Annotated in this window: 57 protein-coding genes and 4 tRNA genes (1 of these 61 cut by a window edge); 40 read left to right on the forward strand and 21 right to left on the reverse strand. The window is 72.3% G+C overall.

What is annotated here, in order from left to right:
• Positions 1 to 266: 266 nt before the first annotated feature.
• The 3 genes from DEU32_RS11165 to DEU32_RS11175 are packed head-to-tail and all read left to right on the forward strand — an operon-like array spanning position 267 to position 2,196.
• Positions 267 to 965 (forward strand): YceI family protein, encoded by a 699-nt coding sequence (locus DEU32_RS11165; RefSeq protein ID WP_058741601.1) that lies wholly within the window; start codon positions 267 to 269, stop codon positions 963 to 965.
• A 2-nt stretch (positions 966 to 967) separates the two neighbouring features.
• Positions 968 to 1,477: a sigma-70 family RNA polymerase sigma factor gene (locus tag DEU32_RS11170; protein WP_114850614.1), complete on the forward strand. Its 510-nt coding sequence runs from the start codon at positions 968 to 970 to the stop codon at positions 1,475 to 1,477.
• Positions 1,474 to 2,196, forward strand: a complete 723-nt coding sequence (locus DEU32_RS11175) for an anti-sigma factor (protein WP_114850615.1) — start codon at positions 1,474 to 1,476, stop codon at positions 2,194 to 2,196. The genes DEU32_RS11170 and DEU32_RS11175 overlap by 4 nt, the downstream gene beginning before the upstream one ends.
• 11 nt (positions 2,197 to 2,207) lie before the next feature.
• On the opposite strand, the gene DEU32_RS11180 is transcribed toward DEU32_RS11175, so the two are convergent.
• Positions 2,208 to 2,684 carry a MarR family winged helix-turn-helix transcriptional regulator gene (locus DEU32_RS11180; RefSeq protein WP_167509964.1) on the reverse strand — a complete coding sequence of 159 codons (477 nt, stop codon included), beginning with the start codon at positions 2,682 to 2,684 and terminating at the stop codon, positions 2,208 to 2,210.
• Between the two features lie 119 nt (positions 2,685 to 2,803).
• Between DEU32_RS11180 and DEU32_RS11185 the strand changes: the two genes are divergently transcribed.
• Positions 2,804 to 6,382 carry a bifunctional proline dehydrogenase/L-glutamate gamma-semialdehyde dehydrogenase gene (locus tag DEU32_RS11185; protein WP_114850616.1) on the forward strand — a complete coding sequence of 1,193 codons (3,579 nt, stop codon included), beginning with the start codon at positions 2,804 to 2,806 and terminating at the stop codon, positions 6,380 to 6,382.
• A complete protein-coding gene (locus DEU32_RS11190; protein WP_114850617.1) occupies positions 6,375 to 7,130 on the forward strand; it encodes a tyrosine-protein phosphatase in 756 nt (251 codons plus the stop codon). Before DEU32_RS11185 ends, DEU32_RS11190 begins: the two co-directional genes overlap by 8 nt.
• A 51-nt stretch (positions 7,131 to 7,181) precedes the next feature.
• Here DEU32_RS11190 and DEU32_RS11195 read toward each other — a convergent pair whose 3' ends face one another.
• From DEU32_RS11195 to DEU32_RS11230, 8 genes are all read right to left on the reverse strand, one after another.
• Entirely contained in the window at positions 7,182 to 7,388 is a 207-nt protein-coding gene (locus tag DEU32_RS11195; RefSeq protein WP_114850618.1) for a hypothetical protein, read from the reverse strand.
• A 63-nt stretch (positions 7,389 to 7,451) separates the two neighbouring features.
• A complete protein-coding gene (locus tag DEU32_RS11200; RefSeq protein WP_147281452.1) occupies positions 7,452 to 7,745 on the reverse strand; it encodes a hypothetical protein in 294 nt (97 codons plus the stop codon).
• Between the two features lie 35 nt (positions 7,746 to 7,780).
• Positions 7,781 to 8,776 carry an SDR family oxidoreductase gene (locus tag DEU32_RS11205; protein ID WP_114850620.1) on the reverse strand — a complete coding sequence of 332 codons (996 nt, stop codon included), beginning with the start codon at positions 8,774 to 8,776 and terminating at the stop codon, positions 7,781 to 7,783.
• A gap of 103 nt (positions 8,777 to 8,879) precedes the next feature.
• The gene (locus DEU32_RS11210; protein WP_181819272.1) at positions 8,880 to 10,154 is read right to left on the reverse strand and encodes a phosphatidylserine decarboxylase family protein; all 1,275 of its coding nucleotides are present in this window, start codon (positions 10,152 to 10,154) and stop codon (positions 8,880 to 8,882) included.
• An 86-nt stretch (positions 10,155 to 10,240) separates the two neighbouring features.
• Positions 10,241 to 11,023: a YqjF family protein gene (locus DEU32_RS11215; protein WP_114850622.1), complete on the reverse strand. Its 783-nt coding sequence runs from the start codon at positions 11,021 to 11,023 to the stop codon at positions 10,241 to 10,243.
• Positions 11,020 to 11,850, reverse strand: coding sequence for a nitroreductase family protein (locus tag DEU32_RS11220; RefSeq protein ID WP_114850623.1), 831 nt, complete (start codon positions 11,848 to 11,850; stop codon positions 11,020 to 11,022). Before DEU32_RS11220 ends, DEU32_RS11215 begins: the two co-directional genes overlap by 4 nt.
• Before the next feature lie 3 nt (positions 11,851 to 11,853).
• Positions 11,854 to 12,237 carry a hypothetical protein gene (locus tag DEU32_RS11225; protein WP_114850624.1) on the reverse strand — a complete coding sequence of 128 codons (384 nt, stop codon included), beginning with the start codon at positions 12,235 to 12,237 and terminating at the stop codon, positions 11,854 to 11,856.
• Between the two features lie 10 nt (positions 12,238 to 12,247).
• Positions 12,248 to 12,685, reverse strand: coding sequence for an Lrp/AsnC family transcriptional regulator (locus DEU32_RS11230; RefSeq protein ID WP_058741615.1), 438 nt, complete (start codon positions 12,683 to 12,685; stop codon positions 12,248 to 12,250).
• Between the two features lie 235 nt (positions 12,686 to 12,920).
• On the opposite strand from DEU32_RS11230, the gene ddaH reads away from it, so the two are divergent.
• Together ddaH and rocD are read left to right on the forward strand one after the other, a co-directional pair.
• Positions 12,921 to 13,811, forward strand: coding sequence for a dimethylargininase (ddaH, locus tag DEU32_RS11235; RefSeq protein WP_114850625.1), 891 nt, complete (start codon positions 12,921 to 12,923; stop codon positions 13,809 to 13,811).
• The gene (gene rocD, locus DEU32_RS11240; protein WP_114850626.1) at positions 13,811 to 15,031 is read left to right on the forward strand and encodes an ornithine--oxo-acid transaminase; all 1,221 of its coding nucleotides are present in this window, start codon (positions 13,811 to 13,813) and stop codon (positions 15,029 to 15,031) included. The genes ddaH and rocD overlap by 1 nt, the downstream gene beginning before the upstream one ends.
• Before the next feature lie 82 nt (positions 15,032 to 15,113).
• Here the strand turns inward: rocD and DEU32_RS11245 are convergent, their stop codons facing one another.
• The gene (locus DEU32_RS11245; protein WP_114850627.1) at positions 15,114 to 16,109 is read right to left on the reverse strand and encodes an SDR family oxidoreductase; all 996 of its coding nucleotides are present in this window, start codon (positions 16,107 to 16,109) and stop codon (positions 15,114 to 15,116) included.
• 124 nt (positions 16,110 to 16,233) lie between these two features.
• On the opposite strand from DEU32_RS11245, the gene DEU32_RS11250 reads away from it, so the two are divergent.
• Positions 16,234 to 17,244, forward strand: coding sequence for an aldo/keto reductase family protein (locus DEU32_RS11250; protein WP_058741621.1), 1,011 nt, complete (start codon positions 16,234 to 16,236; stop codon positions 17,242 to 17,244).
• Between the two features lie 173 nt (positions 17,245 to 17,417).
• Here the strand turns inward: DEU32_RS11250 and DEU32_RS11255 are convergent.
• The 3 genes from DEU32_RS11255 to DEU32_RS11265 form a co-directional block, all read right to left on the reverse strand.
• Positions 17,418 to 17,490, reverse strand: a tRNA-Phe gene (locus DEU32_RS11255).
• Between the two features lies 1 nt (position 17,491).
• Positions 17,492 to 17,568: transfer RNA gene (locus tag DEU32_RS11260), tRNA-Asp, on the reverse strand.
• A gap of 57 nt (positions 17,569 to 17,625) precedes the next feature.
• Positions 17,626 to 17,698, reverse strand: a tRNA-Glu gene (locus DEU32_RS11265).
• Positions 17,699 to 17,954: 256 nt separating this feature from the next.
• Here DEU32_RS11265 and DEU32_RS11270 point away from each other — a divergent pair.
• Together DEU32_RS11270 and DEU32_RS11275 are read left to right on the forward strand one after the other, a co-directional pair.
• Entirely contained in the window at positions 17,955 to 19,259 is a 1,305-nt protein-coding gene (locus DEU32_RS11270) for a M23 family metallopeptidase (protein WP_114850628.1), read from the forward strand.
• A 28-nt stretch (positions 19,260 to 19,287) separates the two neighbouring features.
• Positions 19,288 to 20,745 (forward strand): NlpC/P60 family protein, encoded by a 1,458-nt coding sequence (locus DEU32_RS11275; protein WP_114850629.1) that lies wholly within the window; start codon positions 19,288 to 19,290, stop codon positions 20,743 to 20,745.
• Positions 20,746 to 20,825: 80 nt separating this feature from the next.
• Here DEU32_RS11275 and DEU32_RS11280 read toward each other — a convergent pair whose 3' ends face one another.
• Entirely contained in the window at positions 20,826 to 21,317 is a 492-nt protein-coding gene (locus DEU32_RS11280; RefSeq protein WP_058742464.1) for an inorganic diphosphatase, read from the reverse strand.
• A 64-nt stretch (positions 21,318 to 21,381) separates the two neighbouring features.
• Between DEU32_RS11280 and tilS the strand changes: the two genes are divergently transcribed.
• From tilS to DEU32_RS11390, 23 genes are all read left to right on the forward strand, one after another.
• On the forward strand, positions 21,382 to 22,404 hold the full coding sequence (gene tilS / locus DEU32_RS11285; protein ID WP_114850630.1) for a tRNA lysidine(34) synthetase TilS: 1,023 nt from the start codon (positions 21,382 to 21,384) through the stop codon (positions 22,402 to 22,404).
• Positions 22,405 to 22,420: 16 nt separating this feature from the next.
• Positions 22,421 to 22,972, forward strand: coding sequence for a hypoxanthine phosphoribosyltransferase (hpt, locus tag DEU32_RS11290; RefSeq protein ID WP_058742466.1), 552 nt, complete (start codon positions 22,421 to 22,423; stop codon positions 22,970 to 22,972).
• A gap of 147 nt (positions 22,973 to 23,119) precedes the next feature.
• Positions 23,120 to 25,108 carry an ATP-dependent zinc metalloprotease FtsH gene (ftsH, locus tag DEU32_RS11295; protein ID WP_058742467.1) on the forward strand — a complete coding sequence of 663 codons (1,989 nt, stop codon included), beginning with the start codon at positions 23,120 to 23,122 and terminating at the stop codon, positions 25,106 to 25,108.
• 6 nt (positions 25,109 to 25,114) lie between these two features.
• Positions 25,115 to 26,116 carry a dihydropteroate synthase gene (gene folP, locus DEU32_RS11300; RefSeq protein ID WP_258554851.1) on the forward strand — a complete coding sequence of 334 codons (1,002 nt, stop codon included), beginning with the start codon at positions 25,115 to 25,117 and terminating at the stop codon, positions 26,114 to 26,116.
• The gene (gene folB / locus DEU32_RS11305) at positions 26,113 to 26,502 is read left to right on the forward strand and encodes a dihydroneopterin aldolase (RefSeq protein WP_114850631.1); all 390 of its coding nucleotides are present in this window, start codon (positions 26,113 to 26,115) and stop codon (positions 26,500 to 26,502) included. The genes folP and folB overlap by 4 nt, the downstream gene beginning before the upstream one ends.
• Positions 26,499 to 27,083, forward strand: coding sequence for a 2-amino-4-hydroxy-6-hydroxymethyldihydropteridine diphosphokinase (gene folK / locus DEU32_RS11310; RefSeq protein WP_114850632.1), 585 nt, complete (start codon positions 26,499 to 26,501; stop codon positions 27,081 to 27,083). The genes folB and folK overlap by 4 nt, the downstream gene beginning before the upstream one ends.
• Positions 27,080 to 27,568, forward strand: a complete 489-nt coding sequence (locus DEU32_RS11315) for a DUF3180 domain-containing protein (protein ID WP_114850633.1) — start codon at positions 27,080 to 27,082, stop codon at positions 27,566 to 27,568. The genes folK and DEU32_RS11315 overlap by 4 nt, the downstream gene beginning before the upstream one ends.
• Positions 27,569 to 27,590: 22 nt before the next feature.
• Positions 27,591 to 28,112 carry a PH domain-containing protein gene (locus DEU32_RS11320; protein WP_058742270.1) on the forward strand — a complete coding sequence of 174 codons (522 nt, stop codon included), beginning with the start codon at positions 27,591 to 27,593 and terminating at the stop codon, positions 28,110 to 28,112.
• A gap of 8 nt (positions 28,113 to 28,120) precedes the next feature.
• A complete protein-coding gene (locus DEU32_RS11325; protein ID WP_114850634.1) occupies positions 28,121 to 29,851 on the forward strand; it encodes a PH domain-containing protein in 1,731 nt (576 codons plus the stop codon).
• Positions 29,848 to 30,540, forward strand: a complete 693-nt coding sequence (locus DEU32_RS11330; protein WP_258554852.1) for a Rossmann-like and DUF2520 domain-containing protein — start codon at positions 29,848 to 29,850, stop codon at positions 30,538 to 30,540. The genes DEU32_RS11325 and DEU32_RS11330 overlap by 4 nt, the downstream gene beginning before the upstream one ends.
• 196 nt (positions 30,541 to 30,736) lie before the next feature.
• Entirely contained in the window at positions 30,737 to 31,930 is a 1,194-nt protein-coding gene (locus DEU32_RS11335; RefSeq protein ID WP_114850635.1) for a choice-of-anchor G family protein, read from the forward strand.
• Positions 31,930 to 32,115 (forward strand): hypothetical protein, encoded by a 186-nt coding sequence (locus DEU32_RS11340; RefSeq protein WP_058742264.1) that lies wholly within the window; start codon positions 31,930 to 31,932, stop codon positions 32,113 to 32,115. The genes DEU32_RS11335 and DEU32_RS11340 overlap by 1 nt, the downstream gene beginning before the upstream one ends.
• A 288-nt stretch (positions 32,116 to 32,403) precedes the next feature.
• Positions 32,404 to 33,762 carry a glycosyltransferase family 2 protein gene (locus DEU32_RS11345; RefSeq protein ID WP_114850749.1) on the forward strand — a complete coding sequence of 453 codons (1,359 nt, stop codon included), beginning with the start codon at positions 32,404 to 32,406 and terminating at the stop codon, positions 33,760 to 33,762.
• Between the two features lies 1 nt (position 33,763).
• Positions 33,764 to 34,480, forward strand: coding sequence for an exosortase S (xrtS, locus tag DEU32_RS11350; protein WP_114850636.1), 717 nt, complete (start codon positions 33,764 to 33,766; stop codon positions 34,478 to 34,480).
• A complete protein-coding gene (locus DEU32_RS11355; RefSeq protein ID WP_114850637.1) occupies positions 34,480 to 35,328 on the forward strand; it encodes a septum formation family protein in 849 nt (282 codons plus the stop codon). Before xrtS ends, DEU32_RS11355 begins: the two co-directional genes overlap by 1 nt.
• Positions 35,321 to 37,078, forward strand: coding sequence for a hypothetical protein (locus DEU32_RS11360; protein WP_114850638.1), 1,758 nt, complete (start codon positions 35,321 to 35,323; stop codon positions 37,076 to 37,078). Before DEU32_RS11355 ends, DEU32_RS11360 begins: the two co-directional genes overlap by 8 nt.
• On the forward strand, positions 37,075 to 38,202 hold the full coding sequence (gene wecB / locus DEU32_RS11365) for a non-hydrolyzing UDP-N-acetylglucosamine 2-epimerase (protein WP_258554854.1): 1,128 nt from the start codon (positions 37,075 to 37,077) through the stop codon (positions 38,200 to 38,202). Before DEU32_RS11360 ends, wecB begins: the two co-directional genes overlap by 4 nt.
• Positions 38,199 to 38,873, forward strand: a complete 675-nt coding sequence (locus DEU32_RS11370; protein WP_114850639.1) for a class F sortase — start codon at positions 38,199 to 38,201, stop codon at positions 38,871 to 38,873. Before wecB ends, DEU32_RS11370 begins: the two co-directional genes overlap by 4 nt.
• Before the next feature lie 202 nt (positions 38,874 to 39,075).
• Complete coding sequence (lysS, locus tag DEU32_RS11380; protein WP_114850641.1) at positions 39,076 to 40,578, forward strand: lysine--tRNA ligase; 1,503 nt, start codon at positions 39,076 to 39,078, stop codon at positions 40,576 to 40,578.
• A gap of 91 nt (positions 40,579 to 40,669) precedes the next feature.
• On the forward strand, positions 40,670 to 40,873 hold the full coding sequence (locus DEU32_RS11385; protein WP_058742233.1) for a hypothetical protein: 204 nt from the start codon (positions 40,670 to 40,672) through the stop codon (positions 40,871 to 40,873).
• A 42-nt stretch (positions 40,874 to 40,915) separates the two neighbouring features.
• On the forward strand, positions 40,916 to 41,047 hold the full coding sequence (locus DEU32_RS17535) for a hypothetical protein (protein ID WP_257222156.1): 132 nt from the start codon (positions 40,916 to 40,918) through the stop codon (positions 41,045 to 41,047).
• Between the two features lie 63 nt (positions 41,048 to 41,110).
• Positions 41,111 to 41,242 carry a hypothetical protein gene (locus DEU32_RS17540; protein ID WP_257222155.1) on the forward strand — a complete coding sequence of 44 codons (132 nt, stop codon included), beginning with the start codon at positions 41,111 to 41,113 and terminating at the stop codon, positions 41,240 to 41,242.
• 345 nt (positions 41,243 to 41,587) lie between these two features.
• Complete coding sequence (locus DEU32_RS11390) at positions 41,588 to 42,658, forward strand: sigma-70 family RNA polymerase sigma factor (RefSeq protein WP_058742232.1); 1,071 nt, start codon at positions 41,588 to 41,590, stop codon at positions 42,656 to 42,658.
• 156 nt (positions 42,659 to 42,814) lie between these two features.
• Here the strand turns inward: DEU32_RS11390 and DEU32_RS11395 are convergent, their stop codons facing one another.
• Positions 42,815 to 43,750 (reverse strand): NAD(+)/NADH kinase, encoded by a 936-nt coding sequence (locus DEU32_RS11395; RefSeq protein ID WP_058742231.1) that lies wholly within the window; start codon positions 43,748 to 43,750, stop codon positions 42,815 to 42,817.
• Between the two features lie 145 nt (positions 43,751 to 43,895).
• Between DEU32_RS11395 and DEU32_RS11400 the strand changes: the two genes are divergently transcribed.
• Entirely contained in the window at positions 43,896 to 46,415 is a 2,520-nt protein-coding gene (locus DEU32_RS11400; RefSeq protein WP_114850642.1) for an ATP-dependent Clp protease ATP-binding subunit, read from the forward strand.
• 256 nt (positions 46,416 to 46,671) lie between these two features.
• Here the strand turns inward: DEU32_RS11400 and DEU32_RS11405 are convergent, their stop codons facing one another.
• Together DEU32_RS11405 and DEU32_RS11410 are read right to left on the reverse strand one after the other, a co-directional pair.
• Positions 46,672 to 47,475 (reverse strand): hypothetical protein, encoded by an 804-nt coding sequence (locus DEU32_RS11405; protein WP_147281454.1) that lies wholly within the window; start codon positions 47,473 to 47,475, stop codon positions 46,672 to 46,674.
• Between the two features lie 112 nt (positions 47,476 to 47,587).
• Positions 47,588 to 48,040, reverse strand: a complete 453-nt coding sequence (locus tag DEU32_RS11410) for an SRPBCC family protein (RefSeq protein ID WP_114850644.1) — start codon at positions 48,038 to 48,040, stop codon at positions 47,588 to 47,590.
• A 113-nt stretch (positions 48,041 to 48,153) separates the two neighbouring features.
• Here DEU32_RS11410 and DEU32_RS11415 point away from each other — a divergent pair, with 113 nt between their 5' ends.
• Together DEU32_RS11415 and DEU32_RS11420 are read left to right on the forward strand one after the other, a co-directional pair.
• Positions 48,154 to 48,696, forward strand: coding sequence for an amino-acid N-acetyltransferase (locus tag DEU32_RS11415; protein WP_058742237.1), 543 nt, complete (start codon positions 48,154 to 48,156; stop codon positions 48,694 to 48,696).
• Between the two features lie 64 nt (positions 48,697 to 48,760).
• A complete protein-coding gene (locus tag DEU32_RS11420; RefSeq protein ID WP_141859791.1) occupies positions 48,761 to 49,447 on the forward strand; it encodes a hypothetical protein in 687 nt (228 codons plus the stop codon).
• 231 nt (positions 49,448 to 49,678) lie between these two features.
• Here DEU32_RS11420 and DEU32_RS11425 read toward each other — a convergent pair whose 3' ends face one another.
• Positions 49,679 to 49,885, reverse strand: a complete 207-nt coding sequence (locus tag DEU32_RS11425) for a cold-shock protein (RefSeq protein ID WP_022904520.1) — start codon at positions 49,883 to 49,885, stop codon at positions 49,679 to 49,681.
• A gap of 381 nt (positions 49,886 to 50,266) precedes the next feature.
• On the opposite strand from DEU32_RS11425, the gene DEU32_RS11430 reads away from it, so the two are divergent.
• Complete coding sequence (locus DEU32_RS11430) at positions 50,267 to 50,650, forward strand: SseB family protein (protein ID WP_114850646.1); 384 nt, start codon at positions 50,267 to 50,269, stop codon at positions 50,648 to 50,650.
• Positions 50,651 to 50,840: 190 nt separating this feature from the next.
• Here the strand turns inward: DEU32_RS11430 and radA are convergent, their stop codons facing one another.
• Entirely contained in the window at positions 50,841 to 52,202 is a 1,362-nt protein-coding gene (gene radA, locus DEU32_RS11435) for a DNA repair protein RadA (RefSeq protein WP_114850647.1), read from the reverse strand.
• A 10-nt stretch (positions 52,203 to 52,212) separates the two neighbouring features.
• Positions 52,213 to 53,238: an SGNH/GDSL hydrolase family protein gene (locus DEU32_RS11440; protein ID WP_167509966.1), complete on the reverse strand. Its 1,026-nt coding sequence runs from the start codon at positions 53,236 to 53,238 to the stop codon at positions 52,213 to 52,215.
• A 141-nt stretch (positions 53,239 to 53,379) separates the two neighbouring features.
• Here DEU32_RS11440 and DEU32_RS11445 point away from each other — a divergent pair.
• From DEU32_RS11445 to DEU32_RS11455, 3 genes are all read left to right on the forward strand, one after another.
• Positions 53,380 to 53,469: transfer RNA gene (locus DEU32_RS11445), tRNA-Ser, on the forward strand.
• 541 nt (positions 53,470 to 54,010) lie between these two features.
• Positions 54,011 to 54,532 (forward strand): hypothetical protein, encoded by a 522-nt coding sequence (locus DEU32_RS11450; RefSeq protein WP_141859793.1) that lies wholly within the window; start codon positions 54,011 to 54,013, stop codon positions 54,530 to 54,532.
• 20 nt (positions 54,533 to 54,552) lie between these two features.
• Positions 54,553 to 54,939, forward strand: coding sequence for a hypothetical protein (locus DEU32_RS11455; RefSeq protein ID WP_147281455.1), 387 nt, complete (start codon positions 54,553 to 54,555; stop codon positions 54,937 to 54,939).
• Between the two features lie 468 nt (positions 54,940 to 55,407).
• On the opposite strand, the gene DEU32_RS11460 is transcribed toward DEU32_RS11455, so the two are convergent.
• Positions 55,408 to 55,954, reverse strand: the 3' portion of a protein-coding gene (locus DEU32_RS11460) for a CBM35 domain-containing protein (protein ID WP_229666911.1). 2,138 nt of this gene lie beyond the right edge of the window; only the last 547 of its 2,685 coding nucleotides appear in the window; the start codon falls outside the window, past its right edge; its stop codon occupies positions 55,408 to 55,410.

Genomic DNA, 55,954 nt, shown 5'->3' on the forward strand with positions numbered 1-55,954 from the left:
CAGCTCGAGGGTGACAACGCGATCCTGACCGGCACCACGGTCCACGTCTCCGACGACGCCGCGAAGCTGCTCAACAGCACCTTCAAGACCGACGCCGTCAAGGGCGGTCTCCTCGTCGGGACCGCGACCATCACCGCACAGATCAAGTAACACCCCCGCACCACACGAACGACGGCCGGCCCCGGAAGGGACCGGCCGTCGTCGCACGTCCCCAGTACGACCGGACGAGATCTGAACGATCCGGCGCCCCGTCTCGTCGTCGGGGTATGGGACTCCGCACACGTACGAAGGTCATCATCGGCATCGCCTCGGGCGTCGTCGTCATCGGGGCCGCCGCCGCGATCGCCGGCCCGGTCATCTACGCGAACACGGTCAACGGCCAGGCCGCCGCCGCACCCTCCCTCAGCGCGAGCGCGTCCGGCGCCGCCGGGTCGCTCACCGCGAGCGAGGCGAACGGCACCTGGACGAGCAAGGGCACGTCGTACGCGGGCTACCGCGTGCACGAGGTCCTGCAGGGGAATGATGTGAACGTGGTCGGTCGCACGAAGGACGTCGAGGGCACGGCGGAGGTCGCCGGCGGTTCCCTCACGAAGGCCGAGGTCACCGTGCAGGTCGGCAAGATCAGCACGCCGGAGGCCGCCCGCGACGCGTACTTCCGCGACAAGGCACTCGAGACCGCCAAGTTCCCCACCGCGACGTTCACGCTCACCCAGCCCGTCGACGTCTCGAAGGCGCTCGACGGCACCGCCCAGGACGTGACCCTCACCGGCACGATGGACCTGCACGGCGTCGAGAAGCCCGTCACCGCCGACGCACAGGTCGCCGTCGGCCAGGGCGGCACCGTCCAGGTCGTCGGCAGCGTGCCGATCACCTTCGCCGACTACGGCGTCCAGGCCCCGTCGCTCGGGTTCGTCACCGTCGACGACAAGGGTTCCGTCGAGTTCTCCCTCGACCTGGGGAAGTGACGATGACGGGCCGTCCCGCCGACGAACTGCTGGCGACGCTGCACCGCGAGCACGGTGACGCACTCACGCGGTACGTCCGGCACCTGACGCGGGACGGCTCGATCGTCGAGGACGTCGTCCAGGAGACCATGGTCCGCGCGTGGCAGCGCCCGGCCGTCCTCGAGCTCGCGCCGGACAGCGCACGCGCCTGGCTCTTCACGGTCGCCCGCAACCTGGTCGTCGACGACGCCCGCTCCGCCCGCAACCGACGCGAGCAGGGCTCCGAGCACCCGGTCGACCGTGCCGAGGCCGACCGCACCGACGCCGTCCTCGACCGCATCGTGGTCGCCGACGCACTGGCATCGCTGAGTGCCGAGCACCGCCGCGTGGTGGTCGACGCCTACTGGTTGGGGCACACGGTCCCCGAGATCGCCCGACGACACGACATCCCCGAGGGCACCGCGAAGTCGCGGCTGCACTACGGGCTGCGAGCCCTCCGGCTCGCCCTGCAGGAACGAGGAGTGACCCGATGAGCGTGGACCCGACCGCGCACGACCGCTACGCCGAGTGGGACGCCGCCTACGTGCTGGGCTCCCTGCCCGCCGACGAGCGCCTGGAGTACGAGCGGCACCTGGAGTCGTGCCCCCGCTGCACCGCAGCGGTCGCCGAGTTGGTCGGTCTGCCCGGCCTGCTGGGCAAGCTGCCCGCCGACCAGGCGATCGAGATCGCCGAACCGGACGGGAGGCACGACACCGGTTCCGCGGGCACCCTCGCCTCCGTCGCGCACCGCGTCCGGCGCCGTCGTCGTCGTCGCCGGGTCTGGGTCGCGGCCACCGCGGGGCTCGCGGTCGTCGCCGCCGTGCTCGGCGGGCTCGCCGTCGGGACAGCGGGGGAGCGCGGTACCGTCCAGGCCGGTGCGTCGCGGACCGCCGCCGGCCCGGGGGACCGATACACGATGACCGGCTCGCAGGGTCTCGACGTCGACCTCGCGGTCAGCGGGGAGCAGTGGGGCACGCGCTTCGACTGGGGGTGCTCGTACGGCGGCAAGCAGTGGTCGTCGGACGGCTCGGTGATGTACGACCTCGTGGTGGTCCGCACCGACGGCACCGTGCAGACCGTGGCGTCGTGGTCGGCCGCCGGCGCCGAGGCCCGCGGGCTCTCCGCCTCGACCGACATCCCCCGCGACGAGATCGCGACCGTCGAGGTCCGGCTCCGCGGGGAGTCCGGCGTCCTGGCCGACGTGCACCTCTGACCCGCGAGGCGTCAGTCGGCGGCGGAGCCCTCGTGGTCGTCGGGGCCGACGGCCTCGTCCAGGCGCGCACTGACCGACCGCAGCGTGTCCGCATCCGTCCCCACGGGCCTCCAGAACAGTTCCTCGAGCGCACCCGTGTGCGCGCGGATCCCGGCGAGGACCGCGCGCCGCCCGTCCGGCGTCATCTCCACCCAGCTGCCGCGCCCGTCCTGCGGGCAGTCGGCGCGGACGACCAGGCCGCGCGCGACCATGCGCGTCACCTGGTGACTGACGCGCGACTTCTCCCAGCCGATGCCCGTCGAGATGTCACGGACCCGCAGGCGGTGCTCGGGGTCGCGGTGCAGGCCGATCAGGATCTCGAACTCGGGGACGGAGATCCCCGCCCCCTCCTGCACCGCTCGGTCGAGGGCCCGGTCGAGCCGTCGCCAGGCGTCGTGGTACGCGTCCCAGGTGGCCCAGTCGTGGTCACCGCTGCCCTCCGTCGACATGCCGCTCAGCGTATCCACCGGCGCGTCGGCGTCCACCAGGATCATCCGTCCGGACGACCTCCACGGCACGTCCAGCACGCTCCGAGGTGGCGTCGGCGGCTCGGCATACGATCAGGGGCATGCCGAGCGCGCGACTGCAGGACTGCACCGACGACGCCGTCGCCCTCGTGCGACGGTGGACGGCGGCGTCCGCGGGACGCAAGCCCGACGCCGGCGCAGCCCGACTGGCCCAGGTGCTCCGGGACGAGCAGGGCCTCGCCTTCACGCGCGGGTTCCTCGACCGGGTGGTCCGGCCGGAGGACCCGCGGGTCGCGGCACGGACGCTCGAGCAGGTCAGCCAGGACGTGCCGGAGGACCTGGCCTGGTACCTCCGCGGCGCGGTGACCCTCGGTGGCGGCTTCGCGACCATGGCGCCGTGGGCCGTGGTGCCGACCGCGCGCCGGATCCTGCGTCGCGTCGCCGGACACCTCGTCGTCGACGCGACCCCTGCCAAGCTCGGGTCCGCCCTGGCGAAGGTCGGCGGCGCGGGCACCCTGGTCGAGGTCGACCTGCTCGGCGACGCCGTCCTCGGCAGCGCCGAGAGCGACCGACGGCTGCAGGCGACCCTGGAGCTGCTCGAACGACCGGACGTGGACCGCGTGGCGGTCTCGCTGCGCAGTGTCGTGCCACAGCTCGCGCCGTGGGCCCCCGACCGGACCGTCGAGCGCGCGGTCGACCGGCTCGTGCCGCTGTTCCGGGCGGCTGCCGCCCCGATCGCGCTCGGCCGTCCCGCCGGCACGGTCACCCTGCAGGCCGGTCTGCACGCCGACCAGGCCCTGACGATCGCGGTGTTCCGGGCGCTGCTCGACCGCGACGAGTTCACCGGGCTGCAGGCCGGGATCACGCTCCAGGCCGCCCTGCCGGACACCGCGGCGGCCCTCGACGACCTGACGACGTGGGCGCAGGAGCGTCGGGCACGCGGAGGCGCGCCCGTCACGGTGCGGCTCGTCAAGGGCGCCGAACTCCCCACCGAACGGGTCGAGTCCGTCCTGCGCGGCTGGCCGCTCGCCACGTGGGGATCCAAGCGCGAGACCGACACCGCGTACCTCCGGCTGCTCGACGCCGCCCTGACGCCGGAGCGGATCGACGCCGTGCGGGTCGAGGTCGGCAGTCACAACCTGTTCGACCTCGCGACCGCGTGGGTGCTCGCCGGCCGGCGCGGGGTGGCCGACGGGGTCCGGGTCGCGATGCTGCTCGGGATGGGCACGGGCACGACCGACGCCGTGCGCCAGGACGTCGGGCCGATCGTGCTCGGCGTGCCGGTCGTGCAGCCGGACCACTTCGACGCGGCCATCGGGTACCTGGCCCGACGCCTGCAGGAGAACGCCGGTCCCGAGCACTTCGTCGCCGCGATCGGCGCCGGGCCGGTCGACCCCGACGCGCTGGAGCAGCAGGCCGCGCGGCACCGCGAGGCCCTCGACGCCCTCGACGAGCCGGTGCCCGCGACCCACCGCACCCAGGACCGCCGACAGCCCCTGGGCAGCCCGACGATCCGGACGGCCTTCGAGAACGCTGCCGACACCGATCCCTCGACCCCGGGCAACCGCGCGTGGGCCGCCGACGTCCTGAGCCGGGTGCCGTCGTCGCGGCTCGGGGTGCAGACCCTGCGCGGCGCCCGGACCGCCGACCGGTCGAAGCTCGAGCGGATCGTCGCGCGCACCGCGCAGGCCGGCGTGAACTGGGGTCGCCAGGATCCAGGGGACCGCGCCGAACTCCTCGACCTGATCGGCCACGAGCTCGCGTCCCGTCGTGCGGACCTGGTCGAGGTGCTCGTCGCCGAGACCGGCAAGACCCTGACCGAGGCGGACACCGAGGTCACCCGGGCGGTCGACCTCGCCCACCACGCGGCCGACCGGGCACGGCACCTCGCCGGGCTCGACGGTGACGGCGCCCGCTTCGTGCCCCCGCGCCTGACCGTCGTCGTCCCGAGCTGGACCGCGCCCGTCGCGATCGCCGCAGCAGGCATCACGGCCGCGCTGGCCGCGGGCAGCGGTGTCGTCCTCAAGCCCTCGCCGCGAGCCGGACGCTCCGGCGCGGTGCTCGCCGACGTGCTCTGGGACGCCGGGGTCCCGCACTCCCTGCTGCAGCTCGTCGACCTCGACGTCGACCAGCTCGGCCGTGACCTCGTGGCGCACCCGACCGTCGACCGCGTGCTCCTGACGGGGACGACCGACACCGCGCGCTCGTTCCGCTGGTGGCGGGCGGGTCTGCCGCTCACCGCGGCGACGAGCAGCCGGAACACCGTCGTCGTGACGCCGAGCGCCGACCTCGACCAGGCGGCCCAGGACGTCGTGCACTCCGCGTTCGGCCAGGCGGGCCAGGACCGCGCCACCGCGCCCCTCGTCGTGCTCGTCGGCTCCGTCGTCGAGAGCGAGCGGTTCCGCCGACAGCTCGTCGACGCCACCCGGACGCTCCGGGTCGCGTGGCCGCACGACCCCACCGCCCAGGTCGGTCCGCTCGTCTCGGAGCCGAGCGGTGCGGTGCTCCGCGCGCTCACCGAGCTCGGACCGGGCGAGTCGTGGCTCGTGCAGCCCGCCCCGCTCGACGACACCGGGCGGCTCTGGTCGCCGGGCATCCGCGACGGGGTCCGTCCGGGCAGCGCCTTCCACCACGACGTGGCCGCGGCGCCCGTCCTGGGGATCCTGCACGTCGAGACCCTCGAGCAGGCGATCGCGGTGCAGAACGGCCCCGACTCCGGGCTCGTCGCCGGGCTCCACTCGCTGGACGTCGACGAGGTCGGCACCTGGGTGGCGTCGGTCCAGGCCGGCGAACTCGTCGTCAACCGTCGGACCACCGGTGCCGTCGTGGGTCGGCGTCCGACCGGCGGCTGGAAGGCCTCGTCGGTCGGTCCCGGCGCCCAGACCGGCGGTCCGCTCGACGTCGCGACGCTCGGCCGGTGGGAGTCCGTCCCGCGCAGCGTGCACAAGAGCATCCAGCTCACCGGGCTGCCGTCGCGCGTGACGGCCCTCATCGAGGCGGCCCGCAGCGGCCTGTCGTTCGAGGAGTTCGACCACGTCCGCGCCGGCGCCCTGAGCGACGTCCGCGCCCGTCAGTCGCTGTACGGCCGCTCGCAGGACCCGACCGGCCTCGGCGTCGAGCGGAACGTCCACCGCTGGCGTCCCCGGTCGGTCGTCGTCCGGCACGCCGAGGGTGCTCCGACGGGTGCCCTGGTCCGGACGCTCGTCGCCGCGACCTCGGCGCGCGCCCACGTCCTGCTGAGCACGGCACGTCCCCTGCCCGGCCCCCTCACCCAGCTGCTCGCCGGACCCCGGTCACCGCTCGACGTCGTCGACCACCTCGTCGAGTCCGACGAGGACTTCCTGGGCCGTGCGGCGTCCGGCGCCGTCTTCCGCAGCGACTGGAGCACGGGCGACGAGCCGCAGGACGCGCTCGAGGCCGTGCTCGCCCAGACCGAGGGCCAGGACCGCCCGACGACCGCGGCGTTCGGCGGCCCGGGCGCCCGCATCCGGATCGTCGGGGGCGATCCCCTCGCGCTCGAGGAAGCCCTCGGCGCGAGCGTGGACGTCGACGTGGTGGACGCCCCGGTCGTCGAGTCCGGCGTCGTCGAGATGCTGCACTACCTGCGGGAGCAGTCGATCGCGATCACCGCGCACCGCTTCGGCGACGTCGACCCGGCCTTCGCGGCGCTCCGTGTCTAACGCGTCCGGACCCGCCCGGCCCGGGAACCTGCGCCGGCTCGTCGCCGACGGTCTCGTGAACGCCCGCGACCTCGGCGGCCTGCCGCGACGGGACGGCACGACGACCCCGACCGGCCGCGTGTTCCGCTCCGAGAACGTCGACCGGCTGACGGCGGAGGGCTGGCGCGCGGTGCACGACGCCGGGATCCGGACGATCGTCGACCTCCGGGCGCCCGACGAGCGTGCACGGGACGAGCGCCCGCGGCCGTCCTGGGTCACGACGGTCGCGATCGACCACGACGGTCGCGACGACGCCCCGGCGTTCTGGGACCGCTACTGGGAGAACGGTCTCGTCGCGACGCCGCTGTACTACGGCGCGCACCTCCGCGAGCTGCCCGAGCGCACCGGGGCCGCCCTCGCCGCGATCGCGGACGCGGGCCCGGGTGGCGTGCTGTTCCACTGCGCCGCCGGCCGGGACCGCACGGGCGTGGTCGCGCTCGCCCTCCTGACGATCGCCGACGTCGAGCCCGAGGCGATCGTCGCCGACCACCTGGTCAGCGTCACGGACCTCGCCGCCCTGTGGGCGACGCTCGGGGTGCCGGACCAACAGGTGCGCATCGACGCGCTCTGCGCGGAGCACGGCACGACGTCCGCCGACGCGTTCCGCGCGGCGCTGGCGGCGTTCGACGTCGACGGGTTCGTCGCGTCGTCAGGACTCGACGACGACCGACTGGAGGCCCTGCGCACGTTCCGCGCGCGCGTCACGTGAGCCGTGCCTCCAGTCCGGAACACGCGGCCGGAGCGCGACGAACGCGCGCCGTCAGTCTTCCGTGGCTGCGCCGTCCTCGTCCTCGACGCCGGTCTCGTCCATCCGGTCGCGGAGGTGGTCGGCCATCGCGCCGGCGCCCTCGCCGTGGTGGTCGTGGTCGACCTGCTCGATCAGCCCGCGCAGCTTCTCGTGGTTCGTGGCCTCGTTCGCGCCGTCCATCACCGGTTCGGTCTGGACGCCCTCGTCGTGGTTGCTCATGCCCCGGACGCTACGCCGTGCCCTCGTGCGCGAGCGTGGCCCTGTGCGGAAGGCGCGCTGCCGTCAGCGGCGTCCGCGTCCGACCGACGCGACCTCCGCGACCGCGAGCAGCACCGCGAGCACGGCCTGACCGAGGGCGAACCGGCGGAACCGGGGGAGCAGGAGCAGCGGGAGCATCGTCGCGCCGTGCAGGACGTCCACGACCGCACCGGCGGTGTGGGCGTCGGCCGTACCGACCCGTGCGGTGACCGCCGCCTGCCCGGTCTGTCGGACGGCGAGCACCCCGTGCAGGACCCGGTGCGGCGCACCGCGTCGTCCCGCGAGCACCAGGTGCGCGACGCAGACGCCTGCGCGCACGACCTCGACTCCCCGACCGTCCCGTACCGACCGGCTCATCGACGACGTCCGGCCGCGAGGGCGACCGCCCCGGCGATCCCGAGCGCGGCACCGAGCAGGCCGTTGCCGAGCCGGCGGTGCTCCACCCACCAGGTCTGCGGCGACCACGCGTGCGCGGAGTCGTCGAACACCCCGTGCGCGCCGTGGTCACCCGGGACCGGTTCGTACAGGTTGACCCCGATCTGCTTCCCGTCCTTCTGCGGCGCCTGCTGCCCCGAGACGAGGGTCTTCGCCGCGTACCAGTCGGCGAAGCGCCCGCTGATCCGGTTGCCGAGGATCGTGTAGACCGTCGACTCGCCCACCCAGGTCCGTCGGCGGGGCCGCTCGGCGACCGTGGCGATCGCGCGGGCGCCGACCTCCGGCTGGTAGATCGGTGCGACCGGCTGCGCCAGGTGCGGCAGCGTCGACTGCACCCACTGGAACTGGATCGTGTTGAGCGCAGGCATGTCCACGCGGGACACCGCCACCTTGCTGCCCTGCTGCTCGAGCTCGGACACCACCGACTCGGTGAACCCGACGATCGCGTGCTTCGCCCCGCAGTAGGCGGCCTGCAGCGGGATGCCGCGGAAGCCCAGCGCCGAGCCGACCTGCACGACGTGTCCGCGGTCGCGGGGCACCATGCGACGCAGCGCTGCGCGGGTGCCGTTCACGAACCCGAGGTAGGTGACGTGCAGGGCGCGCTCGAAGTCCTCGGCCGCGGTGTCCAGGAACTTCCCGAACACCCCGACCATGACGCCGTTCACCCACAGGTCGATCGGCCCGAGCTCCTGCTCGACCCGGTCCGCGGCGTCCTCGACGGCCTGCCGGTCGGACACGTCGGCGACGAGCGCCAGGCCCCGACGACCGGCGGCCTCGACCTCGGCGACCGCGGCCTCGACCCCGTCGCGTCCACGGGCCAGGACGGCGACGTCCCACCCGCGTGCCGCGAGTTCCCGGACGGTCGCCCGTCCCAGTCCCGCCGATCCTCCGGTCACCACAGCCACACGCGTCATGCTCCCCTTGTACGCACCGCGCAACGGGGGACCACCCAGGGGCCGTACCCCGGTGGGGACCGGACCGGAGCGACTCTCCGTCCGCGCGGCGCCGGGCCGGGCGCTACTGCTCGTCCGTGCGCCGCGTGGCCGTCGCCAGGTGGGACCGCACCTGCAGCAGGGCGGGCTCCTCGTCGGGGGCCTGCGGGACCGCGCCGAGCGAGAACGACTCGACGACGCCGGGGCCGAAGAGCACGCAGACGCTCGACCCGCCGAACCGGAACCACCCGAGCTCGTCGCCCTTGCCGACGTGCGCGCCCTCCTCGACGCCCTCGCCGATCACGCACGAGGACACGTCGGACATCCCGACGAACACCACCGCGACGGTCCCGATCGCCGGGTCGTCCGCCTCGACGAGCACGATCGCCCGGGTGGCCACGTGCGCGAGGTACCCCTGCGACCGCTGCGGCTCCGAGGCGTCGGCGCCCTGCGAGTCGGCCTCGGAGTAGTAGGTTCCCGGCTCGACCCAGGCGCGCACGATCGTCCCTGCCACCGGGCTGTGCCAGCGGTGGTACTCGAGCGCGCTGAGGAACGCCTGCCACACGGTGCCGTCGACGAACAGGTCGACGGACTCGTCGCCGGCGAGCAGCTCCTCGACGGAGTACGGCTCGGCCTTGATCCAGAAGTCGTCACGGCGGTGGACACCGCTCGCGATCCGGTACGGCGTCGCCTCGCACGGGCTGACCACGACGGCGTCGTCGTCCGGTGCCGCGACGGGACGTGCACCCTCCTTGAACTCCCGCGTGAAGAACGCGTTCCACGACGGGAAGCCCCAGTGCTCGGCGTCGGGGTCGTGCACGAACTGGTCCATGCCGAGGGCCCGCCGTGCGGAGTCGTTCAACCACCCCGAGGGCTCGTCGACCAGGACGAGGAGCGAGTTCTCGCTGTCCAGGAACGTGCACCAGCCCTGCAGGATGCCGCGGATCGCCGCGTTGACCCGCGGGTCCCGGTAGAAGGCGAAGCCGGCCGGCGTGGCCTTCGTCCAGTCGAGCACGCCGTCGAGGGGCGTCATCACCATCTGCTCGTCGCTGTACTCCGGCGCCGTCGTCACGACGTCGTCGACGAGCATGAGCAGCTCGTCGAAGCTCCGCAGGTGTCGTTCCCGGTACGCGCGGCCCTGCGGCACCTGCGCGATCATCTCGGACGCCTGCATGCGCAGCAGCGGGTCGCCCTCGACCAGGTCCCGCAGCGCGGCGACGGCCGGGTGCAGGACCCGGTCGGGGTCGCGTTCGTCCAGCCGCTCGCGGCGGCCGCGGAGCCACCCCTCGAGCCCGGACTGGTCCTGCGGGAGCCACCCCGCCCGGCGTCGGACGTCCTGCTGGTGCGCGCTGTCGTTCACCGGTCGGAGGCTACTCACGTCCGCCGGGCGGTCTGCTCAGTACGGCGCGATCCGTCAGCGCGGTCCGCTCGGTGCGGCGCGGCCCGTCAGCGGCCCCGGCCGAACCGGGTCGTCACGCCGGGGGAGTACAGCACCGAGTCCGGCTCGAGCCCGGTGAGCCCGAACGGCAGTCCCGCCGCGGCGACCAGGTCGTCCCGGAGCGTCCGGAGCGTCGCCCGGTGCAGCGGCCACGGCTCGTGCTCGTTCGGCCAGTACCGGGTCGCCCCCGCCCGACGCACGTGCATGCCCCAGCGCGCCGTCAGGAAGGTCTCGAGGGCGGTCGGCTCCGCCACGGCCTCGCCGACCTCGACCTCGAACAGCGACCGCAGGTGCGTCCCGTGCCGCCGCATCGCGTAGCCGACGCGTCCGCCACCGGTCCGCACCTCGGCGCGCGCCCACCAGTACGGCAGCGCCGTCGCGACGCGCGCGCCGACCGTCGGCAGGAGCTTCCCCGCGTCGAGCGACAGGAACGCGACCCCGCGTCGGCCCTGGTCGTCGCGCGTGTAGACGCGGACGTTCACCTCGACGAAGTCACCGACGCTGCCGGCCCGCCCGAGCGGTCCGAGCGGCGGGAAGCGGGTGTCGGTGAACCGGAAGCCGATCAGACCCACCCACGTGGTCGTGCCGTCGTCGGTGCCGTCGAGCGCCATCGTGTCCGGCCGCGCACCCGCCGGCAGCAGCGGTGCGACCGCCGACACGTCGACCCGCCAGTGCACGAACACGACGTCGAGCCAGTCCTGCGAGATCCACGGTCGCCCCCGCAGGGCCGGTGCGACCGAGGCGACGGCCTGGAGGCCCGGCTCCGCCCCGGCAGACCGGCCGGCGGTCACGAGTCGCTCCCGTCCACGGCGGTGGTCGCCACGGGCACGTCGTCCCACCCCTGCTGCGGGGTGTCGCAGGTCCCGCGGAACACGTACTGCGAGGCGCGCTTCCGTTCGCTCGACGTCCAGTCGATGGCGGGGCGGCGGCGTTCAGGAGGCAGGTACCCGATCCGGTAGACGGCCATCAGCTCGAGCGAGTCCGGCACGTGCAGGAGCCCCTCGATCTCCGCCCAGGCGCCGGGGGCCTCCATCGGGAACGACACGAACTGGATCCCGAGGCCGAGCTCCGTCGTCGCGAGCCAGACGTTCTCCATCGCCGCGCCCATGCTGAACACCGAGTAGAAGCCGGACAGCTCCTCCTTCCGGTACTCGTGCCGATCGAGCAGCACGCCCAGCAGCAGCGGTGAGCCCGCGACGAGCCGGCGGTTCTCCTCACCCAGGGTGTGCGGCACCCGCAGCGTGTTCATGAGCAACTGGCCGCGCTTCGTGAACACCTGCTTCGTGAAGGGCTTGAGCGGTCCGGGGAGCTTGTCGAACAGCATGCCGTCGCGGCGCTCGTCCATCTCGGCCTGCGAGAACCGGAAGTACGGCCGGTACCGCTCGAAGAACGTCCCCTCGGCCATCGTGCGGGTCATCGAGCGCCCGCTGATCTCGGCGATGCGCTCGATCGTCGGGCGCTCCTCGACCAGGACGAACCGCCACGGCTGGCTGTTCAGCTGCGAGGGGGCCCGTCCGGCGAGCTCCATGAGCAGCCGCTGGTGCTCCTCGGACACCGGGTCGGGCAGGAACGCCCCGTTCGTCGTGCGCCGGCGGCGGATCGCCTCGAACAGCTCCACGGATCACCCTCCTGGTCGCCCGCGTGCGAGCAGCGCCCCCAGGTAGGACGGTGCCGCGGCGACCGCGACTCTCCAGTGTGCTCGCGAGCGCGGGTTCGTGCGCGGGGCGACGGCGAGCGGGACGAGTGCCGGGAGCAGGAACAGCGCCGAGCGGTCCCGGGTCCACACCGGGGTCGTCGCGGCGACGCCAGTCAGCGTCGCGGTGGCGACGAACAGCCCGTGGTGCACGACCCGCAGCTTCTTCGTCCGGATGACGCGGACGGCGACCGCCGTGCCCCACAGGCAGTTGGCCAGGTACGCGACCGACGCAGCGGCGACCAGGTGACGGGCCGCCGTCGACGTGCCGGACGCAGCCCCGTGCCTCCCGGCCGTCGTCCCACGTCCCACGGACGCGACCCTACGCGGACTCGCGGCTGACGAGCTTCGAGAGGACGATCGCACTGCGGGTGTGGTCGACCTGCGGTGCGAGGCGGACGCGGTCGAGCGCCAGCTCGAGGGCCGACAGGTCCCGCGACCGCATGTGCACCACGGCGTCGGCGCTGCCCGTGACGGTCCCGGCGTCGACGACCTCGGGCACGGTGTCGAGCAGCGTGCGGAGCTCGTCGGGGGAGACCGTGCCGCGGCAGTAGAGCTCGACCCAGGCCTCGGTCCCGCGGTCCTCCACCGCCGGGTCGACCTTGATCGTGAAGCCCTGGATCACCCCGTCCGCGACGAGCCGGTCCACCCGGCGCTTCACGGCGGAGGCCGAGAGTCCGACCACCGACCCGATGTCGCCGTACCCGGCGCGGGCGTTCTCCCGGAGCTGGTCCAGGATGCGGTGGTCGAGCGTATCCATGTTCGTCAATCGTACGCGCGGTTCTTGCGAGTCCGGTGGGTCCGACGCAGGAATCGTGCGTCACCCGAACGGGTGCCAGGGCGTGATCGAACCGTTGCTGCACCGATCGGACGGTTCGTGCAAGGATCGAGCCGGCGTCGACCTGGTCCGCTGCGGTGAGTGAGCCTGCGTCTCGCCGGAGTGCTTCACCCGTGGTGGTTCCTGGCAGGCTCGGGCCCCGGTCCCAGGAGGACTGATGTCGAACACCGCAACCGAACCGCAGGCAGCACCGGCCCGTGTCGCCACGAAGCGCACGATCCTGATGTGCAAGCCGACGCACTACACGGTCAGCTACCGGATCAACCCGTGGATGCACCCGGAGGAGCCGACCGACACGTCGAAGGCCGTCGAGCAGTGGCAGTCCCTCGTCGACGTCTACGAGCAGCTCGGCTTCGACATCTCGTACATCGAGCCGATCGAGGGCCTGCCGGACATGGTCTACGCGGCGAACGGCGGCTTCGTGCTCGACGGCGTCGCGTACGGCGCGAAGTTCCAGTACCCCGAGCGCCAGCCCGAGGGCCCCGCGTACATGGACTGGTTCCGCGACGCCGGCCTGCGCGTCGCCGAGCCCGTCGAGACGAACGAAGGCGAGGGGGACTTCCTGCTCATCGACGACGTCATCCTCGCCGGCACGGGCTTCCGTTCGGACAGCAGCTCGCACGAGGAGATCGCGAAGGTCTCCGGCCGACAGGTCATCACGCTGAAGCTCGTGAACCCGAACTTCTACCACCTGGACACCGCGATCGCGATCCTCGACCCGGTGCCGGATGCCTCCGGCCGCTCGAACATCGCGTACCTGGAGAGCGCGTTCGACGAGCCCTCGCTGGCGATCCTGCGCGAGCGCTTCCCCGACGCGATCATCGCGACCGAGGAGGACGCGGCGATCCTCGGCCTGAACTCGTACTCGGACGGCTACAACGTCGTGATCGCGTCGCGCGCCACGACCTTCGCCGAGCAGCTCCGCGAGAAGGGCTACAACCCGATCGGCGTCGACCTGTCCGAGCTCCTGCTCGGGGGCGGCGGCGTGAAGTGCTGCACGCTCGACCTGCACCCCGTCGGTACCGACACCTCCGTCGCGCGGTCCTGATGCACACCGCGACGGGGACCAACACCTCGGCCGCACTCGCCGTCGAGGACCGCTCCCTCGCCCACAACTACAGCCCGCTCCCGGTCGTCATCGCGTCCGGCGACGGTGCGTGGGTGACGGACGTCGACGGCAAGCGCTACCTGGACGGGCTCGCCGCGTACTCCGCGGTGAACTTCGGCCACGGCAACCCGCGGCTGCTCGACGCCGCCCGGGCCCAGCTCGACCGGGTGACCCTGACGAGCCGTGCCTTCGTGAACGACCGGCTCGGCCCGTTCGCGTCGGCGCTCGCCGAACTGACCGGTACCGAGCTCGTGCTCCCGATGAACACCGGGGCCGAGGCCGTCGAGTCGGCGATCAAGGTCGCGCGCGCCTGGGGCTACCGCGTCAAGGGCGTCCCGGCCGGACAGGCCACGATCGTCGTCGCGTCCGGGAACTTCCACGGCCGCACCACGACGATCGTCTCGTTCTCGGACGACCCCGACGCCCGCAACGACTTCGGCCCGTACACGCCCGGCTTCCGCACGGTGCCGTACGGCGACGCGGCCGCCCTCCGTGCGGCGATGGACGAGACCGTCGTCGCCGTGCTGCTCGAGCCGATCCAGGGCGAGGGCGGGGTCGTCATCCCGCCCGCCGACTACCTGCCGGCCGTGCGCGCGGTCTGCGACGAGTTCGGCGCCCTGTTCGTCGCCGACGAGATCCAGTCCGGGCTCGGACGCACCGGGCACACCCTCGCCGTCGAGCGCGTCGGGGTGCGGCCGGACCTGGTCACCCTCGGCAAGGCGCTCGGCGGCGGCATCGTCCCGGTGTCCGCGGTCGTCGGCTCCCGGGACGTCCTGGGCGTCCTGCGTCCGGGCGAGCACGGCTCGACGTTCGGCGGCAACCCGCTCGCGGCGGCCGTCGGCACCGAGGTCGTGGCGATGCTCGGCGAGGGCACGTTCCAGGAGCGGGCGCTCGCCGGCGAACCGCTGCTGCGCGGTCTGCTCGACGACCTCGCCGGTCGCGGGGTCGTGGCGCACCGCGTGGCCGGGCTCTGGGCGGGGATCGACATCGACCCCGCGCTCGGCACCGGCAAGGAGATCGCGCACGACCTGGCCGACCGCGGTGTGCTCGTGAAGGACACCCACGGGTCGACCATCCGCTTCGCGCCGCCGCTCGTCGTCACCGACGACGAGGTCCGGCTCGCGATCGGGACCCTCGGCGAGGTGCTGGCCGCGCGCTGACGCGACGCGACCACCCGACGGACGGGAGGCACGTGGCGGATCCGCCACGTGCCTCCCGTCCGTCGTTCCGGGTGTCCCGGCGTCAGCGCACCCGCCAGCGCTCCACCAGCTGATCCATCAGGCCGTCGAGCCGCTCGTCCGTCACCTGTCGCGACGGGTCCGCGTCGAACCACGCGACGATCTCGCGCGCACCCTGCCGGATCGACGTCGTCTGCGCGAACTCCGGCACCAGCGTCTGCACCTTCGTGTTGTCGAACACCGAGGTGTTCGCCTTGTCGCCGAGCAGGTTCGCACCCCAGTCCGCGTCGAGCGCGTCGATCGCATCGGACGGCACGTGCACGATCTCCAGGTCCTCGACCCCGGCAGCGGCCGCGAACTCGTGCGCGATCCGGTCCCAGGTCGGGGCCTCGTCGCCCGTGATGTGGAACGCCTCGCCGATCGCCTCGGCGCGGTCGAGCAGCCCGACGAACCCGACGGCGAAGTCCCGTGCGTGCGTGATCGTCCACAGCGAGCTGCCGTCGCCGCACACCACGACCGGCTTGCCCGCACGCATCCGCCCGAGGACCGTCCACCCGCCCGAGAACGGCACGAGGGTCTCGTCGTAGGTGTGCGACGGGCGGATGATCGTCATCGGGAAGTCGTCCTCGCGGTACGCCTCGACGAGCAGGTCCTCGCACGCGATCTTGTCCCGCGAGTACTGCCAGAACGGGTTCTTCAGCGGCGTCGACTCGGTGATCGGCAGGTGCGTGGCGGGCGTCTGGTACGCCGAGGCCGACGAGATGAAGACGTACTGCCGCGTCCGCCCGGTGAAGACCTCGACGTCGCGCTGCACCTGGTCCGGCGTGAACGCCACGAAGTCGACGACGACGTCCCACCGTCGGTCGCCGATCGCGCCTTCCAGCGCGGTGCGGTCCGACACGTCGGCCTGGAGGCGCGTCACGGCCTCCGGGATCGGCCGCTTGTCCGTCTCGCCCCGGTTGAGCACGGTCACGTCGAACCCCTGCTCGACGGCTTCGCGGACGCACGCGGCGCTGATGATGCCGCTGCCGCCGATGAACAGCACGCTCGGTCCCGACATGGATGCTCCTTCGCTCCCGGCGGTGCCGCTGTGCACCGCGCTCCTGCGATCCTGCCCCTCGGCCGCCGCGTACCGTCACGGGTCGGGGCGCACCGACGCGCTCCACGACAGGAGTGACACGCACATGGAGTACCGCTACCTCGGCGACTCGGGCCTCAAGGTGTCCGAGATCACGTACGGCAACTGGCTCACCCACGCCTCTCAGGTCGAGAACGACGCGGCGATCGCCTGCGTCCGGGCCGCCCTGGACGTCGGCATCTCGACCTTCGACACCGCGGACGTCTACGCGAACACCGGCGCCGAGACCGTCCTCGGCGAGGCCCTGAAGGGGGAGCGCCGGCAGTCCCTGGAGATCGCCACGAAGGTCTTCGGGCCGACGGGTCCGAAGGGCCACAACGACACCGGCCTGAGCCGGAAGCACATCCTCGAGTCGATCGACGGCTCCCTCGAGCGGCTGCAGACCGACTACGTCGACCTGTACCAGGCGCACCGGTACGACCACGAGACCCCGCTCGAGGAGACCATGCAGGCCTTCGCGGACGTCGTCCGGCAGGGCAAGGTCCTGTACGTCGGCGTCTCGGAGTGGACCGCCGAGCAGCTGCGCGCCGGGCACGCCCTCGCGAAGGACCTCGGCTTCCAGCTCATCTCGAACCAGCCGCAGTACTCGGCGCTCTGGCGGGTGATCGAGGGCGAGGTCGTCCCGACGTCCGAGGAGCTCGGCATCTCGCAGATCGTCTGGTCCCCGATCGCCCAGGGCGTCCTGACGGGCAAGTACCAGCCCGGGCAGCCGCTGCCGGAGGGCTCGCGCGCCACGGACGACAAGGGCGGCGCGAAGATGATCGAGCGCTTCATGAACGACGAGGTCCTGACCGCGGTGCAGGAGCTCAAGCCGATCGCGGACGAGCTCAGCCTGTCGATGGCGCAGCTCGCGGTCGCCTGGGTGCTGCAGAACCAGAACGTCGCGTCGGCCATCATCGGCGCCTCGCGGCCGGAGCAGGTGCACGACAACGCGGGCGCTGCCGGGGTCACGATCCCCGCGGAGCTGATGTCCCGGATCGACGACGCCCTCGGCTCGGTCGTCGAGCGCGACCCGGCGAAGACGAACGACAGCAGCCCGAAGACCCGCGAGGCCTAGGCGCGCGGCGGGTCTCCGGCGCTCAGCACAACCGGAAGCACGCGCTACCGCGGAACTGCGCGGCGCGGCGTGCTTCCGGTTGTGCGGCGGCAGGCCGAGCTGCGAGGCCGAGCCTCGCGCACGCCCCCGGGAACGCAAAAGAGCCCCTCACTCTCGTGAGGGGCTCTTCACCGTGGCTGGACACGGCATCGATCCGTGGACCTTTCGATTTTCAGTCGAACGCTCTACCAACTGAGCTATCCAGCCGTGGCGACCCTGACGGGACTTGAACCCGCGACCTCCGCCGTGACAGGGCGGCACGCTAACCAACTGCGCTACAGGGCCATGTGTACTTGTGGGTACTTCTCAGTGTTGCTCGGTTGCTTGCTCACTCACGTGGAGTGACCCCAACGGGATTCGAACCCGTGCTGCCGCCGTGAAAGGGCGGTGTCCTAGGCCACTAAACGATAGGGCCGCAAGCTGCGCCGTGCGCTACCGATGGACAAGCATACGGATGCCCCGGGCGATGCACAAATCGAGCGCCCCGGAACGTGCATCCCCGGCGTGTCGCGCTGTGGAGACGGGTCCGACCAACGGGGGAGTGCGAGCATCGTCGACGGCCAGGCACCCTCGCACGGGGGTGTCCCTGCTGCGACCCCTGTTGTTACTGTTGCGTCTGTTGACAGTGTTACGTGCGTGAGCCATGCCGCGCTGTTACGAAATCGAGACTCATGACGACTGCACCTCTGTTCTCCCGCCTGCCCCGCCGCCGCGTCCTCGCCGCCGCGGTCGCCGTCGCGCTCGCAGCCGGCGCGCTCGGTGCCCTGGTGCCCGCGACCTCGGCGTCCGCGACGAGCTACCCCAGCTGGGACGACGTCCAGGCCGCGAAGGCCTCGCAGGCCGCCCAGCAGGCGAAGGTCACCGAGATCAAGGGGCTCCTCGCCGACCTCACCACCAAAGCGTCCGCCGCCCAGAAGGCGGCCGAGGCCGCCGGTACCGCCTACCAGACGGCGCAGACGAAGTTCGACGAGGCGACGCTCACCCACCAGACGCTGCAGTCCCAGGCGGACGAGGCCGAGCGCACCGCGAAGCAGTCCGAGGCGCAGGCCGGGCAGCTCGCCGCCCAGCTCGGTCGGGCGAGCGGCGACGACGTGACGACGGACATCTTCACGCACCCGTCCTCGTCGAGCGACCTGCTCTACGAGCTCGGCGCGATGTCGAAGCTCACCGAGCAGGCCGACGGCATCTACGCCCAGGCGACTCAGGACCGCGGCGTCGCCCAGGGTCTGGCGGACAAGGCGCAGTCGGCGAAGCAGGCCCTCGGCGCCCTGGCCGAGGCGGCGCAGGCGAAGGCGAAGCAGGCGCAGCAGGCCTCGGACGACGCACAGACCGCGGTCGACGCCCAGAACGACAACAAGACGCGGCTCGAGGCGCAGCTGACGCTCCTGACGACGAACGAGCAGAACGTCGAGGCGGACTACCAGAAGGGCGTCGCGGCCGAGAAGGCCCGGCTCGCGGCGATCGCGGCCGAGCAGGCCCGACAGGCGGCAGCCGCGCAGGCCGCGGCGAACCAGGGCGGTGGCTCGGGCAACGGGTCCGGCGGCTCCGGTGGCGGTGCCCCGACGTCGTCCGGCTGGGTCCGTCCCGCCGGCGGTTACCAGACCAGCCCGTTCGGCTGGCGCGTCGACCCGTACACGCACGCCCACGCCCTGCACGCCGGGGTCGACCTGGCGCCCGGCTGCTACTCGCCGATCTACGCCGCACACGACGGCACGGTGACGTTCGCGGCCAACGGCGGCGGCTACGGCAACGAGGTCGTGCTCGACAACGGCGGCGGGATCTCCACCGCGTACGGGCACATCGTCGACGGCGGCATCCTGGTGTCCGTCGGGCAGCACGTCTCCGCCGGCCAGCAGATCGCGAAGATCGGCTCCACCGGTTGGTCGACCGGGTGCCACCTGCACTTCGAGACCCGGGTGAACGGCTCCGCCGTCGACCCGGTCCCCTTCATGGCCGCGCGGGGGATCTCGGTATGAACGAGCGCGCCGTCGAGAGGCACTGACCATGAAGTCCGCCACCCGCACCGGCTGCACCGCGATGGTCGCAGCACTCGGCATCGGCCTGTCGATCGTCGTGGTCGGTCCCGCGCACGCGGCGCCGTCCACGCCGAGCTGGGACGACGTCCGTGCGGCGAAGGCGGACGCGGCCGACGCGCAGCAGACCGTCGACGAGCTGTCGAGTCGGCTGCAGTCGCTGCAGGACACGGCGGACGCGGCACAGGTGGTCGAGATGCAAGCCGGGCAGGCGTACGCCGTGGCAGCGTCCGAGCAGCAGCAGGCGAAGGACACCCTCGACGACCTGACGGCGCAGTCGAAGCGCGCGGCGCAGCGGGCGAAGGAGTCCGCGGGCCAGGTCGCCGGGCTGATGGTCGAGCTGTCGCGCACGGGTGGCGGCAACATCTCGACCTCGATGCTCGTCGACTCGTCGGACTCGAAGGACCTGCTGTACCGCGTCGGCACCATGTCGCAGCTGTCCGAGCGGTCGGCGACGGCGCTCGCGCAGGCCCAGGCCGACCAGAACACGGTCGACGCCCTCGCCGCGCAGCAGTCCTCGGCCACGACCGCGCTCGCGAAGGCGACGGCGGCGTCCGAGCGGGCCCTCGACGCGGCGAACTCCGCGGCGAGCTCCGCCCAGACCCGCGTGCAGCAGGAGCAGTCGAAGCAGGCCGAGGTGCTCGCACAGCTCGCGTTCCTGAAGGGCACGAGCGTCGACGTCGAGACGGCGTACTGGAACGCGCAGCAGGCGCAGCGCTCCGAGACGCAGCTCGCGGCGGAGACCACCGGTGGCCGGTCGAGCGGCTCGAACACGTCGAACAGCCCGTCGTCGAACACCCCGTCCGGCGGCACGAGCCCCAGCGCGAACCAGCCGAGCGCGAACCAGCCGAGCAGCAACCAGCCCAGCGCGAACCAGCCCAGCAGCAACCAGCCCAGCAGCAACCAGCCCAGCTCGAACCAGCCGAGCACGAGCCAGCCGAGCAACCCCGCTCCGGCACCGGCCCCCAAGCCCGCTCCCGCGCCGAAGCCCGCCCCGGCTCCCGCTCCCGCGCCGACCCCGGTGCAGAGCAGCCCGTCCAAGGCCGCCGGCGCCATCGCCTACGCTCGCGCGCAGATCGGCGACGCCTACGTCTTCGGCGGCGCGGGCCCGAACGTCTGGGACTGCTCCGGCCTGGTGATGATGGCCTACGGCTCCCAGGGCGTCGCGACCGGCGGCCACAACGTCGTCTGGCAGTACAACCACTTCCAGTCGATCGGTCGGCTCGTCCCGCTGTCGCAGCGGCAGCCCGGCGACATCCTGTTCTACTCGAGCAACGGCTCGGTGAGCGGCGCCTACCACGACTCGATCTACACCGGCGGCGGGATGATGGTCGAGGCCGCGAACCCGCAGCGCGGCGTGCTCGAGCGGGCGATCTGGACCCCGAGCCAGCTCCTGCCGTACGTCGCCCGTCCGACCGGCTCGCTCTGAGCCCGAGCGCAGACCCCGACACGAACGACGACGCCCGCCCTCCTGATCGGAGAGCGGGCGTCGTCGTCGGTGTCGGGTGGTCAGTGACCGGCGGGCACGTACGCGGCCTGGCCGGCCTGCACGATCGCCTCGGCCTCGGCGGCGTCGCCCCAGCCCTCGGCCTTGACCCACTTGTTCGGCTCGAGGTCCTTGTAGCGCTCGAAGAAGTGCGCGATCTCGGCCTTGGTCTGCTCCGGGACGTCCGCGATGTCCTGGACGTGGGCCCAGCGCGGGTCCTTCGCCGGGACGACCAGCACCTTCGCGTCGTTGCCGGCCTCGTCGCTCATCTTGAAGACGCCGACGGGGCGGACCTTGACGCCGACACCCGGGAAGGTCGGGTACTCGAGCAGGAGGAGCGCGTCCACCGGGTCGCCGTCGTCGGCCAGGGTCTTCTCGAAGAAGCCGTAGTCGGTCGGGTAGACGAACGACGTGAAGAGCACGCGGTCGAGGTACACGCGACCGGTCTCGTGGTCGACCTCGTACTTGTTGCGGCTGCCCTTGGGGATCTCGACGACGACGTCGTACGCGGCCATGTCTGCACTCCTGGTTTGTCGATCGGGCTGTCGGTGGTTCCGAAAGCGCGGCTAACGTTACCGGGTGAACGCTCCGCGCCCCCGGCTCGACCCCGCCGTCGCCGAGACCCGTCGCGCCGTCCGCGGGCTGCTCGCGCAGGCCCGACAGGACGGGATCGTGCGCGACGGTGACCTCGTGACCGTCGCGCTGAGCGGCGGTGCGGACTCCCTCGCCCTCGCGGCCGCGACCGCGTTCGAGGCGCCGAAGCAGGCCCTGCGGGCCGGCGCCGTGGTGGTCGACCACGCGCTCCAGGCGGGCAGCGAGGCGGTGGCGACCCGTGCCTCCCGGCAGGCGTCGTCGCTGGGACTCGAGCCGGTGACCGTCCGTCGGGTCGCGGTCGGGTCCGACGGTGGTCCGGAAGCGGCCGCACGGGAGGCGCGCCACGCGGCCGTCGCGCTCGTCGCGACCGCCACCGGGTCGCCCCTGGTGCTGTTCGGGCACACGCTCGACGACCAGGCCGAGACCGTGCTGCTCGGCCTGCTGCGCGGCAGCGGGCCGGACGCCCTGTCCGGCATGGCCCCGCTGGTGCGGCGGGCGGAGGGACCGGCCTACGGCCGGCCGCTCCTCGCGGTGCGTCGGCACACCACCCGCCAGGCCTGCGTCGCCGCCGGACTGGCCCCGTGGGACGACCCGCAGAACGACGACCCCGCGTTCACCCGGGTGCGGGTGCGGAACACGCTCCTGCCGGCCCTCGAGCGGGAGCTCGGCGCGGGGGTGCCCGAGGCGCTCGCCCGAACGGCCGACCAGCTCCGCGAGGACGCGGCAGCGCTCGACCACTTCGCCGAGGAGCTCGCGGAGGACCTCGCCGAGCACGCCGAGGCGGGCATCTCGCTGTCGGTGTCGGGGCTCCTCGCGAACCCGCCCGCGCTCCGGCAGCGACTCGTCCGGCTGGCGGTCGAGGGGGAGTTCGGCGTCACGCTGTCGCGCACCCAGACGCTCGAGGTCTGCCGGCTCGTCACCGACTGGCGTGGACAGGGACCGATCGACCTGCCCGGGGTGCAGGCCGCTCGGGAGGGCGACCGGCTGGCGTTCAGCGCCGCGCCGTGACGGTTACCCTGGACCGGTGGAACTCTCCGACGTCCAGGCAGACCTGTCCGAAGTGCTCTTCACCCCCGAGCAGATCGACGCGAAGCTCGCCGACCTCGCCGCGGCGGTCGACCGTGACTACGCGGGCAAGGACCCGCTGCTCGTCGGCGTGCTGAAGGGCGCCGTCATGGTGATGGCCGACTTCTCCCGGCACCTCAAGATGCAGGCGCGCATGGACTGGATGGCGGTGTCGTCGTACGGCTCCGGCACGAAGTCGTCCGGTGTGGTGCGGATCCTCAAGGACCTCGACACCGACCTGCACGGCCGCGACGTCATCATCGTCGAGGACATCATCGACTCCGGCCTGACGCTCTCGTGGCTCAAGCAGAACCTGGAGTCCCGCGGGGCCGCGAGCGTCGAGATCGTCGCACTGCTGCGCAAGCCCGAGGCCGCCAAGGTCGAGGTCGACGTGAAGTACGCCGGCTTCGAGATCCCGGACGCCTTCGTGGTCGGGTACGGCCTGGACTTCGACGAGCGCTACCGCAACCTGCGCGGCATCGGCGTGCTCGCGCCGCACGTCTACTCCTGACGGTCCGGTCGGCCCGCTCGGCCGACTCGTCGAGCGTGTGGAGTTCGCCCGCAGAGGACACCCATCCCCGCCACAGAGTCGCGGCCGTATGCTGACGACCACGCAACTCCGGCAGAGAAAGGTGTCGGGCCTCCGTGCCCGGATCACATGGACTTCAAGCGCATCCTCCGCGGGCCGTACATCTACGTGCTGATCGCGATCGTGGGGATCTGGATCGGCTGGGCCGTGATCAGCCAGTCCGGCACCCAGCAGATCGACACCCAGAAGGGTCTCGAGCAGCTCTCGGACGGCAAGGTCTCCTCCGTGGTGGTGAACTCCACCGAGCAGCGCGTGGACCTCACCCTCAAGGACGGCAACGCGAAGGAGCAGTTCTACTACTCCACGCCGCGTGGCGAAGAGGTCATCCAGGCCGTCAACGACGCGAACCTCCCCAAGGGCTACAACGACACCGTGCAGCAGGGGAACTGGTTCCTCTCGCTCCTCGGCATCATCCTGCCCTTCCTCATCATCGGTGCCCTGTTCTGGTTCCTGCTCTCGAGCGCCCAGGGCGGCGGCTCGAAGGTCATGCAGTTCGGCAAGTCCCGCGCGAAGATGAACAACAAGGAGAACCCGCAGGTCTCCTTCGCGGACGTCGCCGGCTCGGACGAGGCGATCGAGGAGCTCCACGAGATCAAGGAGTTCCTGCAGGAGCCGGCCAAGTTCCAGGCCGTCGGCGCGAAGATCCCGAAGGGCGTGCTGCTGTACGGCCCTCCCGGGACCGGCAAGACGCTGCTCGCCCGCGCCGTCGCGGGTGAGGCCGGTGTGCCGTTCTACTCGATCTCCGGTTCGGACTTCGTCGAGATGTTCGTCGGCGTCGGTGCCAGCCGCGTCCGCGACCTGTTCGACCAGGCGAAGCAGAACGCCCCGGCGATCGTCTTCATCGACGAGATCGACGCCGTCGGTCGCCACCGCGGCGCCGGCATCGGTGGCGGCAACGACGAGCGCGAGCAGACGCTCAACCAGCTGCTCGTCGAGATGGACGGCTTCGACGGCAAGACGAACGTCATCCTGATCGCCGCGACGAACCGTCCCGACGTGCTCGACCCCGCGCTCCTGCGCCCCGGCCGCTTCGACCGCCAGATCGGTGTCGACGCGCCCTCGCTCGCTGGTCGCAAGCAGATCCTCGAGGTGCACGCGAAGGGCAAGCCGCTCGCCGCGAGCGTCGACCTGGAGCTCCTCGCCCGCAAGACGCCCGGGTTCACCGGCGCCGACCTGGCGAACGTCCTCAACGAGGCCGCGCTCCTGACCGCCCGCTCGAACGCGCAGCTCATCGACAACCGCGCCCTGGACGAGGCCGTCGACCGCGTGATGGCCGGCCCGCAGCGCCGCACCCGGATCATGTCCGACCAGGAGAAGCTCATCACCGCCTACCACGAGGGCGGCCACGCCCTGGCGGCTGCGGCGATGCGGCACACCGACCCGGTCACGAAGATCACGATCCTGCCGCGCGGCCGCGCCCTCGGCTACACGATGGTGCTCCCGCTCGAGGACAAGTACTCCGTGACGCGCAACGAGCTGCTCGACCAGCTGACGTACGCCATGGGCGGTCGCGTGGCCGAGGAGATCGTCTTCCACGACCCGACGACCGGCGCCTCGAACGACATCGAGAAGGCCACGTCGACCGCGCGCAAGATGGTCACCGAGTACGGCATGAGCCGTGCGGTCGGGTCGGTCAAGCTCGGCTCCGGGTCGAGCGAGCCCTTCGTTGGTCGCGACATGGGCGGCAACGGCGGTCGCGACTACTCGGAGAACATCGCCGAGACCGTCGACGCCGAGACCCGCGCCCTGCTCGAGGCCGCGCACGACGAGGCCTACCAGGTGCTCAACGCGAACCGCGACATCCTCGACCGCCTGGCCGGCGAGCTCCTCGACAAGGAGACGCTGGACGCGCCGGAGCTCGTCGAGATCTTCAAGGACGTCCGCAAGCTGCCCGAGCGCCCGCAGTGGCTCTCGAGCGACAAGCGGCCGGTCTCGAACCTGCCGGCGATCGAGTTCCCGGGCAAGGCCGCCTCGACCGCGGCGGAGCAGGGCGACACCGAGTCGCCGTCGAAGCCCCGCCGTCGGCCGTTCGGCAACCCCGGTATCGCCCCCGCCTAGGCCGGCATGACCGACCTGCCGACGAGACGCGCGCGCCGACTCGCCGAGGCGAGCTCGGCGCGCGACGTCGAGCTCGCCGCCCGCGCCGCCGCCGCCGAGCCCCCGACGGTCGCGATCGACCTCCGGGCGCCGGCACCGGTGCCCGAGATCGTCACAGCGTCGACCCGCGCCGACCGGACCGCGACCGGACGGACGGTCGCCGACGGCACGCGCGTGATGGGCATCCTCAACGTCACGCCCGACTCGTTCAGCGACGGCGGGCTGCACCAGGCGTACGACGCCGCCGTGGCCCACGCCCGGCAGCTCGTCGCGGACGGTGCCGACCTGGTCGACGTCGGCGGGGAGTCGACCCGACCGGGCGCCGAGCGGGTCCCCGTGGACGTCGAGCAGCAGCGCGTGCTGCCCGTCGTCCGCCAGCTCGTGTCCGAGGGCATCGCGGTGAGCGTCGACACGATGAACGCCGCGACCGCCGAGCGCGCGGTCGAGGCCGGCGCCGTGATCGTCAACGACGTCTCGGGTGGGCTCGCCGACGAGGACATGGTGCGGGTCGTCCGGGACACCGGCGTCGGCTTCGTCGTGATGCACTGGCGCGGGCACAGCGACCGCATGTACCGCAACGCCGAGTACGCGCACGCCGTCGACGAAGTCCGCCGCGAGGTGGAGCTGCGCGTCGCCGAGCTCATCGTGCTCGGCGTCCGGCAGGAGCAGGTCGTGATCGACCCGGGTCTCGGCTTCGCCAAGCAGGGCGCCCAGAACTGGGAGATCCTGGCCGGCTACGAACGCTTCGCCTCGATCGGGTTGCCGGTGCTCGTCGCCGCCTCCCGCAAGCGGTTCCTGGACGGGGTCGGCAGCGCTGCCGGGGCGCCGCCGCGGGACCGTGACCTCGCCACCGCCGCGATCAGCCTGCTCGCCGCCGAACGCGGCGCGTGGGGGGTCCGCGTGCACGACCCGGCACCGACGCGTGCCGTGCTCGACGTCTGGGATGCCTGGAGGGCAGCACGTACATGAGGGACACCATCCGACTGACCGGGGTCCGTGCCCGGGGCCACCACGGCGTCTTCGACCACGAGCGCCAGGACGGCCAGGACTTCGTCGTCGACGTCGCGGTCGAGGTCGACGCGAGCACGGCCTCCGGCAGCGACGACCTTGCCGACACCGTGCACTACGGCGTGCTCGCCGAGCAGGTCGTCGCCGAGATCGAACGCGACCCGGTGGACCTCATCGAGACGGTCGCCGAGCGCATCGCCGCCGCGGTCCTGACGCACCGCGCGGCCCTTGCGACCGAGGTCACCGTGCACAAGCCGCAGGCGCCGATCACGGTGCCGTTCACCGACGTGTCGATCACGATCCGGCGGACCCGCGGCGGTGCCGTGCCGCACGAGGAAGAAGAGTGAGCCGGGCGGTCATCGCCCTCGGCGCGAACCTCGGCGACCGCGGGAGCACCCTGCGGGCAGCGGCCCGGGCCATCGCCGACCTGCCCGGCGTCCGCCCGGTGGCGTCGAGCCGCGAGGTCGAGTCGGTCGCGCTGACCCTGGACGGCCTCGACACGACGAAGCCGCGGTACCGGAACGGCGTCGTCGTGGTCGACACGGACCTCGGCCCGCAGGAGCTCCTCGACGCGCTGCACGGGATCGAGGACGAGCACGGCCGGACCCGCGAGGTCCGCTGGGGCGACCGGACGCTCGACCTCGACGTCGTTGCCATCGACGACCTCGTGCTCGACACGACCACCCTGACGGTGCCGCACCCGCGCGCCGGGGAACGGGCGTTCGTGCTCGCGCCGTGGCTCGACGCCGACCCGGACGCCGTGCTGCCGGGTGCCGGGCCGGTGGCCGACCTGCTCGCGGCCGTCGGGGACGACACCGAGCGCGTCGACGAGCCGCGCCTGTTCGACGAGCCCACCCGCGCCTCCCGTCCGACCCGCGCCTCCCGTCCGGTCTCGTCGGATCCGGCTGCACCGGAGCCGACCGCGTGAAGCCGACCCGCGCCTCCACCCTCGTCAGCGTCGCGCTCGTGGCGGCCGTCGCCGGGTTCGCGCTCGACGCGGTCCTGGCCTCGCGCCAGGCGCCCACGCTGTTCCTGTCCACCCCGCTCGGCGCGACCCTCACCCTGATCGGCGTCGCCGTCGTGCTGATGGCCCGCCCCGTGCGGCGGCACGCGCGCGACGGGGCGTCCCGGCAGCGGGCCGTCGACCCGCTCTACGCGACGCGCGTCGTGGTCCTCGCGAAGGCGTCGAGCATCGCGGGCGCGCTGTTCGGCGGCTTCGGCGCGGGGCTCCTGGTGTACGTCCTGACCCGTTCCGCGCTGCCGCCGCTAGGCTCGGTCCTGCCGAACGCCGTGGCGGTCGGGGGCGGTGCCGTGCTCGTGGTGTGCGCGATCGTCGCCGAGCGCATGTGCATCGCGCCACCCCCGGGTGACGACGACGACGACCTCCCCAGAGGCGGCACGACGGCGAACTGACCGACGACCGCAGGAGGCCGTGATGCCGCTGGAACGACTCGACGAGCCGGGCCTCGGCCTGACCGGGACCACGTGGACGCGGGTGTCGCCGAAGCTCGTCTGGACCGAGCTCGTCAGCACGGTGCTCGTCGGGCTCGTGCTCACCGCCGGCTGCGTGCTGTTCGCGGTGCTGAACGACGGCTTCGGCCAGACCGCCGGCACCGTGTGGAGCCTCATCGCGATCGTCGTGGCCGTGGTCGCCCTCGTGACGGCGGTCCTCACGCCCCGTCGGGTCCGTGCGATCGGGTACGCCCTGCGCGACGACGACCTGGTGCTCCGACGCGGCCTGATGTGGCAGCGCTTCACCGCGGTACCGTACGGCCGGATGCAGCTCGTCGACGTGAACCGCGGCCCGCTCGACCGCGTGCTCGGCCTGAGCGAGCTGAAGTTCGTGACGGCGGCCGCCTCGACGAACGTCCGCATCCCGGGCATCCCCGCTGCCGACGCCGACGCGCTGCGCGACCGGCTCGTCGAGCTCGCCGAGACCCGTCGCGCCGGGCTGTAGGGGGCACCGTGACCTTCCGACCCGGACCACCGCCACCGGCACCGCCCACGAAGGGCGACGCCGCCGCCGCAGCGCCCCTGACCGACGGCGAGTGGCACCGCCTGCACCCGCTGACACCGCTCCTCAAGGGCGGCATCGTGCTCATCGTCGTGCTCGGGTACGTGCTGAACAACCTCCGCGACCAGCTGCTCGAGTTCGTCATCCCCGGCGCAGGTCCCCAGGACGACGGCGACCCGGTCCGCTACGTGTGGGAGCACGGCGCCGTCGGGTGGGTGCTGCTCGGGATCGTGGTGCTGCTGATCGTGCTGATCGGGCTCTTCTACCTGTCGTGGCGGATGCACGAGTTCCGTGTCACGGGCGAGATCGTCGAGGTGCGGTCGGGCGTCCTGTTCCGCACGAACCGCCGGGCCCGGCTCGACCGGATCCAGGGCATCAACATCTCGCGGCCGATCATCCCGCGGATCGTCGGCACGGCGAAGCTCGAGATCGCCCAGGCCGGCAACGACGCGAACGTGCAGCTCGCGTACCTCGGGGCCCGGGCCGCGGACGACCTGCGCTCCCGCATCCTCGTGCTCGCCTCCGGCGCGAAGGACGACGACCCTGCGGTGGAGCGCACGTCGTACGGCCCGCTGCAGGACCGCGTCGAGGAGCTGTTCTCGCCCGAGCTCGACCCGGGCGCCGTGCACGCAACCCGCGTCGTGAAGGTGCACCCCGGTCGGCTGATCGCCTCGATGCTGCTGTCCGGCACGACGGTGTTCATCCTGCTGGCGGTCGCCGCGATGATCGTCAGCGTCGCGCTCACCGGCGAGTACGGGATCCTGTTCGGCCTGTTCCCCGCCGTCATCGGTGCGGGCGGGTACTACGTCCGGAAGTTCTCCCGGTCGCTGCAGTACACGATCGCGGACACCCGAGACGGCATCCGGATCGGCTTCGGGCTCGTCTCCACGTCGAACGAGACGCTCCCGCCGGGACGCATCCACGCCGTCAGCGTGGCGCAGCCCCTGCTGTGGCGGCCGTTCGGGTGGTGGGACGTGCGCATCAACCGGGCGACGAACGCCGGGAACGGTGCGTCGAACAACCAGCAGGCATCGTCGATCGTGCTGCCGGTGGGCCGGGCCGAGGACGTCCGTCAGGTCCTCGACATCATCCTGCCCGGGCTCGTCGGCACGGCAGTGGCCGGACCGTCGGCGTCCCGCGCGGCACTCCGCGAGGGCGCGTCCGAGGCCGTGGACGTCGTCGACGAGAGCCTCACGACGACCGGCGACCGCGGCGGCTTCGTGCACTCGCCCCGACGGGGCGCGTGGCTCCGCCCGCTGTCCTTCCGCCGCAACGGCTACCGGTTCGTGCCGGGCGCGGTGCTGCTCCGGCTCGGTGCGGTGTGGCGGTCGCTCGTGATCGTGCCGCTGCCCCGCGTGCAGAGCGTCAAGGTCGAGCAGGGGCCCCTCGAGCGCTGGCTGCGGCTCGCCTCGGCACACGTGCACACCGTGCACGGGCCGGTCTCGGCGCGCGTCGGCGCGCTCGACGCGCGCGACGCGCAGCGCCTGTGGTCGGAGACCGCGCACCGCGCGGTCGAGGCGGCCGCGGCGGACACCTCACACCGCTGGCGCGAACGGGAGACACGGCGCGGCCCCGCCACGTCGGGCACCAGCGCGACCACCCCGTCCGGCGACGCGTTCCCGGGGAGCCGCACCGCGCCTCCCGGCTGGGGCGACGTCCCGACACCGGGAGCCGCACGGTGAGGGCGGGGCGACTCGGGGTCGGCGTCGTCGGTGCGGGGAAGGTGGGACCGGTCCTCGGCGCAGCGCTCGCGAACGCGGAGCACGCGGTGGTCGGGGTGACGGCCGTGTCGGACGCGGGACGCGACCGGGCCGAGGCGATGCTCCCGGGTGCCCCGGTCCTGGCGACCGCGGACCTGGTCGAGCGGAGCGAGCTCGTCCTGCTCGCGGTGCCCGACGACCAGCTGGCGGAGCTCGTGCGGGGGCTCGCCGACGCGGGGATCTGGCAGCCCGGGCAGCTCGTCGTGCACACCAGCCCGGACCACGGCGTCGGTGTGCTCGCACCGGCGCTCGCGGCCGGCGCGATCCCCCTCGCGATCCACCCGGCGATGGCGTTCACGGGCACGAGCGTCGACCTGACGCGCCTCCGCGACGCGTACTGCGCCGTCACCGCGCCGGCGCCCGTGCTCCCGATCGCGCAGGCCCTGGTCGTCGAGATGGGGGCGGAGCCCTTCGTCGTCGCGGAGCAGGACCGACCCGCGTACGCCGACGCCGTGCGTGCGGCGGTGTCGTTCTCGACCGCGATCGTCGACCAGTCCGCCGGCACGCTGTCCGGGATCGGCGTCGAGCGGCCGGGCCGGGTACTCGGTGCGTTGGTGCGGTCCGCGGTCGACAACGCGCTCGCGGCGGCCGACGGACAGGCCGCGCTGTAGCGGACCCGACCGTCGACCCCCGAAGAGGGGCACGGACCGGGGGTCGTGCTCTCCCTGTGCATCCTGCTAGCGTCGAGACCGGCTCACCTCCGTCTCACCAGCGGAAGCGGGTCGGGACCCGTCCTCACCAGGCGGATCCGCACGGCTCGCTCTCACCAGGCGGGTCCTCACCCAGAGATCAGATGGAGTTTCCCCCATGACGCGGCACACCCTTGCCGCGACCTCCGCAGGGGTCGCCTCGGCGACCGCTCTCGGAGTCGCGCTCACCCTCCTCATCCCCACCGCGGCGCAGGCAGCGCCCGTGGTCTCCCAGGCGAACGGCCGGCTCGTGTCGACCACGCTGCTCACCACCGGCACCCTCGACTCGATCGCGTCGCTCCGCGGTGCATCGGCCGTCAACGCGGACGGTTCGGCGGACGTCGTCGCGAACACCCCGCTCGACGCCACGGCCCTGCAGTCCGTGGGGCTGCAGAGCGGTGGCGTGAACCTGTTCGGCAACAACGGCATCATCCAGCTCGGCGCGGTCGGGCAGTACGCGGTGGCGAACGCGGACGGGTCGTCGTCGGCGTTCTCCGGCGCGGTGAGCCAGGCGCCCAGCCTGCTCGGTGCCGGTGTGACGGTCACGCCGTCCACGCTCGGCGCTCCGGCGGCGAACAGCAACGCGCAGATCCGGGTCGGCTCGGCCACGGCGCCGGTCAGCCTCGACGCCCGCATCGGCGCGCTGGCCGCGTCGGCCACGCAGGACGTCAGCGGCAACCAGAGCGGGCAGTACAACCTGTCGACGCTGGACCTGACGGTCGGCGGGACGGTGCTCTCGCCGACGCTCGCGTCCCTGCGGACCGCCCTCGCGCCGCTGTTCGTCCTGGGCGGGACGAACCCGATCAACGCGGACGGCACGGTGCAGGTCACGCTGGCCGACATCCTCGCCGCGGCGGGGGTGAGCGACCTCAACCAGCTGCCGGCCGGGACCAACCTGCTGCAGTACGTGCCGGCCGCGGTCGTCGCCAAGGTGACGAGCACCGTCAACGCACTCCCCGGCATCGGGAACCTGTCGTTGGTCCCCGGCCTCCTCGCCACGCTCACGAACACCGTGCAGCCGGCACTCGGCACCGCGATCGACGCCCTGGCGCAGCTCAACGTCAACGTCAAGACGAACGGCGCCGACGGTGCCTTCACCGAGACGGCACTCCGCGTCGGCTTGCTGAACGCCGGAGCGCTCACCACGGTCGACATCGCCTCGGCGACCGTCGGTCCGAACGCCGGTCGCGCCGCCGTCCCGATCGTGAACCCCGCCTCGGCCGGGATTGCGGGCGGTGTCGGTCTGCTCGTCGCCGCGGCGTTCGCCCTCACGGTGGTCCGTCGTCGTCAGGCCCTCGCGGTCGCACGCTGATGTACACCGGCAGCGGCAGCGGGATCGTCGGCCCCGCGGTGCTGACCGGCGGCGCGGTCGTCGCCGGGTCGCAGACCACCTTCGGCCCGTTCCTCCTGCTGGCGGTGGGCATCGCGATCGTGGCCTTCATCGGCATCCGGACGCTCTACCGACGACGCCAGCAGCGTTCGGGCCCGCTCGGGTAGCGCGCCGGCCCGCTCGGGTAGCGCACCGGATCCACCGCCGCACCGCTCGGGGTGCGGCACCGTGTCGGGACGGTGTCGCACCCCACGGGGAACCGTCGCACGATCGCGTGCCCTGCGGTCCCCGCCGGTGGTCGCCCTCCCTCGGGCGACCACCGGCCTCCCGCCGACGGGCTCAGGTCCCGTCCGGCACCTGCGGTCGACCCCTCACCACGGTCGGCCCCTCCCGTGGCACCGCGTCGACAGCACGACGCGGTGCCACGGGCCTCGAACCCCCTGGAGCCGTCCACCGTGACCGCAACCGAGTCCGCGCAGATCCTCGCCTTCGTCCTGCTCGTGGTCTTCCTGGCCTACGTCCTCGCCATCCTCGTGCCGTTCCTCCGGCGCCGTCCCGACCGCGAGGGCGACGCCGACGCGTTCACGTGGCACGCGTTCGTGCCCTGCCGCGACGAAGAGGTCGTGATCGGCGCGACCATCGAACGGATGCGCTCCCGGTTCCCGGCGATGCACGTCTGGGTCATCGACGACGACAGCGACGACCGGTCCGCGACGATCATCGCCGAGCGGGCGGCGGTCGACCCGCACGTGCACCTCGTGCAGCGCCGCCGTCCGGCCGCGCGCACCGGCAAGGGCGACGCGCTCAACGCCGCGTACGCCCAGCTCGACGCGTGGCTGCCGGCCGGGACGGACCGTTCCGCGGTCGTCGTCGTGGTCGTCGACGCGGACGGGATCCTCGCCGAGAACGCCCTCCGGCAGGCCGCCGGCCGCCACGCGTTCGGCAACCCCGCGACCGGCGCCTGCCAGGCCGCGGTGTGGATGTCGAACCGCGACGACCGCGACCCCGCCGGCGCGGCCCCCGGTCGGCTCGGCCGCTGGTGGTCCCGGTACCTGATCCGGATGCAGGACATCGAGTTCCGCACGACCATCGCCGCCATGCAGTGCCTGCGCGGCCGGACGCTCTCCGTCGGGCTCGGCGGCAACGGGCAGTTCACCCGGCTCAGCGCCCTCGACGCCATCGCCCAGGGGGAGCGGACGCCGTGGCACGGATCGCTGCTCGAGGACTACGAGCTCGGCGTGCACGTGATGCTCGCCGGGTTCCGGAACGTGTACCTGCACGACACCCACGTCGAGCAGGAGGCGCTCCCCGGCACCCGGCGCCTGCTCACGCAGCGCACGCGCTGGTGCCAGGGCGGCATGCAGTGCGCGCGGTACCTCCTGCGGATCTTCACCTCGCCGCACGTCACCAACGCCGGGGCGCTCGAGGCGAGCTACTTCCTGGTCCAGCCGTACCTGCAGATGGCCGGCGTCCTGCTCTGGCCGACCGTGTTCGTCGCGATGGTCGCGCAGGGATCGGTCTCCGAGGGCTCGTTCTGGGCCTGGTTCGCCGAGGCCTGGTGGCTCCTGCCGCTCGTCGTCATCACCGGCATCGCGCCGTTCGCGCTGTGGCCGCTCATCTACCGCCGGCACATCCGGGAGCGGACGGGGCTCGGCACCACGCTCGGGTGGGCGCTCGGCTACTGGATCTACATGTACCAGAGCTACGTCTGCGTGCCGCGGGCCTTCACCCGCATCCTGACCTCCCGCAACGGCTGGGCGAAGACCCGTCGCAACGCGGAGACCGACCACCTGTTCGTCGCCAAGGAGGCCTGACGTGTCGCACGCCGTCACCGCCCCCGTCGTCCCGTCCGCCGGCCCCCGCCGCGCCGTCGGACTGCTGCTCCTCGCGCTCGCCGCGGCGCTCCTCGTCGTCCAGCCGACCTTCCGCACGGTCGAGGCCGAGGTCACGGCCTGGGTGATCGGACAGTTCACGGACGGACGGTCGAACGCGGCCGTCGACGTCATCTACTTCGGCATCGGCACGCAGGACGTGCACGGCATCCAGATCACGCCGATGTGCTCGACCGTGGTGCTGCTCGTGCCGCTGCTGGCGCTGGGCGGCGTGCTCATGCTGCTCGGATCGGTGCCGTTCCGTCGAGCGGCCCTCGCGCTCGTCGGGGCGCTGGCGATCGCCGTGGCCTGCAACGTCATCCGGTACGTCGGGTCGTCGGTGGCGCTGCAGCGCTGGGGCACGGCGGGCTTCGACGTCGTGCACGAGTACGTCGGGTCGCTGTTCGTGATCTTCGGGTTCGCCGGGGCGGTGCTGCTGCAGGTCGTCGTGTCGGTCCGGGGTCGGCGCCGGGGGACCGCGCCGGACCGGACGCGCGGTCCCGGGGCCCGTCGTGCCGACGGTGGGCCCCGTCGCGCGGGCACGGAACACGCGGCAGGCACGAGCGCTGGCGTGGGGGCTGGCGTGGGCGCTGGCGCTGGCGCTGGCGTGGGCGCTGGCGCCGGCATCGGGGTGCGTCGCGCCGGGCGGCGGCGGGCCTGATGCGCCGGGTGCTCGGAGTGTCGGCGTCCCGCACGCTCGGACGCGTCGTCGGGGCGGCCGCCGCCGTCCTGGTCGTCGGCGCCACCGCCGGGTGCGGGGTGCTCGACCGTCAGCCGCCGGCGGCCTCGACCCCGGCGCCGGTCGGCACGTGCTTCGACCTCCGCTACCTCGCCGAGGTCACGGCGGTCAGCCTGGGTGCCCCCGCGGTCGACTGCGACGACGAGCACACGCTGCAGGTGTCCGCGACCACCGAGCTGACCGGGTCCCCGGCCGACCAGCGGGAGCGTCCGACGCAGCAGGTCCTGCAGCGGCTGACGAGCCGGCTGTGCGGGTACGAGCAGGCGCGGGCGTTCGTCGGGGCCGCGGAACGCGACGGGGTCGTCCCGCTCGCCACCTGGGCGTACTGGCCGACCGCTGCCGAGTGGGCGGACGGCGACCGCGCGGTCACATGCGCCGTCGGGCTCGTCGGCACCGGTGGCGGACCGCGCACCGTGACCCGCTCGCTCGAGGGCGTGCTCCCCACCCGCTCGTCCGCCGACGTCCGCCAGTGCTACCGGCAGCAGGCGCGTCCGGACGGCACGTGGGAGCCGACCGGGACTGCCGTGCCCTGCTCGGCACCGCACAGCAGCCAGGACGTGAACGCCTGGCTCGACGTCACGACCGGCGACCCGACGCAGCAGGACGTCGAGCGGATGTGCTCCCCCTTCGTCGGGGACTACCCGACCACGTTCGTCACCGGCGTGGCAGTGCAGCAGACCAACGGGACCCACTCACTGCACTGCGCCGTCGGAGGAGACAGTCGTGCCGGACTCACCACGGGAGCGTTCCTCCCGACCAGCCGTGGTTGACACGGCCCCCGCCCCGGTCGCCACCCCGTCGGCGCCGGCGACCCGCGGTTCCCGGCGGGCCGCGAGCGCCTGGCTGCTGCTCGTCTGGCGGTGGATCGCCCCGGGTGGGCCGGCCGAGGACCCGCGGGGCCGCTGGGCCACGGCCGTCGTCGCGGGGTGCCTCGCCGTCGCGGTGCTGCTCCTGCACCTGTTCGTCCCGACCGTCGTCGGGATGGGGGACCAGGGGGACGGCCAGCGGCTGATGTGCGCGTTCGGGGTCGCGAACACCGCCCCGTACGACTACGCCGCGAGCACGCAGTACGTCTTCACGCAGTGGGTACCGCACCGCTGGGCGGGCGAGGCGTGCGGTGCAGGCGGGTCCGGCGAACCCTACGTGTCGTCCCAGATGCTGCTCGTGTGGCCGGCCGTCGTGCTGACGCCGCTGTTCGGCTGGGGCGCCGGCATCGACACCCGCGCCGTCGGCATCGTCTGCGTGCTCGTGTTCGGGGTGCTCGTCGCGCTGTTCGTGGCGTTCCTGCCCGGACGTGCGCTCTTCCGGCTGATCGCCGCGGCCCTCGTCGTCGCGGTCGTCGGCGACGGCGTCTTCGCGCGGTTCTTCGTGTCCCCGTACTCCGAGGCGGCCTGCTTCCTCGGGGTCCTGGCCATGGTCGTCTGCCTGCTGGCGATGTGGCGGCGGGGGGACCCGACGTGGCTGGCGACGCTGCTCTTCTCGCTCGCGACGGTGTTCACGATCACCGCGAAGACCCAGATGGTCGCCCTCCTGCCCGCCGCGGCCCTCGCGCTGCTCTGGCGCCCGCTGCGGGCGCGCCGGGGGCGTGGCGACCCGGACGCGCGGGCACGCCGCCGGCGGGGCGGCCCGGACTCGCGCGCCGGGCGCCAGCGTCCCCGTGGCCGCGTCGTGTCCCGTCTCCTCGGGGCCTCGCTGGTGGTCGTCCTCGCCGGGGTCGCCGTCGGCTACGCGGCGATCCAGCCGCGGCACTTCACGCTGCTCAACACCTACAACGCGGTCTTCGTCGAGATGCTCCCGCACAGCCCGGACCCCGAGGGCGACCTCCGCTGGTTCGGCCTGCCCGCCGACTGGGCGTCGAGCAGCGGCACGACGGTGGCGTCGGAGAACGCGGCCGTCCACCGGCCGGACTTCCCGCGGTTCACCGAGGAGGTCTCCCAGGGCCGGATCGCCCTGTTCTACGCGACGCACCCGGCGCGGCTGGTCGGGATGGCCGACCGCGGGCTCGAGGCGATGACGCAGCCGGTGCTCGGTTACGTCGGTGCGTACCCGCCGGACGTCGGCGCCGAGCCGTGGCAGCAGGAGCACCGCTTCCCCGTCGTCGTGGCCGTGTCGGCGCTCCTCGGGACCGCGCCGTCCGCGATCGTCCTGCTGCAGATCGTCGCCCTCGCGCTCGGCCTCGGCCTCGCGTTCCGGCGGCGGCAGCTCGGCGACCGTGCCGCGGCCTTCGGGGCGACGGTCGTCGTCACCGCGGTCGCGACCTGGACGCAGTTCTGGGCCGTGATGCTCTCCGAGGGGGCGTCGGAGATCTACAAGCACCTGCTGGTCACCGACCTGCTGAACATGCTCCTGCTCGTCAGCATCCCGCTGTCCGCCGCGCTCCTCGCCCGGCGGATCGCCACCCCGCGCAGCGGTTCCGCACGCGGCGCACGGCGTCGGACCGGCCCGGTCCGGCGTACCACCCACCAGGAGCCCCGGCACGTCTCGTCGCTCCGACCGACCGGACCGGGAGGTCACCGGTGAACCCGCACGTCATGGTCGTCTTCGGGACGCGTCCGGAGGCCATCAAGGTCGCACCCGTCGTGCGACGACTCCGCGCCGACCACTCGATCGACACGACGGTCGTCGACACCGGCCAGCACGCCGGACTCCTCGAGCCCGTGTACGCGACCTTCGGCTTCGACCCGGACGAGCGGCTCGACGTCGCGGTGCCCGGGCAGGACCTCACCGCCCTCGCCACCCGGACGATGACGGCGGTCGGCGGGGTCATCGCCCGACGTCGCCCGGACCTGGTGCTCGTGCACGGGGACACCTCGGCCGCCGCCGTGACGGCGCTCGCCGCCCACTACGCGCACGTCGAGGTCGCGCACCTCGAGGCCGGGCTGCGGTCGGCGGACCTGTGGTCGCCCTGGCCGGAGGAGGCGAACCGCCGGGTCATCGGGCAGCTCGCCTCGGTCCACTTCGCCCCGACGCAGCGTGCCGCCGACCGCCTGCTCGCCGAGGGCGCCGACGCCGCGGCCGTGCACGTGACGGGCAACACCGTGATCGACGCGCTCCTGCACACCCTCGACGCGGCACCCCCGGCGCTCCCGGCGCCCGTGCAGGCCGCGCTCGACGCCGGACGCCGTCTGGTGCTCGTCACGGGTCACCGCCGTGAGTCGTGGGAGACCGGACTCGCCGACACGGCCGCGGGCATCGCCGACACCGTCCGCGACCGCGACGACGTGTTCGTCTGGGCGCCGCTGCACCCGAACCCGATCGTCCGCGCGGCGATCGAGCCCGCGTTCGCCGGCCTCGACCACGTCCTCGTCGACGCACCCCTCGACTACCCGACGTTCTGCCGGGCGATGCAGGCCGCGCACTGCATCGTGACGGACTCCGGCGGCGTGCAGGAGGAGGCACCAACGCTCGGCACCCCCGTCCTCGTGACGCGGGACACCACCGAGCGGCCCGAGGCACTGGAGGCCGGCGCCTCGCGGCTGATCGGCACCGACCGCGCGGTCGTCCGGGCCGAACTGGCCGCGCTCCTCGACGACGACGACCGGTACCGGGCGATGGGCCGCGCGGTGAACCCCTACGGCGACGGACGCGCCGCGGAACGGGTGCACGAGGTGGTGCGCGCCGTGCTCGGGGACCGCGCCGCATGACCCGGCCCGGCGGCCCGGGCGGACCGGGACGTGGTCGGCGGCTCGCGACGACGGCTGCACTCCTGGTCGCCGGCGTGCTCGTCGTGGTCGGCGTCGTCGGGATCGTCCAACAGGGGGAGCGTCCGCCGGCGACCCCGTCGCTCCCCGACCTCCGGGGCAACCGTGTCGACGCCGCCCCCGGGCTCGCACCGTCCCCGGCCGCCGTGCGCCGGATGGCCGTCCGGGCCGCTGGCGGCGACGCGTTCCGGGTGCCGTCCGTGGGGCTCGACGTCCCACTGCGGTCCCTCGTCACGGTCGACCACGAGGTCCAGCCGCCGACCTTCACGGACGCGTTCTGGATCCGGGACCTCGGCACCGGCGTCCGGACCCCGGAGCGCGGCACGGTCTTCGTCGCGATGCACTCCCTGCGCGGCGGCGGAGTCGGCCCGGGCAACGCGCTGTACGACACGGCGTCGGGGACGTCCCGGGTGGGGGTCGGCGACGCCGTCGAGGTCGCGGGCGCCCGCTACGTCGTGACGGGGACCAGGACGGTGCCGAAGCCGTCGATCAGCGGCGACGCCACGGTGTGGGCGGACGTCCCGGGGCGGCTCGTGGTCATCACCTGCCTGGAACGACCGGACGGTGGCCCGTCGCGCGACAACTTCGTGGTCGAGGCGCGCCTGGCCCCCTGACGCCGACGAGCGCCCCCACCCCGCCGTGCCCCAGCCCGCCGTGCCCCACCCCGCCGTGCCCCAGCCCGCCGTGCCCCAGCCCGCCGTGCCCCACCCCGTCGCGCCCCGCCCGCGCGCGGGCCACGCACCGGCGCCCGTCCGAGCGCGAAGCGCCGGGTACCATCGGAGCGTCCCCCACGACCCCATCGGAGCCGCACCAGCAATGAGCGAAGAGACCGCCGCAGAAGCCCTGTCCGCCGAGGAGACCAGCGAGCAGCGACAGGTCCGGCTCGACAAGCGGACGAAGCTCCTCGACGCCGGTATCGACGCCTACCCCGCCGAGCTCCCGATCACCACGACGATCCCCGCGGTCCGCGAGCAGTACGCCCACCTCGAGACCGGCGAGGAGACCCAGGACGTCGTCGGCATCGCCGGCCGCATCGTGTTCTCCCGCAACACCGGCAAGCTCTGCTTCGCGTCCCTGCAGTCCGGCGACGGCTCCCGCATCCAAGCCATGGTCTCGCTGGCCGAGGTCGGCGACGAGTCCCTGGCCCGCTGGAAGGAGTTCGTCGACCTCGGCGACCACGTCTTCGTGCACGGCCGCGTGATCTCCTCGCGCCGCGGCGAGCTGTCGATCATGGTCGACGACTGGGCGATGGCGGCCAAGGCGATCCTGCCGCTGCCGAACCTGCACAACGAGCTCAACGAGGAGACCCGGGTCCGCCAGCGGTACCTCGACCTCATCGTCCGCGACCAGGCCCGCGCGATCGTCCGTGCCCGTGCCGCCGTGATGGCGTCCCTGCGCAGCACCTTCACCGGCCACGAGTACCTCGAGGTCGAGACCCCGATGCTCCAGACGCAGCACGGTGGCGCCTCCGCCCGACCGTTCGTCACGCACTCGAACGCGTTCGACACCGAGCTGTACCTGCGCATCGCGCCCGAGCTGTTCCTCAAGCGCGCGGTCGTCGGCGGCATCGACCGCGTCTTCGAGATCAACCGCAACTTCCGGAACGAGGGCGCCGACTCGTCGCACTCGCCCGAGTTCGCGATGGTCGAGGCCTACCAGGCGTACGGCAACTACGAGCAGATGGCCGACCTGACGCAGGAGCTCGTCCAGAACGCCGCGAAGGCCGTCACGGGCGGCTCGCTCGTCGTCACGCTGCCGGACGGTTCCGACTACGACCTCGGCGGCGACTGGGCGCGCATGGACATGTACGAGTCCCTGTCCGAGGCATCGGGTCACGAGATCACCCCGGAGACCCCGCTGTCCGAGCTGCAGGCGCTCGCCGACGCCGAGGGCGTCGAGGTGGCGCACGCCACGCACGGCAAGTACGTCGAGGAGCTGTGGGAGCACTTCAACGGGGACGAGCTGTACGCGCCGACGTTCGTGATGAACTTCCCGGTCGACACCTCGCCCCTCACGCGGCAGCACCGCACGCGCCCCGGCGTGGTCGAGAAGTGGGACCTGTACGTCCGCGGCTTCGAGCTCGCGACGGCCTACTCGGAGCTCGTCGACCCGGTCGTCCAGCGTGAGCGCTTCGTCGAGCAGGCGAAGCTCGCCGCCGGCGGTGACCCCGAGGCGATGCGCGTCGACGAGGAGTTCCTCCGTGCCCTCGAGCACGCCATGCCCCCGTCGGGCGGCATGGGCATGGGCGTCGACCGCCTCCTGATGGCGATCACCGGGCTCGGCATCCGCGAGACGATCCTGTTCCCGCTGGTCAAGTAGACGGACCGGTCACGTCCCGCCCGGCCTGGAGGCGCGGTGCGGGTCCGCCCCGCACGGCGCCTCCCACGGTCGGCCGGGTTATGATCGCCGGGTGCCGCAGGGAGTCGTGACCGGGATCATCTTCGCCGTGACGCCGACGATCGTCGTCGGCCTCATCTTCTGGTTCGTCATGCGCGCGATCATGCGGGCCGACCGGACGGAGCGCGCGGCCTACGCGAAGGTCGAGGCCGAGGAGCGCGCCCGCTTCGAGCGCGAGCACGGCCGTCCCGCCCCGGCACCGACCTCGGCCGAGTAGCCGCTTCACCCCGCGTTCACCCGTCGGTGGTGCACTGACGCGGTGGATCCCGCAGAGCTCGACGCCGAGGACGCCTTCGGACATCCGGTGCTGCCCGACGCGGTCCGCGACGCGTCCTGGCTGGACGACGAGGACGACCTCGACGACCTCGACGAGGACGACGTGGACGTCTGACTGTCCGCTCCCGGCCACCGGCCGTTCACCGCGCCGTCGCCCGGCGGCGTGAGCATCGTCGGCATGTCCACCACGCACGTCTTCACCGGTCGCAGCCTCGTCGGCGACATCGAGAGCGAGTACGACGAGTTCGACCGCGACGCCGACCTCGAGGTCTCGAAGCGACGGGACGGGTGGCTCGAGCCCTCCTGGTGAACCCCAGATCGTCCTCCTTCGGGGTACGTCACGCCGGATCGAACCGATCCCGGCCGACGTACCCCGTTTTCGTGTCCACGGGACGCGGTCGACCGGGGTACACCCTCGGCAACGTTGATGAAACACCCCTGCAACACCGGAAACACGGCGACATCCCCTTGCGCCCGGGCATCGAGGCGGACCATGCTGTCGACCAGGACGTACCCCGCGGGGGACAGTTCCGGCGGTGAAGCACGAGGTTCCCTGGGAATCGATCCGATCGGTTTGTGGGGTACACCTTGGACCGCTTTACTCGTCAACACCCCCCACCGAGGCCATCACCGTCGAACCGCAGGGAGAGTCACCATGACGATCGCGACCGCAACACCGAAGACGACGACCACTGGCACCACCGCGCGCCGCACCAAGAAGGCTGCAGCAGCGAAGACCGCGGACGCCGCGGTGGAGACCACCACGCTCGACACCGAGGTCGAAGCCGACGAGCAGCTCGCGGGTGTCCGCGGCGCCTCGGTCGACCAGGTCGGCGACTACCTGCGCCACATCGGCCGCCTCTCGCTCCTCACCGCCGAGGAAGAGGCGGACATCGCCCGCCGCATCGAGGTCGGCCTGTTCGCCGAGGAGAAGCTCGCCACGGAGCCCGGCATCGACAAGACCCTGCAGCGCGAGCTGCGCTGGCTCGTCCGCGACGGTGAACGCGCCAAGGAGCGCATGATCACCTCGAACCTCCGCCTCGTCGTGAGCATCGCGAAGCGGTACTCGCAGCGCGGCCTGCCGTTCATGGACGTCATCCAGGAGGGCAACCTGGGCCTCGTGCGTGCCGTCGAGAAGTTCGACTTCACGCAGGGCTACAAGTTCTCGACGTACGCCACCTGGTGGATCCGCCAGGCCATCTCGCGCGGTCTCGCCGACAAGGCCCGGACGATCCGCATCCCGGTGCACACCGTCGAGCTCATCAACAAGATCTCACGCACCGAGCGCGACCTGACCGTCGACCTCGGCCGCGCGCCGATGCCCGACGAGGTCGCCGCGGAGCTCAGCATGAGCACCGAGGAGCTCCTCGACCTGAAGGGCCGCTCGCACGAGCCGGTCTCGATCCACACCGTGGTCGGCGACTCGGACGACAGCGAGCTCGGCGACTTCATCGAGGACGAGGACGCCGCGAGCCCGAACGAGCTCACCGAGACGACGCTCCTGCACCGCGACATCCGCTCGATCGTCGCGGAGCTGCCGAGCGACGAGGCGAACGTCATCCGGATGCGCTACGGCCTGGACGACGACAAGCCGATGACGCTCGACGAGATCTCGAAGATTGTGCACACGACCCGACAGGCGGTCAGCCGCGTCGAGTCCCGTGCGAAGCTGCGCCTGTTCGCGAAGGCCGTGAGCCAGGACATGCAGCTGTACCTGACCGACTGAGGTCAGCAGGCTTCGGCCGGCGCGTCAGTGCCGGCACGGGGAACCGGGCCGTCCTGTGGGAAGGCGGTCCGGTGGGGTGATGGGACGGCCCGTCCAGGCACTGCCTGGGCGGGCCACTCGTCCGTCTGCCGACGAGTCCTGGCAGCCGACCGGTCGTCAGCCGTCCTCGAGGTCGCGGTTCAACCGCTGCCGCAGGTCCTGCGGGATGAGCTCGATGAGCTGGTCCGGGCGGACCGGCAGGTCGAGCAGGCTGAGCTTCACCCGGCCGGTGCGTCCGTGCCGCTCGGCGTCCAGGCGGACCACGCTCGCGGCGTCCTTCCGCAGCCGGACGTCGATCTGCGCCCCGGTCGCGACCTCGCCGACGACGAGTCCGTCGACCTCGAGTGCGGCGCTCCTCGTGCCCTCGGCGATGTCGAGTCGGTAGCGCTCCCGCGCAGCGAGCACCACGGCGCGGTCGATCCCGGCCATCGGCGCCACCGGGGTCACGACGGAACCGGAGAGCGCGGGGGAGAGCACGGGACCGCCGGCCGCGTAGTTGTACGCGGTGGACCCGGCCGGGGTGGCGGCGACGATGGCGTCCGCGCGGTAGTAGCCGTAGCCGAGCCCACCGACGCTCAGGTCGGCGGAGACCTGGCCGGCGCCGGGACGTCGCACCACGGTGAGGTCGTTGAACGCCAGGTAGTCGGTCCGTGCACCGCTCCAGGACAGCCGGGCCTCGAGCGCGTGGTGCGGCTCGAGCTGGTACTCGCCGGCGGACAGCCGGTCGAGCGCGGCCTCGAGCTCCGGCGGCTCGATCTCGACGAGGAACCCGACGTTGCCGTAGTTGACGCCGAGCACCGGCACCGGGCGCTTGGCCACCAGGCGCATGGCCCCGAGCATCGTGCCGTCCCCGCCGAGCGCCACGACGAGGTCGATCTGCTCGGTGAAGTCGTCCTCCTCGACCACGTCCACACCGCCGCCCAGGCGCTGCGCGTCCGAGCGGCGTGCGACGAGCCGCCCCTGTCCGGAGGCGTTCCACCGCTGCAGGGTCGCGACGGACTCCTGCACGTTCTTGGTGGGGTGGACGACGAGGCCGACGACGGGCTGCTCCATGCCCCGAGGGTACCCACCACACCCCGCCCGCCCACTGGGCGAAGCGAGGTCACGCCCACGGCGAACAGGGGCAGCCCTCCGGGGGTCCGCTGGTTAGTCTCGATGTACGTCACCGAGCTCCCACGAGCCCGGCAAGGGAGAGCACATGTTCGAGAGATTCACCGACCGAGCCCGTCGTGTTGTCGTCCTCGCTCAAGAAGAAGCGAAGATGCTCAACCACAACTACATCGGCACCGAGCACATCCTCCTCGGCCTCATCCACGAGGGCGAGGGCGTCGCCGCCAAGGCGCTGGAGTCGCTCGGCATCTCGCTCGATGCCGTCCGCGAGCAGGTCCAGGACATCATCGGGCAGGGGCAGCAGCAGCCGACCGGGCACATCCCGTTCACGCCGCGCGCCAAGAAGGTGCTCGAGCTGTCCCTGCGCGAGGCGCTGCAGCTCGGCCACAACTACATCGGCACCGAGCACATCCTGCTCGGCCTCATCCGCGAGGGCGAGGGCGTCGCCGCACAGGTGCTCGTCAAGCTCGGCGCGGACCTCAACCGTGTCCGCCAGCAGGTCATCCAGCTCCTGTCCGGTTACCAGGGCAAGGAAGCGGTCGCCGTCGGCGGCGAGACGCAGCAGAACGCCCAACAGGGGTCGCAGGTCCTCGACCAGTTCGGTCGGAACCTGACCCAGGCCGCGCGCGACGGCAAGCTCGACCCGGTCATCGGGCGCGAGAAGGAGATGGAGCGGGTCATGCAGATCCTCTCCCGCCGCTCCAAGAACAACCCCGTCCTGATCGGTGAGCCGGGCGTCGGCAAGACCGCGGTCGTCGAGGGCCTCGCCCAGGCGATCGTCAAGGGCGACGTCCCGGAGACGCTGAAGGACAAGCAGCTCTACTCGCTCGACCTCGGGTCGCTCATCGCCGGGTCCCGCTACCGCGGTGACTTCGAGGAGCGCCTGAAGAAGGTCACGAAGGAGATCCGCACCCGCGGCGACATCATCGTCTTCATCGACGAGATCCACACGCTCGTCGGTGCCGGCGCTGCCGAGGGCGCGATCGACGCCGCGTCGATCCTCAAGCCGCTCCTCGCCCGCGGTGAGCTGCAGACGGTCGGTGCGACCACGCTCGACGAGTACCGCAAGCACTTCGAGAAGGACGCCGCACTCGAGCGTCGCTTCCAGCCGGTGCAGGTGAACGAGCCGTCGCTGCCGCACGCGATCAACATCCTCAAGGGCCTCCGCGACAAGTACGAGGCGTTCCACAAGGTGTCCATCACCGACGGTGCGATCGTCGCCGCGGCGAACCTGGCGGACCGCTACGTGCAGGACCGCTTCCTGCCGGACAAGGCCATCGACCTGATCGACGAGGCCGGTGCACGTCTCCGCCTGTCGATCCTGTCGGCGCCGCCGGAGCTCCGCGAGTTCGACGAGAAGATCTCGACGGTCCGCGGGTCGAAGGAAGCCGCGATCGAGGAGCAGGACTTCGAGAAGGCCGCGAGCCTGCGCGACGAGGAGAAGAAGCTCCTCGGCGAGCGTCTCCGCCTCGAGAAGCTGTGGCGTGCGGGTGACGTCGCCGCGTCCGGCACCGTCGACGAGGGCATCATCGCCGAGGTCCTGGCGCAGGCCACGGGCATCCCGGTCTTCAAGCTCACGGAAGAGGAGACCTCGCGTCTCGTCTTCATGGAGAAGGCCCTGCACGAGCGCGTCATCGGCCAGGAAGAGGCCATCTCGGCCCTCTCCAAGACGATCCGCCGCACCCGTGCCGGCCTGAAGGACCCGAACCGTCCCTCCGGCTCGTTCATCTTCGCCGGCCCCACGGGCGTCGGGAAGACCGAGCTCGCCAAGGCCCTCGCGGAGTTCCTGTTCGACGACGAGGGTGCCCTGATCTCCCTCGACATGTCGGAGTTCGGCGAGAAGCACACCGTCTCGCGGCTGTTCGGTGCCCCTCCCGGGTTCGTCGGCTTCGAGGAGGGCGGCCAGCTCACCGAGAAGGTGCGTCGCAAGCCGTTCTCCGTGGTCCTGTTCGACGAGATCGAGAAGGCCCACCCGGACATCTTCAACTCGCTGCTGCAGGTCCTCGAAGAGGGTCGCCTGACCGATGGCCAGGGCCGCGTGGTCGACTTCAAGAACACCGTCATCATCATGACCACGAACCTCGGTTCGCAGGGCATCGCCGGTGGCCCGGTGGGCTTCCAGGTCGAGGGTGACTCGGCCGTCGGCTACGACCGCATGCGCTCGAAGGTGAACGAGGAGCTCAAGAAGCACTTCAAGCCCGAGTTCCTGAACCGCGTCGACGACACGATCGTGTTCCCGCAGCTCTCGCAGTCCGAGCTGCTGCAGATCGTGGACCTGTTCGTGAAGCGCCTGGCGGACCGCCTGCTCGACCGCGACATGACGGTGGAGCTCACGCTCGCCGCCAAGGAGCAGCTCATCAAGGTCGGCTTCGACCCGGCACTCGGTGCCCGGCCGCTCCGCCGCGCGATGCAGCACGAGGTCGAGGACCAGCTGTCCGAGCACATCCTGCAGGGTGAGCTCAACGCCGGCGACCACGTGAAGGTCGACTTCGCTGAGGGGACGTTCCAGTTCGAGACCGGGCGTCAGCCTGGTCGCGAGGAGGTCCTCGCCGGGGCGCCGACGCTCGAGAAGGCGCCGGAGACCCCGCAGGGCGAGATCGAGTCCTAGGACCGGACCAGACCCGACCACACGACGGACTGGAGGCGCGGTGCCAGCTGGCACCGCGCCTCCAGTCCGTCGTGGTTCCGATGTGCGTGATCCGGCTCGCGCCGGACCGGACCCCCGTCCGGGGGTAGCATCATGGTCGTGCGAGGGTTCCCCCCCAACGCCTCGTGCACGATGTCCGGCTGGTTCCCCCCAACAGGTCGGACGTCAGTGGCCCCGGTCCTTCGGACCGGGGCCACTTGCATGCGCACGGGCGGGATCAAAGCGCCGCAGCGAAGGCGCGGACGGCGCCCTCCCAGCGGTCCGGGTCCTCGTTCCACTCCAGGGTGTGCCGGGCGTCGCGGAAGGTCTCGATGCGGGCACCCCGTGCCGCCAGGCGGGCGACGTCGTCTGCGGCGACGAGGGCGTCCGCCGCTGAGTGCAGCACGAGCGTCGGCGTCCCGTCGTCCTGCCACCGGGTCGCGGTCAGCGGGTACGGAACGCCCGCCAGACGGCTGAGCCCGGGGGTCGTGGCCACCCGCACGGCGACCGTGCCGACGGCGGCCGGGAAGCGTGCGGCCGTGACCGCTCCGCGGAGCGCCGAGCGGACGTCGAGCAGCGGGGCCACGCCGACGATGCCGTCCACGGGCGTGCGGGCCGCGGCGGCGGATGCGGCGAGGGCCCCGGCGGACCAGCCCTGCAGCACGACGCGCTGGGCACCGCGGGCCCGGGCGGCGTGGGCCGCGGCGGCGATCCGGTCGACGGCGGCCGGGTCGAGGGAGCGGAGTGGTAGGTCCGTCGTGTCGACGACCTGGTTCGAGGCACCGAGCGACCGCCAGACCCGCAGACCACGGAGGACCTGCTGCGGGCCGATCGACTGGCCGTGGACGTGCACCACGTGCGTCTCGGCGACACCGTCGGGTTCGGTGCCCGGGACGTCCTGCTCGTCGGCGTACACGAGCTCGGACTCCGGCGGGGTGAACGGCGCGGGACGGAGGAGTCGCCGCGCGGCAGCCGCCCCGAGGGCCACGCTGCCCGCGCTCGCGATGACCGTGCCGGTGAGTGCGGTGCGCAGGAGCTTCATGGTGCCCACTCTGCCACCGCCGGGTGCGCGGACCCGGCGCGACCACGGACCGACGGGAGGCGCGGTGCCAGCTGGCACCGCGCCTCCCGTCCGTCAGTGGGTCCGGACCGTCTCAGGCCTGGACGTCGCCGCGCCAGCCCGGCTCGGTCGGTGCGTTCTCGACGCGCTCCTTGAAGTTCTGCAGGTCCTTCTTGACGGCGTGCCCGCCGACGCCGACGGCGGAGCCGAGCTTCTCGAGCAGGCCCGTGGGCTCCCAGTCGATCTGCGCCGTGACCCGCGTTTCGCTGTCCGACAGCTTGTGGAAGGTGACCACGCCGGCGTGCTCGACGTCGCCGTCCTTGACGGTCCACGCGACGCGCTCGTCCGGGTGCTGCTCGGTGATGACGGCGCGGAAGTCGCGCTCCTGGCCGGCCACCTTGACGGTCCAGTCGGTGGTCTTGTCGTCGATCTGGACGATCTTCTCGACCTCGTCGAGGAACTCCGAGAACTCCTCGAACCGGGTCCACTGGTCGTAGGCCTGGCGGACGGGGACGGTGACGTCGACGGTCTCGATGATCTGGGGCATGCTCGCTCCTTCGTTCGGTCCTGAGTGCACCTGGGACGGTAGGCGCGGGCGGCTGGGCGGCGTCCAGGGCGGTGTCCCCCTGCTCGGGCGGCGGGCGTCCTATGCTCGAACGGATGACTGGACACGCCAAGCACGCGTTCGACGAACGGGACGAGCACGGGATCCGCGTGCGACCGGCGCTCGCGTCGGACGTGCCGCACATCCAGCGGCTCATCGCGCCGTACGTCGACCGGCGCATCCTGCTCGGCAAGGAGAACGTCGCGCTGTACGGGTCGATCCAGCAGTTCCGGATCGCCGAGGGTCCCGACGGTGTGCCGATCGGGTGCGGCGCCCTCGCCGTGTTCTGGGACGACATCGCCGAGGTGCGCACGCTCGCCCTCGACGAGCGGTGGATCCACAAGCGCGTCGGGCACCGGATGCTCGAGGCGCTCGAGCACGACGCCCGCGAGCTCGGCGTCGCCCGGATCTTCTGCCTGACGTTCGAGGTCGAGTTCTTCGCGAAGCACGGGTACCTGGAGATCGGCGAGCAGGTCGTGTCGCCGGACGTCTACGCCGAGCTCGTGCGCTCGTCGGACGAAGGGGTCGCCGAGTTCCTCGACCTGGCCCGGGTCAAGCCGAACACCCTCGGCAACACCCGCATGCTGAAGATCCTCTGACGCTTTCGACGGTGCCTCGGCGTCGCGTCCCGGGCGTGGGGCGATCCCGTCCTACCCTGTGCGCATGTCCTCGTTCCGCCACCCCGTCGGCCCCGAGTCGTCCGGTGTCTACTGGCGTCGTCGTGCGCTCGTCGGCGGGGTCCTGCTGCTCATCGTCGTCGTGGTCGTCCTGATCGTGGTCGGCCGGGGGAGCGGGGCGTCCTCGGCGTCGGCGCCCGGGGCGACGGCGTCGGCATCGGGGTCGGCAGCGGGTTCGACCGGCGGTGCTGCCGGTTCCGCAGCCGACTCTGCTGCTTCCGCTCCTGCTGCGCCGTCCGCATCGGCTTCTGCGGCGGCGTCCGGATCCGGGTCGACCTGCTCGGCGGACCAGATCACGCTCGCCGCCGTGCTGGACAAGACCGTGTACGGCCCCACCGAGGACCCGAAGATCGCGATGTCGATCACGAACACCGGCTCGGACGCCTGCCACATGGACCTCGGCTCGGCGCAGCAGGTGCTGACGATCAGCTCCGGTGACGAGCAGTACTGGTCGTCGAAGGACTGCCAGACGAACGGCACGAACCAGGACGTCACGATCAAGGCCGGGCAGACCCTGACGACGCCGTCGATCACGTGGGACCGGACGCGCTCGTCGACGACCACGTGCGACTCGTCCCGTCCGGCGGTCACCGGTGGGGGTGCGAGTTACCACCTGCAGGTGGCGGTGGGGGACCTGAAGTCGGAGAAGTCGGCGCAGTTCGTCCTGAACTGAGGCGCTGGCGGCCGGCGGTGGCGTCGCGTGTCGGCGGCGTGCGTTGCGCGTCGAACCAGGTTTCCGACGTCGAACCAGGCGCTTCCGCTGGTTCGACGTCGCTTCCGTGGTTCCGTGCGCGGCGGCGGCGGCACGGCGACGGTGCGGGCGGCGCGAGCGCCGTGACCGCCCGGGAACGCAGAACGGGCCCGCCGTCCGAAGACGACGAGCCCGTTCGAGAAGCTGAGGTGATCAGCCGATGACGGAGATGTTCTCCGCCTGCGGGCCCTTGCGGCCCTCGGTGATCTCGAACTCCACCTTCTGGTTCTCCTCGAGCGACTTGTAGCCGTTGCCAGCGATCGCGGAGAAGTGCGCGAAGACGTCGGCGCTGCCGTCGTCCGGAGCGATGAAGCCGAAGCCCTTTTCGTTGTTGAACCACTTGACGGTGCCAGTTGCCATGATGGCGTTTCCTTACTTTCTTGCCAGGCGAGATATCGCTGCCTGTCTTGCGAGGCGACACGTACTGCCGCCGATCCACCGACGGATTGTCGTCAGATCGATGCGCCCCGCGGGCATGGGCCGGCGGAACGGGTTCGGGGCCAGGCGACCTGAGAGGGTCAGTGACCGTTGGCGCTCGAAGGTGCAGAGCACCAGAAGAACGATGGACTCCCGCCGAGGCGGTTGTGACCAACCTACCGTGCCGAACGGCCCCAGCGGGAGTCCCGTGACGACATCTGTGCACGAGGACAGCGTTCCACCGCCGCTTTCCGCAGTCCCGCGCCGTCCGAGCGGCGCGTGGTGCGGTCACGGGAGCGCCGCGGAAGTGGTGGACTAGAGGCGATGGCAGACAAGGAACAGCGCTTCCGGAGCGAGCAGCTCGAGGAGGCCCTCGCGAAGCAGGACGTGGCAGCGGTGGCGTTCGCCCTGCGCAACGACATCGTGATCGTGCCGCGGCTCGTCACGGGCAAGAAGGACATGCAGGTGCGCGTCTTCGGCCGCGAGGGGTCCGACAAGCGGATCCTGCTGCTGTTCTCGTCCGCGGACGCGTACACGGCGATGGTGCCGGACGAGAAGATCAGGCAGGTCATGGTCTACGACGGGCCCCGGCTCGAGGAGTTCCTCGCTGCGCACCTCGACTCGCTCGAGGGTGTGTTCTTCGACATCGCCGGGCCGCACACGATGCAGTCGACCCCTGCGGACCTGCTGGCGGCGCTGCGCGCCTGACGCGGTCGGGGTCGGTCCTGCCAGTGCGGCTGGTCCGACGGTCGCGGCGGTCCGGTGGTCCGGTAGTCGCGTCAGTCGGCAGGGTCGGCAGGGTTGGCTGTTGCGGCAGTCGGCCGCTCCGGCCTGGAGGATCGGATCGCCCCCGTCCCGCCGGTTGCTTCCTCCGGTGGCCGGGCTGGCGTGCGCCGGGTCAGAACGCCCGGTCGAGCTCGCGTTCGCGCGCGGACTGCGTCATCGAGAAGGCCACCCGGAGCGCTTCGCGGAGGTGCTCCGACCCCGCGCCGAGCACCGTCGTGAAGCCGAGTCGTGCGGCTTCGCTCGCCCGTTGCTTCGCCCCCGTGGCCGGCCGGATCTCGCCGGCGAGGCTGATCTCGCCGACCGCCGCGAGCGTGTGCGGGTACGGGCGGTCCCGCGCGGCGCTCGCGAGCGCGAGGGCGATCGCCAGGTCGGCGCCCGGTTCGGTGAGCTTCATGCCGCCGACCGTCGACACGTACACGTCGGCGTCGGAGAGCTTCAGCCCGGCACGACGTTCGAGCACGGCGAGGAGCATCGCGACCCGGGACGCGTCGACCCCGTTGACCACGCGGCGCGGCTGGGGTGCGGAGCTCGGCACCACGAGGGCCTGCACCTCGACCGGCAGGGCCCGACGCCCCTCCATCGCCACGGTGACGCACGTGCCGGACACCGGCGTGCCGTTGCGCGACATGAACAGTCCGCTGGGGTCCGGGACCTCGTGGATGCCGTCGCCGGCCATGTCGAAGCAGCCGACCTCGTCGGTCGGACCGAAGCGGTTCTTGAGCGCCCGGACGAAACGGAGCGCGGTCTGGCGGTCGCCCTCGAAGTGGCACACCACGTCCACCAGGTGCTCGAGGAGCCGCGGCCCCGCGATCGTGCCGTCCTTCGTGACGTGCCCGACGATCAGAACCGGCAGCGCCCGCTCCTTCGCCACCCGGATGAGCGTGGACGCGACCTCCCGCACCTGCGAGGTCCCGCCCGCGATGCCGTCGACGGTGCTCGACGAGATCGTCTGCACCGAGTCCGCGATGACCAGGTCGGGCTGGACCTGGTCGATCTGGCCGAGGATGACGCCGAGGTCGACCTCGCTCGCCAGGTAGAGCTCGTCGTGCATGGCGTTCGTGCGCTCGGCGCGGAGTCGGACCTGGTCGACGGACTCCTCGGCGCTGACGTAGAGGACGCGCTTCCCCGTCGCCGCCGCGCGCGAGGCGACCTCGAGCAGCAGCGTCGACTTGCCCACACCCGGCTCGCCCGACAGCAGCACGGCTGCGCCGGGGACGATGCCGCCGCCGAGGACGCGGTCGAACTCGCCGATGCCCGTGTTCCACCGCTGCACGGCGGTGCCGGTCGCCTGGGTGATCGGACGGGCCACCCGTGCTCCGGCGACGGCGACCGGAGCGGTGCCGCGGGAGCTCGCGGCCGCAGCGGTGGTGTCCTCGACCGTGCCCCACGCCTGGCACTCGCCGCAGCGGCCGACCCACTTGATGCTGCTCCACCCGCACTCCGAGCAGCGGTACAGGGACTGGGTGCGCGCCATGACGTCGAGGCTAGGCCGCTCCGCCGACATCACCCGTCCGCCGGCCCGGGGCGGTGTCGGAGTGGGAGCTGATGCTGGTGCTGCCCTCGTTCTCGCTCTCGCTCTCCTGCTGGTGCGGCAGCGGGATCGAGCCCGTCATCCGATGCCGGAGCCGCTCCACCCGCCCCGGTCGCTCGCTGTGGTCGAGCTCCGCCGCGTGCTCTGTGTCCTGCTCCGCACGCGCAGTGGCGACCGCGCCGGCCTCGCGCCCGAGGTCCTCGGCCTCTCGCGCGGACAGGTACTGCCGGATCGCCGCCACCGTGTCCACCCGGGCGTCCACCGCGGGCTCGAACGCGCTCGCCCAGATCTCGTAGCCGCGGTCGTTCGGGTGGAACAGGTCGCCGTAGCTGTTGAAGAACGTGCGACGAAGCCCCACGCGCTTCGTGATGACGTGCAGCGGTGCCACGGTCAGCCCGAGCTCGTCGGCGACCCGGTGGACGATCTCGTTCGCCACCGCCACCTTGCGCTCCCGGTCCGGCACGAACATGCACGGCAGCTCCGCGACGATCGCGTGGGAGGGCACCGCGCTGTAGATCGCCCGGATGTTCCGCTCGAACTTGTCCGGGTGGAAGTCCGCGATGTCGTTGGCGCCGATCGACACCGTGCAGATGTCCGGGGTGTGGTTCCGGAGCTTCGGGAGCTGGTCGTTCTTCGCCCCCCACGTCGTCGACCCAGAGACGCTGAGGTTGACCACGCGCACGGACATCCGCGACCGGTGTCGGATCCGGCGTGCCAGGAGCCCCACGTACCCGCGTGCCGGCGTCGTCGCTCCGACGCCCTGCGCCGCCGAGTCGCCGATCGCCAGGTAGGTCAGCTGGCCATCGTGCTGCAGGCGCTCCCGCCACCAGTCCGCGTGCACGGGCAGCATGTCGACCACCCGCTGCGCAGCGGCGCGCTGCCCGCGGACCCCGGCACGGGCGCCGAAGAGCCCACCCCCCACGACGGCGAGTCCGCCGAGGACCGAGGTGAGCAGGGCGACGATGGTGCGCGTTCTCATGCCGAGGACGGTACGCGGGCCGGCTCGTCCTCGACTCCGGCCGAGCTGGACTGTGGACAGGAGGTCGGACAGCACCGCCTGTGGAGGGTGGCCGAGCTGCGGTGGTTCGACGCGCCTCCCGGATCGTGTAAACTCTTCCCCGGTACCGTGTCCGAGCGGCCGAAGGATCATGTCTCGAAAACATGTGTGGGGGCAACTCCACCGTGGGTTCAAATCCCACCGGTACCGCCACAGAAAACCCCCGTTCACGCGGGGGTTTTCTTGTTTTCGGGAGCGCCGACGGTGCGTCCTCGGCGCAGACCCCCGCGAGACGCGCTTGTCGGCCCCCGCGGCGCTGAGCGGACGGTGCGGTCCGTGCCGCGGCAAGCGTCGTCGATCGAACAGTTGCGATGCGGGCCATTGCCGCGGTGCGGGTCACACCCCTTGCAGTGACCTGGTCCTGCGTCTGTCTGAGGACCAGGGAGTCCCGCCCGTAGGCTCAGAGGCATGCGTTGGACAGCGGTCACAGTTGTGCTGGTGTTCCTCGGCTTGGTTCTGACCGGGTGCGCCGTCTGGCTCATCGCGCAAGGCAGCGGATTCGGTTGGCTTCTTCTCGCCGCGGACGTGGTGCTCGGGTTCGTGAAAGTGCGTGCGCACCGTCGGCGAGGGACGCGCACCACTGTCGATCGGTAGACCAGCGAGATCCGCGGCGCATGGCACGGTTCATGGTCCGTTGGGCACATGCAGGTCGATGCTCGTGGTCGGCGGCGACCCCGCCGCTTACGGTGGCCGAGTGCAAGACGTGCGCAGTCCGAGCCTGATGCGACTGCTCGTCACGCTCGCAGGCCTGCTGGTCCTGGCCGGAGCGCTCGTCATCGGCGTGCTCGCCACCGTCGGCACCGCAGCGCAGCACGCGCTCGGGCCCTCGCGGACCGCGGACGGCAGCACCTGCAGCCCGCTCAGCGGTGAGTGCAGCCAGCTCTCGCGTTCTGCCGTCGAGCAGATGGTCGGGATCACGCTCCCGGCAGGAACACGACTCGTCTCCTCCGGGAGCCGGGACATGTTCAAGGCGTCCGAATCGTGGGCGGTGGCGTGCGTGCCGGAGGCGCAGCGAGTGTTCGACGCGGCCGAGGCCGACGGCTTCGTCCCGCGCACACCCTCCGACTACCCGGAACGCCGCGACTGGTCCGACAAGCAGCCTACGGACCTCGAGGTGCATCGAGCGGCGGAACTCGGAGCCGACCAGTGGCTCCAGCTCGGAGGAGCCTGCTCGGGCGGCTCGTACGTCTACCTCGGCCACTTCCTCGACAAGTGAGCGCCTTGCGAAGCTCGAGCGTGCGCGCCGCCGCGAGGCTGACAGGGATCCTGCCGAGTGCAGCCGTCGTCGTCCTCATCGCGCGGACCATCGCCTGCGTCCTCGCCTGTCTGCGCCTCGCTCCGATCGACGCGGCGTGGGAGGCCGACCCTGAGCGTCTCCGCGGCGTCCTGCACGCTCAGCCAGCGGGTGTCTGGGCCGCGCGGCGGGCTCTCGCCCTGATCTGGATGGCAACTGTTCCCGTGGCGATGGCCGCGACGATCCTGGCTGCATCGGCCATCGACCGCTTCTCCGCGCAGGGTGCGGTCCACACCTTCGCGCAGACGGTCACAGTGCTTGGGGTCAGCACTTCCATCGCGGGTGTTGTCCTGGCAGTGCTCGTCGTCCTCGAGACCCTGAGCTCCTGACGGACCTCTTCGGGGCAGGCCCGATCGCCGCGCGTGCTCCGTGCGTCACGATCAGCGCCGCCGGCGAGGTCGTCAACTGCGGCGGGTAGGTCGTGCCCGACCACCACATGCCGTCGGACTGGCCGATGACGCCGATGCCGGACCCGGCGGAGCGAGGGCTGACCGTGACGATCGGCCACGGGAACCCCCCCCGCTTCGGCGGGCCCTCTTCTCTGGCCGAGCCGCTGGAGATCGGTCTAGGTGCTGCCCGTCTTCGGCGATGACGGCAGCCTCGCGAGCGTCGAGGTGACGTCCTTCCTCACGGAACCGGACGGCATCCCTGCGTGGCGTTCCCCGACCGCCCGGTGGCCGCGCTGATCTCTGCAGCGGCGTGAGCGCGCGAACGGCGGAGGGCCCGAGGCCGTTCCGCCCCGGACCCTCCGCCTCCGGCCGACAGCGGCGCGTCCCGACACGCGCCGCTGTCGACGGTCACCGCGCGACCGTGGTCGCGCTCCCCGCGGTCAGCTTCGCCAGCGTGACCACGTCGACGTCCGGTGCGTAGGCGCCGGCGTTGCCGAGCGTGAGGGATCCGCTCGCCGTGGTCAGGTCGAGCGGGATGCTCGTGTCCCAGAAGCTGTTCCACGAGTACCCGTTGCGGAACGTGCCGCGCGTGGTCGCACCGCCGGCCTCCGTGACGTCGAGGAACCGGTTGACGACCTGCGGGTTGTAGTTGAGGTTCGACGACTGGTCGGCGTTCGCCGCCGACACGGTCAGGACGTACGCCCCGGCGCCGAGGGACGACGGACGGGTCAGGGTCGCGGTGTTGCCCGCGCCGTTGCCCAGGTACCCGAGCTTCGTGACGACCCCGTTCGCGTCCGCATCGCCGTTCGAGCCGGCCGATGCCGGGATCTGGACGGCACGGGCGGACCCGGCGAGCGTCAGGGACTCACCCTGCACGCGCACCGCGTTGGCGGTGGCGGTGTCGGCGGCGCGCTGCGTCGACCCGCGGACGGTCGTGATGCCGGTGACCGTCGCC

Origin of the sequence: Curtobacterium sp. AG1037, from assembly GCF_003349855.1 — a bacterium.
In the GTDB taxonomy this organism is placed as follows: Bacteria; Actinomycetota; Actinomycetes; order Actinomycetales; family Microbacteriaceae; genus Curtobacterium; species Curtobacterium citreum.

Coding starts and splice junctions, on each gene's coding strand:
- DEU32_RS11165 (WP_058741601.1), top strand. CDS start 267: ATGGGACTCCGCACACGTACGAAGGTCATCATCGGCATCGCCTCGGGC.
- DEU32_RS11170 (WP_114850614.1), top strand. CDS start 968: ATGACGGGCCGTCCCGCCGACGAACTGCTGGCGACGCTGCACCGCGAG.
- DEU32_RS11175 (WP_114850615.1), top strand. CDS start 1,474: ATGAGCGTGGACCCGACCGCGCACGACCGCTACGCCGAGTGGGACGCC.
- DEU32_RS11180 (WP_167509964.1), bottom strand. CDS start 2,684: ATGTCGACGGAGGGCAGCGGTGACCACGACTGGGCCACCTGGGACGCG.
- DEU32_RS11185 (WP_114850616.1), top strand. CDS start 2,804: ATGCCGAGCGCGCGACTGCAGGACTGCACCGACGACGCCGTCGCCCTC.
- DEU32_RS11195 (WP_114850618.1), bottom strand. CDS start 7,388: ATGAGCAACCACGACGAGGGCGTCCAGACCGAACCGGTGATGGACGGC.
- DEU32_RS11205 (WP_114850620.1), bottom strand. CDS start 8,776: ATGACGCGTGTGGCTGTGGTGACCGGAGGATCGGCGGGACTGGGACGG.
- DEU32_RS11230 (WP_058741615.1), bottom strand. CDS start 12,685: ATGGATACGCTCGACCACCGCATCCTGGACCAGCTCCGGGAGAACGCC.
- ddaH (WP_114850625.1), top strand. CDS start 12,921: ATGTCGAACACCGCAACCGAACCGCAGGCAGCACCGGCCCGTGTCGCC.
- rocD (WP_114850626.1), top strand. CDS start 13,811: ATGCACACCGCGACGGGGACCAACACCTCGGCCGCACTCGCCGTCGAG.
- DEU32_RS11245 (WP_114850627.1), bottom strand. CDS start 16,109: ATGTCGGGACCGAGCGTGCTGTTCATCGGCGGCAGCGGCATCATCAGC.
- DEU32_RS11250 (WP_058741621.1), top strand. CDS start 16,234: ATGGAGTACCGCTACCTCGGCGACTCGGGCCTCAAGGTGTCCGAGATC.
- DEU32_RS11270 (WP_114850628.1), top strand. CDS start 17,955: ATGACGACTGCACCTCTGTTCTCCCGCCTGCCCCGCCGCCGCGTCCTC.
- DEU32_RS11275 (WP_114850629.1), top strand. CDS start 19,288: ATGAAGTCCGCCACCCGCACCGGCTGCACCGCGATGGTCGCAGCACTC.
- DEU32_RS11280 (WP_058742464.1), bottom strand. CDS start 21,317: ATGGCCGCGTACGACGTCGTCGTCGAGATCCCCAAGGGCAGCCGCAAC.
- ftsH (WP_058742467.1), top strand. CDS start 23,120: ATGGACTTCAAGCGCATCCTCCGCGGGCCGTACATCTACGTGCTGATC.
- folP (WP_258554851.1), top strand. CDS start 25,115: ATGACCGACCTGCCGACGAGACGCGCGCGCCGACTCGCCGAGGCGAGC.
- folB (WP_114850631.1), top strand. CDS start 26,113: ATGAGGGACACCATCCGACTGACCGGGGTCCGTGCCCGGGGCCACCAC.
- DEU32_RS11320 (WP_058742270.1), top strand. CDS start 27,591: ATGCCGCTGGAACGACTCGACGAGCCGGGCCTCGGCCTGACCGGGACC.
- DEU32_RS11335 (WP_114850635.1), top strand. CDS start 30,737: ATGACGCGGCACACCCTTGCCGCGACCTCCGCAGGGGTCGCCTCGGCG.
- DEU32_RS11340 (WP_058742264.1), top strand. CDS start 31,930: ATGTACACCGGCAGCGGCAGCGGGATCGTCGGCCCCGCGGTGCTGACC.
- DEU32_RS11355 (WP_114850637.1), top strand. CDS start 34,480: ATGCGCCGGGTGCTCGGAGTGTCGGCGTCCCGCACGCTCGGACGCGTC.
- DEU32_RS11370 (WP_114850639.1), top strand. CDS start 38,199: ATGACCCGGCCCGGCGGCCCGGGCGGACCGGGACGTGGTCGGCGGCTC.
- lysS (WP_114850641.1), top strand. CDS start 39,076: ATGAGCGAAGAGACCGCCGCAGAAGCCCTGTCCGCCGAGGAGACCAGC.
- DEU32_RS17540 (WP_257222155.1), top strand. CDS start 41,111: ATGTCCACCACGCACGTCTTCACCGGTCGCAGCCTCGTCGGCGACATC.
- DEU32_RS11390 (WP_058742232.1), top strand. CDS start 41,588: ATGACGATCGCGACCGCAACACCGAAGACGACGACCACTGGCACCACC.
- DEU32_RS11395 (WP_058742231.1), bottom strand. CDS start 43,750: ATGGAGCAGCCCGTCGTCGGCCTCGTCGTCCACCCCACCAAGAACGTG.
- DEU32_RS11400 (WP_114850642.1), top strand. CDS start 43,896: ATGTTCGAGAGATTCACCGACCGAGCCCGTCGTGTTGTCGTCCTCGCT.
- DEU32_RS11405 (WP_147281454.1), bottom strand. CDS start 47,475: ATGAAGCTCCTGCGCACCGCACTCACCGGCACGGTCATCGCGAGCGCG.
- DEU32_RS11410 (WP_114850644.1), bottom strand. CDS start 48,040: ATGCCCCAGATCATCGAGACCGTCGACGTCACCGTCCCCGTCCGCCAG.
- DEU32_RS11415 (WP_058742237.1), top strand. CDS start 48,154: ATGACTGGACACGCCAAGCACGCGTTCGACGAACGGGACGAGCACGGG.
- DEU32_RS11420 (WP_141859791.1), top strand. CDS start 48,761: ATGTCCTCGTTCCGCCACCCCGTCGGCCCCGAGTCGTCCGGTGTCTAC.
- DEU32_RS11425 (WP_022904520.1), bottom strand. CDS start 49,885: ATGGCAACTGGCACCGTCAAGTGGTTCAACAACGAAAAGGGCTTCGGC.
- DEU32_RS11430 (WP_114850646.1), top strand. CDS start 50,267: ATGGCAGACAAGGAACAGCGCTTCCGGAGCGAGCAGCTCGAGGAGGCC.
- radA (WP_114850647.1), bottom strand. CDS start 52,202: ATGGCGCGCACCCAGTCCCTGTACCGCTGCTCGGAGTGCGGGTGGAGC.
- DEU32_RS11440 (WP_167509966.1), bottom strand. CDS start 53,238: ATGAGAACGCGCACCATCGTCGCCCTGCTCACCTCGGTCCTCGGCGGA.